At 60.2% G+C, this 52662-nt stretch carries 69 protein-coding genes (1 of these 69 cut by a window edge); 37 read left to right on the forward strand and 32 right to left on the reverse strand.

The features are described 5' to 3' along the window. Positions 1-18: 18 nt before the first annotated feature. The 3 genes from ACB032_RS12000 to rnr are packed head-to-tail and all read right to left on the reverse strand — an operon-like array spanning position 19 to position 3741. Entirely contained in the window at positions 19-585 is a 567-nt protein-coding gene (locus ACB032_RS12000) for a Crp/Fnr family transcriptional regulator (RefSeq protein ID WP_371138018.1), read from the reverse strand. A 10-nt stretch (positions 586-595) separates the two neighbouring features. Continuing rightward, positions 596-1345, reverse strand: coding sequence for a 23S rRNA (guanosine(2251)-2'-O)-methyltransferase RlmB (gene rlmB, locus ACB032_RS12005; RefSeq protein ID WP_371138019.1), 750 nt, complete (start codon positions 1343-1345; stop codon positions 596-598). Then, a complete protein-coding gene (gene rnr, locus ACB032_RS12010; RefSeq protein ID WP_371138020.1) occupies positions 1342-3741 on the reverse strand; it encodes a ribonuclease R in 2400 nt (799 codons plus the stop codon). The genes rlmB and rnr overlap by 4 nt, the downstream gene beginning before the upstream one ends. Positions 3742-3875: 134 nt before the next feature. Here rnr and ACB032_RS12015 point away from each other — a divergent pair, with 134 nt between their 5' ends. Then, the gene (locus tag ACB032_RS12015) at positions 3876-4898 is read left to right on the forward strand and encodes a GGDEF domain-containing protein (protein ID WP_029304632.1); all 1023 of its coding nucleotides are present in this window, start codon (positions 3876-3878) and stop codon (positions 4896-4898) included. Between the two features lie 62 nt (positions 4899-4960). On the opposite strand, the gene luxS is transcribed toward ACB032_RS12015, so the two are convergent. The 8 genes from luxS to ACB032_RS12055 form a co-directional block, all read right to left on the reverse strand. Next, positions 4961-5470: an S-ribosylhomocysteine lyase gene (luxS, locus tag ACB032_RS12020; protein WP_011704660.1), complete on the reverse strand. Its 510-nt coding sequence runs from the start codon at positions 5468-5470 to the stop codon at positions 4961-4963. Between the two features lie 18 nt (positions 5471-5488). Next, entirely contained in the window at positions 5489-6082 is a 594-nt protein-coding gene (locus ACB032_RS12025) for a transglycosylase SLT domain-containing protein (protein ID WP_272481394.1), read from the reverse strand. Positions 6083-6143: 61 nt separating this feature from the next. Beyond that, the gene (gene glnB, locus ACB032_RS12030) at positions 6144-6482 is read right to left on the reverse strand and encodes a nitrogen regulatory protein P-II (RefSeq protein WP_005308848.1); all 339 of its coding nucleotides are present in this window, start codon (positions 6480-6482) and stop codon (positions 6144-6146) included. 9 nt (positions 6483-6491) lie between these two features. Next, positions 6492-8114, reverse strand: a complete 1623-nt coding sequence (locus tag ACB032_RS12035) for an NAD+ synthase (protein WP_371138021.1) — start codon at positions 8112-8114, stop codon at positions 6492-6494. Positions 8115-8187: 73 nt separating this feature from the next. Then, positions 8188-10287, reverse strand: a complete 2100-nt coding sequence (locus ACB032_RS12040) for a prepilin-type N-terminal cleavage/methylation domain-containing protein (RefSeq protein ID WP_371138022.1) — start codon at positions 10285-10287, stop codon at positions 8188-8190. A 12-nt stretch (positions 10288-10299) separates the two neighbouring features. Then, positions 10300-11397 carry a PilX N-terminal domain-containing pilus assembly protein gene (locus tag ACB032_RS12045; protein WP_029301968.1) on the reverse strand — a complete coding sequence of 366 codons (1098 nt, stop codon included), beginning with the start codon at positions 11395-11397 and terminating at the stop codon, positions 10300-10302. A 1-nt stretch (position 11398) separates the two neighbouring features. Further along, complete coding sequence (locus tag ACB032_RS12050) at positions 11399-12022, reverse strand: PilW family protein (protein WP_270812831.1); 624 nt, start codon at positions 12020-12022, stop codon at positions 11399-11401. Continuing rightward, complete coding sequence (locus ACB032_RS12055; protein ID WP_045529158.1) at positions 12013-12549, reverse strand: GspH/FimT family pseudopilin; 537 nt, start codon at positions 12547-12549, stop codon at positions 12013-12015. The genes ACB032_RS12050 and ACB032_RS12055 overlap by 10 nt, the downstream gene beginning before the upstream one ends. A gap of 94 nt (positions 12550-12643) precedes the next feature. On the opposite strand from ACB032_RS12055, the gene ACB032_RS12060 reads away from it, so the two are divergent. Beyond that, positions 12644-13030: a type IV pilin protein gene (locus ACB032_RS12060; RefSeq protein ID WP_171282117.1), complete on the forward strand. Its 387-nt coding sequence runs from the start codon at positions 12644-12646 to the stop codon at positions 13028-13030. A gap of 4 nt (positions 13031-13034) precedes the next feature. Here ACB032_RS12060 and tppA read toward each other — a convergent pair whose 3' ends face one another. From tppA to ribF, 11 genes are all read right to left on the reverse strand, one after another. Further along, entirely contained in the window at positions 13035-13436 is a 402-nt protein-coding gene (tppA, locus tag ACB032_RS12065) for a type IVa pilus pseudopilin TppA (RefSeq protein ID WP_160837170.1), read from the reverse strand. A gap of 8 nt (positions 13437-13444) precedes the next feature. Further along, positions 13445-16798, reverse strand: coding sequence for a pilus assembly protein (locus ACB032_RS12070; RefSeq protein ID WP_371138023.1), 3354 nt, complete (start codon positions 16796-16798; stop codon positions 13445-13447). An 11-nt stretch (positions 16799-16809) separates the two neighbouring features. Further along, positions 16810-17286, reverse strand: a complete 477-nt coding sequence (locus ACB032_RS12075) for a PilX N-terminal domain-containing pilus assembly protein (RefSeq protein WP_080688822.1) — start codon at positions 17284-17286, stop codon at positions 16810-16812. A gap of 10 nt (positions 17287-17296) precedes the next feature. Further along, complete coding sequence (locus ACB032_RS12080; RefSeq protein ID WP_171282116.1) at positions 17297-18391, reverse strand: PilW family protein; 1095 nt, start codon at positions 18389-18391, stop codon at positions 17297-17299. Continuing rightward, positions 18388-18801, reverse strand: a complete 414-nt coding sequence (gene tppB / locus ACB032_RS12085) for a type IVa pilus pseudopilin TppB (RefSeq protein ID WP_171282115.1) — start codon at positions 18799-18801, stop codon at positions 18388-18390. The genes ACB032_RS12080 and tppB overlap by 4 nt, the downstream gene beginning before the upstream one ends. Beyond that, positions 18798-19301 (reverse strand): type IVa pilus pseudopilin TppE, encoded by a 504-nt coding sequence (tppE, locus tag ACB032_RS12090; RefSeq protein ID WP_011704647.1) that lies wholly within the window; start codon positions 19299-19301, stop codon positions 18798-18800. The genes tppB and tppE overlap by 4 nt, the downstream gene beginning before the upstream one ends. Positions 19302-19562: 261 nt before the next feature. Continuing rightward, positions 19563-20498 (reverse strand): 4-hydroxy-3-methylbut-2-enyl diphosphate reductase, encoded by a 936-nt coding sequence (gene ispH, locus ACB032_RS12095; RefSeq protein WP_171282114.1) that lies wholly within the window; start codon positions 20496-20498, stop codon positions 19563-19565. Beyond that, entirely contained in the window at positions 20498-20950 is a 453-nt protein-coding gene (fkpB, locus tag ACB032_RS12100; RefSeq protein ID WP_171282113.1) for an FKBP-type peptidyl-prolyl cis-trans isomerase, read from the reverse strand. Before fkpB ends, ispH begins: the two co-directional genes overlap by 1 nt. Continuing rightward, positions 20947-21450 (reverse strand): signal peptidase II, encoded by a 504-nt coding sequence (gene lspA / locus ACB032_RS12105; protein WP_011704644.1) that lies wholly within the window; start codon positions 21448-21450, stop codon positions 20947-20949. The genes fkpB and lspA overlap by 4 nt, the downstream gene beginning before the upstream one ends. Then, positions 21450-24311, reverse strand: coding sequence for an isoleucine--tRNA ligase (gene ileS, locus ACB032_RS12110; protein WP_044799149.1), 2862 nt, complete (start codon positions 24309-24311; stop codon positions 21450-21452). The genes lspA and ileS overlap by 1 nt, the downstream gene beginning before the upstream one ends. Next, the gene (gene ribF / locus ACB032_RS12115) at positions 24311-25285 is read right to left on the reverse strand and encodes a bifunctional riboflavin kinase/FAD synthetase (protein ID WP_017409028.1); all 975 of its coding nucleotides are present in this window, start codon (positions 25283-25285) and stop codon (positions 24311-24313) included. The genes ileS and ribF overlap by 1 nt, the downstream gene beginning before the upstream one ends. Here ribF and ACB032_RS12120 point away from each other — a divergent pair. After that, the gene (locus tag ACB032_RS12120) at positions 25190-25387 is read left to right on the forward strand and encodes a hypothetical protein (RefSeq protein WP_162183721.1); all 198 of its coding nucleotides are present in this window, start codon (positions 25190-25192) and stop codon (positions 25385-25387) included. The genes ribF and ACB032_RS12120 overlap by 96 nt on opposite strands. A 42-nt stretch (positions 25388-25429) precedes the next feature. Here the strand turns inward: ACB032_RS12120 and murJ are convergent, their stop codons facing one another. Further along, positions 25430-26995: a murein biosynthesis integral membrane protein MurJ gene (gene murJ / locus ACB032_RS12125; RefSeq protein WP_016349424.1), complete on the reverse strand. Its 1566-nt coding sequence runs from the start codon at positions 26993-26995 to the stop codon at positions 25430-25432. A 191-nt stretch (positions 26996-27186) separates the two neighbouring features. Between murJ and rpsT the strand changes: the two genes are divergently transcribed. Continuing rightward, on the forward strand, positions 27187-27450 hold the full coding sequence (gene rpsT, locus ACB032_RS12130) for a 30S ribosomal protein S20 (protein ID WP_005308808.1): 264 nt from the start codon (positions 27187-27189) through the stop codon (positions 27448-27450). A 50-nt stretch (positions 27451-27500) separates the two neighbouring features. On the opposite strand, the gene ACB032_RS12135 is transcribed toward rpsT, so the two are convergent. The 7 genes from ACB032_RS12135 to ACB032_RS12165 form a co-directional block, all read right to left on the reverse strand. After that, positions 27501-27803, reverse strand: coding sequence for a metalloregulator ArsR/SmtB family transcription factor (locus tag ACB032_RS12135; RefSeq protein WP_016349423.1), 303 nt, complete (start codon positions 27801-27803; stop codon positions 27501-27503). A gap of 49 nt (positions 27804-27852) precedes the next feature. Beyond that, a complete protein-coding gene (nhaR, locus tag ACB032_RS12140) occupies positions 27853-28785 on the reverse strand; it encodes a transcriptional activator NhaR (protein WP_017409027.1) in 933 nt (310 codons plus the stop codon). A gap of 218 nt (positions 28786-29003) precedes the next feature. Beyond that, on the reverse strand, positions 29004-30059 hold the full coding sequence (locus tag ACB032_RS12145) for a tyrosine-type recombinase/integrase (RefSeq protein ID WP_195877981.1): 1056 nt from the start codon (positions 30057-30059) through the stop codon (positions 29004-29006). 37 nt (positions 30060-30096) lie between these two features. After that, on the reverse strand, positions 30097-30399 hold the full coding sequence (locus tag ACB032_RS12150) for a hypothetical protein (RefSeq protein WP_195877980.1): 303 nt from the start codon (positions 30397-30399) through the stop codon (positions 30097-30099). Between the two features lie 110 nt (positions 30400-30509). Beyond that, positions 30510-30875: a hypothetical protein gene (locus tag ACB032_RS12155; protein WP_195877979.1), complete on the reverse strand. Its 366-nt coding sequence runs from the start codon at positions 30873-30875 to the stop codon at positions 30510-30512. A gap of 274 nt (positions 30876-31149) precedes the next feature. Continuing rightward, on the reverse strand, positions 31150-31707 hold the full coding sequence (locus tag ACB032_RS12160; RefSeq protein ID WP_195877978.1) for a hypothetical protein: 558 nt from the start codon (positions 31705-31707) through the stop codon (positions 31150-31152). A 10-nt stretch (positions 31708-31717) separates the two neighbouring features. Next, on the reverse strand, positions 31718-32497 hold the full coding sequence (locus ACB032_RS12165; protein ID WP_219283193.1) for a LexA family transcriptional regulator: 780 nt from the start codon (positions 32495-32497) through the stop codon (positions 31718-31720). A 172-nt stretch (positions 32498-32669) separates the two neighbouring features. On the opposite strand from ACB032_RS12165, the gene ACB032_RS12170 reads away from it, so the two are divergent. From ACB032_RS12170 to ACB032_RS12285, 24 genes are all read left to right on the forward strand, one after another. Further along, complete coding sequence (locus ACB032_RS12170) at positions 32670-32879, forward strand: Cro/Cl family transcriptional regulator (RefSeq protein WP_195877977.1); 210 nt, start codon at positions 32670-32672, stop codon at positions 32877-32879. Between the two features lie 27 nt (positions 32880-32906). Then, positions 32907-33419: a phage regulatory CII family protein gene (locus tag ACB032_RS12175; protein ID WP_195877976.1), complete on the forward strand. Its 513-nt coding sequence runs from the start codon at positions 32907-32909 to the stop codon at positions 33417-33419. Between the two features lie 12 nt (positions 33420-33431). Further along, complete coding sequence (locus tag ACB032_RS12180; RefSeq protein ID WP_005308791.1) at positions 33432-33689, forward strand: ogr/Delta-like zinc finger family protein; 258 nt, start codon at positions 33432-33434, stop codon at positions 33687-33689. Then, positions 33686-33904: a hypothetical protein gene (locus ACB032_RS12185; RefSeq protein WP_005308789.1), complete on the forward strand. Its 219-nt coding sequence runs from the start codon at positions 33686-33688 to the stop codon at positions 33902-33904. Before ACB032_RS12180 ends, ACB032_RS12185 begins: the two co-directional genes overlap by 4 nt. A 15-nt stretch (positions 33905-33919) precedes the next feature. Beyond that, positions 33920-34363, forward strand: a complete 444-nt coding sequence (locus ACB032_RS12190) for a hypothetical protein (RefSeq protein ID WP_017763987.1) — start codon at positions 33920-33922, stop codon at positions 34361-34363. Between the two features lie 63 nt (positions 34364-34426). Then, positions 34427-34726 (forward strand): hypothetical protein, encoded by a 300-nt coding sequence (locus tag ACB032_RS12195; RefSeq protein WP_195877975.1) that lies wholly within the window; start codon positions 34427-34429, stop codon positions 34724-34726. Continuing rightward, positions 34723-34899, forward strand: coding sequence for a hypothetical protein (locus tag ACB032_RS12200; protein WP_017763985.1), 177 nt, complete (start codon positions 34723-34725; stop codon positions 34897-34899). The genes ACB032_RS12195 and ACB032_RS12200 overlap by 4 nt, the downstream gene beginning before the upstream one ends. After that, on the forward strand, positions 34896-35186 hold the full coding sequence (locus ACB032_RS12205) for a hypothetical protein (RefSeq protein WP_195877974.1): 291 nt from the start codon (positions 34896-34898) through the stop codon (positions 35184-35186). Before ACB032_RS12200 ends, ACB032_RS12205 begins: the two co-directional genes overlap by 4 nt. Further along, positions 35183-35365, forward strand: coding sequence for a hypothetical protein (locus tag ACB032_RS12210; RefSeq protein ID WP_195877973.1), 183 nt, complete (start codon positions 35183-35185; stop codon positions 35363-35365). The genes ACB032_RS12205 and ACB032_RS12210 overlap by 4 nt, the downstream gene beginning before the upstream one ends. After that, positions 35362-35679 (forward strand): hypothetical protein, encoded by a 318-nt coding sequence (locus tag ACB032_RS12215; protein WP_195877972.1) that lies wholly within the window; start codon positions 35362-35364, stop codon positions 35677-35679. Before ACB032_RS12210 ends, ACB032_RS12215 begins: the two co-directional genes overlap by 4 nt. Next, complete coding sequence (locus tag ACB032_RS12220) at positions 35676-35990, forward strand: hypothetical protein (RefSeq protein ID WP_195877971.1); 315 nt, start codon at positions 35676-35678, stop codon at positions 35988-35990. The genes ACB032_RS12215 and ACB032_RS12220 overlap by 4 nt, the downstream gene beginning before the upstream one ends. After that, positions 35987-36208: a hypothetical protein gene (locus ACB032_RS12225; protein ID WP_195877970.1), complete on the forward strand. Its 222-nt coding sequence runs from the start codon at positions 35987-35989 to the stop codon at positions 36206-36208. The genes ACB032_RS12220 and ACB032_RS12225 overlap by 4 nt, the downstream gene beginning before the upstream one ends. Then, entirely contained in the window at positions 36205-36615 is a 411-nt protein-coding gene (locus ACB032_RS12230; RefSeq protein ID WP_195877969.1) for a hypothetical protein, read from the forward strand. The genes ACB032_RS12225 and ACB032_RS12230 overlap by 4 nt, the downstream gene beginning before the upstream one ends. An 89-nt stretch (positions 36616-36704) precedes the next feature. Continuing rightward, the gene (locus ACB032_RS12235; protein WP_232535670.1) at positions 36705-37187 is read left to right on the forward strand and encodes a hypothetical protein; all 483 of its coding nucleotides are present in this window, start codon (positions 36705-36707) and stop codon (positions 37185-37187) included. 229 nt (positions 37188-37416) lie between these two features. After that, positions 37417-39804 carry a replication endonuclease gene (locus tag ACB032_RS12240; RefSeq protein WP_195877968.1) on the forward strand — a complete coding sequence of 796 codons (2388 nt, stop codon included), beginning with the start codon at positions 37417-37419 and terminating at the stop codon, positions 39802-39804. A gap of 12 nt (positions 39805-39816) precedes the next feature. Continuing rightward, positions 39817-40731, forward strand: coding sequence for a DNA cytosine methyltransferase (locus tag ACB032_RS12245; protein WP_197080561.1), 915 nt, complete (start codon positions 39817-39819; stop codon positions 40729-40731). Positions 40732-40748: 17 nt separating this feature from the next. Then, on the forward strand, positions 40749-41153 hold the full coding sequence (locus ACB032_RS12250) for a DUF3850 domain-containing protein (RefSeq protein WP_017763977.1): 405 nt from the start codon (positions 40749-40751) through the stop codon (positions 41151-41153). Beyond that, on the forward strand, positions 41146-41496 hold the full coding sequence (locus ACB032_RS12255) for a hypothetical protein (protein WP_026139161.1): 351 nt from the start codon (positions 41146-41148) through the stop codon (positions 41494-41496). The genes ACB032_RS12250 and ACB032_RS12255 overlap by 8 nt, the downstream gene beginning before the upstream one ends. Continuing rightward, the gene (locus ACB032_RS12260; protein ID WP_005308764.1) at positions 41493-41834 is read left to right on the forward strand and encodes a hypothetical protein; all 342 of its coding nucleotides are present in this window, start codon (positions 41493-41495) and stop codon (positions 41832-41834) included. Before ACB032_RS12255 ends, ACB032_RS12260 begins: the two co-directional genes overlap by 4 nt. A gap of 100 nt (positions 41835-41934) precedes the next feature. Continuing rightward, entirely contained in the window at positions 41935-42270 is a 336-nt protein-coding gene (locus ACB032_RS12265; RefSeq protein ID WP_005308762.1) for a hypothetical protein, read from the forward strand. 133 nt (positions 42271-42403) lie between these two features. Further along, a complete protein-coding gene (locus ACB032_RS12270; RefSeq protein WP_005308760.1) occupies positions 42404-42634 on the forward strand; it encodes a hypothetical protein in 231 nt (76 codons plus the stop codon). Continuing rightward, the gene (locus ACB032_RS12275) at positions 42609-42932 is read left to right on the forward strand and encodes a type II toxin-antitoxin system RelE/ParE family toxin (protein ID WP_005308758.1); all 324 of its coding nucleotides are present in this window, start codon (positions 42609-42611) and stop codon (positions 42930-42932) included. Before ACB032_RS12270 ends, ACB032_RS12275 begins: the two co-directional genes overlap by 26 nt. 652 nt (positions 42933-43584) lie before the next feature. After that, complete coding sequence (locus tag ACB032_RS12280; protein ID WP_017765320.1) at positions 43585-44208, forward strand: P22AR C-terminal domain-containing protein; 624 nt, start codon at positions 43585-43587, stop codon at positions 44206-44208. Positions 44209-44355: 147 nt separating this feature from the next. Further along, entirely contained in the window at positions 44356-44640 is a 285-nt protein-coding gene (locus ACB032_RS12285) for a hypothetical protein (RefSeq protein ID WP_080629045.1), read from the forward strand. Positions 44641-45029: 389 nt separating this feature from the next. Here ACB032_RS12285 and ACB032_RS12290 read toward each other — a convergent pair whose 3' ends face one another. Beyond that, positions 45030-46073, reverse strand: coding sequence for a phage portal protein (locus ACB032_RS12290; RefSeq protein WP_026139159.1), 1044 nt, complete (start codon positions 46071-46073; stop codon positions 45030-45032). After that, a complete protein-coding gene (locus ACB032_RS12295; protein ID WP_017765318.1) occupies positions 46070-47839 on the reverse strand; it encodes a terminase ATPase subunit family protein in 1770 nt (589 codons plus the stop codon). Before ACB032_RS12295 ends, ACB032_RS12290 begins: the two co-directional genes overlap by 4 nt. A 149-nt stretch (positions 47840-47988) precedes the next feature. Between ACB032_RS12295 and ACB032_RS12300 the strand changes: the two genes are divergently transcribed. From ACB032_RS12300 to ACB032_RS12340, 9 genes are all read left to right on the forward strand, one after another. Further along, the gene (locus ACB032_RS12300; RefSeq protein WP_017765317.1) at positions 47989-48810 is read left to right on the forward strand and encodes a GPO family capsid scaffolding protein; all 822 of its coding nucleotides are present in this window, start codon (positions 47989-47991) and stop codon (positions 48808-48810) included. A gap of 12 nt (positions 48811-48822) precedes the next feature. Next, the gene (locus tag ACB032_RS12305; protein ID WP_017778691.1) at positions 48823-49875 is read left to right on the forward strand and encodes a phage major capsid protein, P2 family; all 1053 of its coding nucleotides are present in this window, start codon (positions 48823-48825) and stop codon (positions 49873-49875) included. Positions 49876-49884: 9 nt separating this feature from the next. Continuing rightward, positions 49885-50568 carry a phage terminase small subunit gene (gpM, locus tag ACB032_RS12310; protein ID WP_017765315.1) on the forward strand — a complete coding sequence of 228 codons (684 nt, stop codon included), beginning with the start codon at positions 49885-49887 and terminating at the stop codon, positions 50566-50568. A gap of 109 nt (positions 50569-50677) precedes the next feature. Next, on the forward strand, positions 50678-51148 hold the full coding sequence (locus ACB032_RS12315; protein WP_017765314.1) for a head completion/stabilization protein: 471 nt from the start codon (positions 50678-50680) through the stop codon (positions 51146-51148). Beyond that, positions 51148-51351, forward strand: a complete 204-nt coding sequence (locus ACB032_RS12320) for a tail protein X (RefSeq protein WP_017765313.1) — start codon at positions 51148-51150, stop codon at positions 51349-51351. Before ACB032_RS12315 ends, ACB032_RS12320 begins: the two co-directional genes overlap by 1 nt. Positions 51352-51353: 2 nt before the next feature. Beyond that, positions 51354-51584, forward strand: a complete 231-nt coding sequence (locus tag ACB032_RS12325; RefSeq protein ID WP_026080496.1) for a TraR/DksA C4-type zinc finger protein — start codon at positions 51354-51356, stop codon at positions 51582-51584. A gap of 15 nt (positions 51585-51599) precedes the next feature. Next, positions 51600-51962, forward strand: a complete 363-nt coding sequence (locus ACB032_RS12330) for a putative holin (protein WP_017411174.1) — start codon at positions 51600-51602, stop codon at positions 51960-51962. Between the two features lies 1 nt (position 51963). After that, positions 51964-52272, forward strand: a complete 309-nt coding sequence (locus ACB032_RS12335) for a phage holin family protein (protein ID WP_017765312.1) — start codon at positions 51964-51966, stop codon at positions 52270-52272. After that, positions 52269-52662, forward strand: the 5' portion of a protein-coding gene (locus ACB032_RS12340; RefSeq protein WP_017765311.1) for an N-acetylmuramidase family protein. The gene runs 428 nt beyond the window's last position; 394 of the gene's 822 nt are visible here — the first part of the coding sequence; it begins with the start codon at positions 52269-52271; its stop codon lies beyond the right edge, outside the window. The genes ACB032_RS12335 and ACB032_RS12340 overlap by 4 nt, the downstream gene beginning before the upstream one ends.

Here is a 52662-nt window from a genome sequence, read left to right on the forward strand (position 1 = left end):
GCCGCACGCGGGCCGGCATTAACCTTTGTTAAGATCCTTCAGCCGTTTGCGAATGCGGCTCAGGCTGATGGGGGTGATGCCGAGGTAGGCGGCGATCTGGTGATCGAGCACCCTGGCTTCCAGTGCGGGGAAGCTGCGCAGAAAGTGCTGATAGCGTGCCTGCGGACTCTCGGTCAGCAGCAGCAGCTCTTTCTCCTCCTTGATGCGCAGCTGCACCGCCAGCAGATGCTGATACCAGGCGGGCCAGCAGGAGAGCGTGCGCAGCTCGGCCAGATTGAACAGCAAGAGCCGACAGGGCTCCAGCGCCTCCACACTGTAGCGGGCCGGCTCGCCACTGAGCAGGTGGTGGAAGTCGAGGAACTCGTCACCCTCCCAGTAGAACTCCTTGATGTACTCGCGGCCATCCGCCAGCACCACCTTGGCCCGCAGCAGCCCCTGCTCCACCATCACCAGCAGATCGGGTCGATCGCCGGCATGCCAGAGGCAGGCACGGGGGCTCAGGGTCAGCGGACGGGCAAAAGAGAGGAGGCGCGCGGCCTCCTGCTCATCTGTGACCCGATCCCGGCAAAACGGGGATCTGTCCATTCAGCTTGCCTCAGGCACGACGCTGGCGCACGGCTTCGAACAGACAGACGCCGGTCGCGACCGAGACGTTGAGGCTGGATACCGCCCCTGCCATCGGGATGCTCACCAGCTCGTCGCAGTGCTCGCGGGTGAGGCGACGCATCCCCTTGCCCTCTGCTCCCATCACCAGCGCCATCGGGCCAGTCAGTTTGGCCTGATACACGTCGTGATCCGCCTCGCCGGCGGTGCCGACGATCCACACGCCACGCTCCTGCAACTCGCGCAGGCTGCGGGCCAGGTTGGTGACCTGGATCAGCGGCACCACTTCGGCGGCGCCACAGGCAACCTTGCGCACGATCGGGGTCAGGCCGGTGGCCTTGTCGCGCGGCACGATCACCGCATGCACGCCGGCCGCATCGGCGCTACGCAGACAGGCGCCCAGATTGTGCGGATCGGTCACCCCGTCCAGTACCAGCAGGAAGGGCTGGCTCTCATGTACCGCCAACTCGTCCAGCAGGCTGGCCAGATCGTGCTCGGCGAGCTTGGGCGCCTCTTTCACCCGGGCCATGATGCCCTGGTGATTGTTGCCCTCCGCCTTGTCGTCGAGCGTCTTGCGGTTCACGCTCTGCACCTTGAGGCCAAGCGCATCCAGCTCCGCCAGCAGGGGTTGCAGCCGGTCGTCATCGCGCCCCTTGAGAGCCCACACTTCGATGAAACGCTCCGGGGTGCGCTCCAGCAGCGCGGATACAGCGTGAATGCCGTAGATCAGTTCAGTACTCATTTAGTGCTCTTGGCCTTGTCGCGAGCTTTTTTGCTCGGTCGTCTGTTGCTGGGTTTGGCACGGCCGCCCTTGGCGGATTTGCCGTGGTCCTTGCCCTCTTTCTCTTTGCGTTTTTCGTGGCGTTCGGCGCTCTTGGCCTTCTCTTTCTTGATCTCGGCCTGTTTGCGCGCCATCTCTTTGGCGTTCTTGCCGGTTGCCTTGAGGGGCTCTTCCACCATCACGAAGTCGATCTTGCGATCGTCCAGATTCACGCCCATCACCTTGACCCGCACCTTGTCACCCAGACGGTAGCGGCGGCGGAAGTTCTCGCCGATCAGTTGCTGGTGCAGCGGGTCGAACTGGTAGTAGTCGTTGGTGAGGGTGCTGACGTGCACCAGACCGTCGATGTGGATCTCCGCCAGGCGCACGAAGAAGCCAAAGCCGGTGACGCTGGCGATGACGCCGTCAAACTCGTCACCCACGTGATCCAGCATGTACTCGCACTTGAGCCAGTCGGCCACATCGCGAGTGGCGTCATCGGCACGGCGCTCGGTCATGGAGCAGTGCTCGCCCATCGGGTCCACTTCTTCCAACTGGTAGTGGTAGCCACCGCTCGGGGTCCACTTGTGGCGCAGGTTGGCCTGCTGCTCCTTGGCGGTCTGATACTTGATCGCGCGGTGCAAGATGAGGTCGGGGTAGCGACGGATCGGCGAGGTGAAGTGAGCGTAAGACTTCAAGGCCAGACCGAAGTGACCGATGTTGTCGGCCTGATAGATGGCCTGACGCATGGAGCGCAGCAGCATGGTGGAGAGCAGCTCCGCATCCGGGCGCCCTTCGAACTTGGCGGCCAGGTCGGCAAAATCTTTCGGCTCGGGCTCCAGGCCCCCCTTGAGCTCCAGGCCCAGCTCGGCCAGGAAGTCACGAAAACCGGTCAGACGCTCTTCGCCCGGACGGTCGTGCACCCGGAACAGGGCGGCGGCCTCGTTCTTCTCGATGTAGCGGGCAGCGGCTACGTTCGCCTGGATCATGCACTCTTCAATGATCTTGTGGGCGTCGTTGCGCACCAGCGGCACGATGCGGTCGATCTTGCGCTGAGCGTTGAAGATGAAGCGAGTCTCTTCGCTCTCGAACTCCACCGCACCGCGCTGATGGCGGGCATGCTTGAGCGCCTTGTAGAGGTTGTTGAGCTCTTCGATGTGACCCACCAGCGGCTCGTACTGCTGACGCAGCTTGGGATCCCCTTCCAGGATCGCAGCGACCTTGGTGTAGGTCATGCGGGCATGGGAGTTCATCACCGCTTCGTAGAACTTGTAGCCGGACATGCGGCCGGCGGAGGAGATGGTCATCTCGCACACCATGCAGAGGCGGTCAACCTGCGGGTTGAGCGAGCAGAGGCCGTTGGAGAGCACCTCCGGCAGCATGGGCACCACGAATTCGGGGAAATAGACCGAGTTGCCGCGCTGGTAGGCTTCGGTATCGAGGGCTGTGCCCGGCTTCACGTAGGCAGAGACGTCAGCAATGGCGACCCACAGGCGCCAGCCGCCGCCGCGCTTGGCTTCACAGAAGACGGCGTCATCGAAGTCACGGGCATCTTCCCCGTCGATGGTGACCAGCGGCAGGGCGCGCAGGTCGATGCGGCCCTCTTTGGCCTTCTCCGGCACCTGTTCGCCCAGACCGGCAACCTCTTTGGTCACCTCCTCCGGCCAGGTGTGCGGAATGCCGTGGGTACGCAGGGCGATCTCGATCTCCATGCCGGGCGCCATGTTTTCACCCAGCACTTCCAACACGGTACCGACCGCATTGAAACGGGCGGTGGCGCGCTGATTGATGCGCACGACCACGACCTGGCTCTGGCGAGCCCCCTTGTTCTCCCCTTCCGGGATGATGATGTCCTGGCCGATTCGGCTGTCATCCGGTACCACGAAACCGACGCCGTTCTCGACGAAGTAGCGGCCGACGATGTCCGCTTCACGGGATTTGAGCAGGCGTACCAGACGCGCCTCCTGGCGCCCCTTGCGGTCGATCTCGGTAGGCTGCACCAGGGCGTAGTCGCCGTGCATCAGGCGCTGCATCTCGCGGTTGTTCAGGAACAGATCCGGGCCACCACCCTCGGGGCGCAGAAAACCGAAGCCATCTTTGTGGCCGAGCACGTAGCCTTTCACCAGATTCAGGCGATCTGGCAGGGCGTAACACTGGTTGCGAGTGAATACCAGCTGACCATCACGCTCCATGGCGCGCAGACGACGGCGCAGGGCTTCCAGCGGCTCTTCTTCGGTCAGCTTGAGGACCTTTGCCAGCTCTTCACGGGACATGGGCTTTTCATGGCCCTTGATGAGGTCGAGGATCATCTCGCGACTGGCGATGGGGTTCTCGTATTTTTCGGCCTCGCGTTCGAGGAAAGGATCTTTTTGAGACATAAGCAGGCCTTAGGGTAGGTGGTAACGGTGCCATTATATCGGAGGGGGGGGCGAATGGCATCCATCGACTGCCTTTTGGCCAATCTCTCTGTCATACTATGCACAGTTTGCAGGCATGATGAGACATGGAACTCATGAGCAAGGACTCGTTCGCCCAATCCGCCGCCTATCTCAAGCAGGCGGTTCCCCTGATGATCAAGTATCAAATCCCCACCACGCCGGATAATTACACCCTTTGGTATAACTACGTGGCGGCCAGCATGCCCGAGCTCAATCAGGCCATCGATCAGGCCATCAAGCTGCAGGGAACCTGCTCTCTCACCACCTGTGAACGCCTCTATCACCAGCACCTCGCCGCGCAAGATGAGCAGCAGATGGAAACCATGAAGCTCAACCTGGCCGCCATGGCCAACGAGCTTGGTCACACCATGCAGGATGCCCTCTCCGACACCGGCATGTTTCAGGACATGCTCGACAAGAGCTTCGATCGACTGAGCCTCATCGACGACGAGGGGCTCAGCCTGGAAGACACCATGGGGATCCTGCGAGATCTGGTGCGCGAGTCGCGGGACGTGCGCATGTCCACCATGCACTTTCGCAACCAGCTCAGCAGCGCCGAGAAGGAGATCAAGGAGCTGCGCGAGGCGCTCAACGAGACTCGCAAACTGGCCAACGAGGATGCCCTCACCAGCCTGCTCAACCGGCGCGCCTTCGATCTGGAGATAGAAAGCCTGATCCGCAGCAAGCAGCCCTTCTCCCTGATCCTGTCGGACATAGACCGCTTCAAGAACTTCAACGATGAATATGGCCACCTGCTGGGGGATCAGGTGCTGCGCGCCTTCAGCAAGCGGCTGCGGGAAACCTGCAAGGAGGGCGTCACCGCCTACCGCCTCGGCGGCGAGGAGTTTGCCCTGCTGGTCCCCATGCGCAGTCTGGCGCTGAGCCGCCAAATGGCGGAGAGCCTGCGCCGGGCCATCGAGAAGATGTCGATCCTGGATCGCAAGTCGGGCCGACGCATCGACCACATCACCGCCTCGTTTGGGGTGGGTGAATACAGCGGTCAGGAGACGGGCGACAGCTTGGTCGAACGCACCGACAAGCTGCTCTACAAGGCCAAGGAGCTGGGTCGCAACCGGGTAATGCCGCTGCCATCCTGATTTCGTCAGCACACAAAAAGGCCGGTCAATGACCGGCCTTTTTCATGTTTGCCATTCCGGGATCAGAGGCTTTTCAGCTTCTCTTCCGGCAGGGCCAGCTCGTCATTGCGGTTGACGCCGATGCCGCGCTCCAGCACGTGGCGAGCGATGGCATGGGCCTCTTCCAGTGAGTGCATGCTGTAGGTACCGCACTGGTATTCGTTCAGCTCGGGGATCTTGCCCTGCTCCTGCACGGTCAGCACGTCGCTCATGGCGGCCTGCCAGGCGGCACCGACCCGGGCTTCGTCCGGCGCACCGATCAGGCTCATGTAGAAGCCGGTCCGGCAGCCCATGGGGGAGATGTCGATGATCTCCACCCCGTTGCCGTTCAGGTGATCACGCATGAAGCCGGCAAACAGGTGCTCGAGGGTGTGGATGCCGCGCTCGGAGAGGATCTCCTGGTTCGGCACGCAGAAACGCAGGTCGAACACTGTGATGGTGTCCTTGTTCGGGGTCTGCATGGTCTTGGCCACACGCACCGCCGGCGCAGCCATGCGGGTGTGGTCAACGGTAAAACTGTCCAATAACGGCATTTCTGACTCCTGATTTGGTTACCAGAACCAGCCCCCGCTGGAGAGCTGATCCTTGCATTGTCGATACTGGGCGCCGTAGCGCTGGGCGCGAGCCTCTACCTTGCGGGATGTCTTCATCAGCCATCCCTTGCTGCGGTAGCTGCCACGCCGATAGCCACCCCACCCTTCGTGATAGTTGAGATACTGGCCATACGCATCCCACTTGGAGGTGCCGTTCAGCCGCTGGGCCTTGTGAGTGTACCAGCCCATGAAGTCGATGGCGTCGGCAAAGTCGTCGCGATCACTCCAGCCGTTGCCGGTTTCCCGCTGGTAGTCAGCCCAGGTTTCATCCTTGACCTGGGCATAGCCGTAGGCGGAGCTGGCACGCCCGGTCGGGATGAAGAGGAAATACTGCATCGGCGGCTGGGCATCGTGCACGAAGGAGGACTCCTGATACATCATGGCCATCACCACCTGGATCGGGGTTCCCCACTTCTCGTTCATCTTGAGCGCCGCCTTGTGCCACTCCGGCTTCTCGCGAAAGATCTGGCACAGGTTTTCCGGCTGGGCCGGCGGCCGGGTACTACAGGCGGTCAGACCGGCCAGCAGGCCGGCCACCGCAACGAGGCGCATCCAGGACATCAGCGGGATCGAGTCTCCATTCGTTGGCTCATCACGAGGCACGGCCATCTCATCAGATGGCGTCTTCGTTCTCTTCGCCGGTACGGATACGAATGACACGCTCTACCTCGCAGACGAAGATCTTGCCGTCACCAATCTTGCCGGTGCGGGCGGTGTTCTGGATCGCTTCCAGGCAGGCATCGAGATCCTCGTCCTGCACCACCAGCTCCACCTTCACCTTGGGCAGGAAATCGACCATGTACTCGGCTCCGCGATAGAGCTCGGTGTGGCCCTTCTGACGGCCGAAGCCCTTGACCTCGGACACTGTCATGCCGTTGATGCCGATCTCGGCCAAGGCCTCGCGCACATCGTCCAGCTTGAACGGTTTGATGATGGCTTCAATCTTCTTCATGGTGACTCCTTACCAGTTCTGTTTGCCAAACCCGGACGTGATGGGGTAACGGCGATCCTTACCAAAGTTGCGGGCCGTGATGCGGGGCCCGACCGCCGCCTGACGGCGCTTGTATTCGTTGAGATCCACCAGCCGGATCACCTTGCGCACCACCGTCTCTTCGAAGCCCTCCGCCACCATGTCGGCCACGGAGGCATCTTCTTCCACGTAGCGCTTGAGGATGGCATCGAGGATGTCGTAGGGGGGCAGGCTGTCCTGATCCACCTGGTCCGGCGCCAATTCTGCCGAAGGCGGGCGATCGATAACCCGCTGCGGGATCACATAATCGACGGAATTGCGGTATTCGCACAGCTTGAAGACCAGCGTCTTGGGGACATCTTTCAGCACGTCGAAGCCGCCGGCCATGTCGCCGTACAGAGTGGCATAGCCGACCGCCATCTCACTCTTGTTGCCGGTGGTCAGCACGATGCGACGACGCTTGTTGGAGAGCGCCATCAACAGCACGCCACGGCAGCGAGCCTGCAGGTTCTCTTCGGTAGTGTCGCGGGCAGTCCCTTCAAACAGCGGCGCCAGCTGAGCCATAAAGCCCTCGAACATCGGCTCGATGGAGATGATGTTGAACTCCACCCCCATCCGTTCGGCCTGCTCCTTGGCATCTTCCACGCTCATCTGGGCGGTGTAACGGAACGGCATCATCACCGCCTGCACCTTGTCGGCGCCGATGGCATCGGCCGCGATGGCCAGGGTCAGTGCCGAGTCGATGCCGCCGGAGAGGCCCAGCACGGCGCCGTGGAAGCCGTTCTTGGTGACATAGTCGCGCACCGCCAGTACCAGTGCCTGATAGGTCTCAGCCAAGGGTTCCAGCGGCGCTGCGGGTTCCCGCTCTTTCACTGGCTGGCCATCGGCAAAGCGCACCAGTGCCAGCTCTTCGGCAAACGGTGCCAGCTTGTGGGTCAGCTCGCCCTGGCTGTTGAACACCTTGGAGCAGCCGTCGAAGATCAGCTCGTCCTGACCACATACCTGATTGAGGTAGACCAGCGGCAGACCGGTCTGATCGCAGCGCTCGGCCATCAGCTCGCGGCGGATCCAGGGTTTTTCCTGATCATAGGGTGAGGCATTGATGGTGAGCAGCAGCTCGGCTCCCGCCGCCTTGGCGGCCAGCGCCGGACCCGGCTGCCAGAGGTCTTCACAGATGAGCAACCCCAACTGATGACCACGGAAGGGGACCACGCAGGTCTCGGTTGCCGCAGTGAAGTAGCGCTTCTCGTCGAATACCCCGTAGTTGGGCAAATCCTGCTTGAAGTAGCGTGCGACCAGCCTGCCTTGCTCGTAGAGGGAGGCGGCGTTGTAGAGCGCCTCCCCGTCACGCCAGGGGTGACCCACCAGAATGGCGCCAGCCCCCTGCCATGCCGCGATGCGGGCCAGGGCGGCCTCCACCCGGATCATCAGATCGGCGCGCAGCAGCAGATCTTCCGGCGGATAGCCGGTCAGGGCCAGTTCGGAGCAGACCAGCAGATCGGCACCTTGCCGATCGGCCTCGGCGGCTGCCGCCAGCACCTTGTCACAGTTATCTTCGATGGCGCCTACCGTCAGATTCAACTGGGCAAGCATCAGAGAGAGGGCTTTTGCCATGGCGATGCATCTTGAATTCGAAAATGATGGGGAATGATAAAGAAAAGGCGCTGGCTGTGCCAGCGCCCAAGGATCAAGGGGTGCAAGTCAGGCTGGTCGCGTTGGTCACTCCGTTGTCCACCAGCAGTGAACAGGGGCCGCTCAACACCTGATTGTTGGACTGTTGCGTCATCTGCACGCTGAAGGAGGGTGGCTGCAACATATAGGTGGTGCTGCCCTGGTTGGAATAGGCAAGGTTGATAGCCAACGTCGAGTTCGCCGGGGCTGTACACAGATAAGCTGCAGGCTGGTTGTTGGCCTGCGGATAGTCGATGCGGCAGGTCGCCCCGGAGTTGGGAGTCGTGATGCTCAGCCTGTTGAACGTATTCTTGCTGCACGCTACCGGTGGGGGATTCTTGCCACCCGTCCCTCGGGTCAGACACTGGATCCAGCCACTGACACTGACGGTCGGTACCGTCTGCGATCCTGTATCCACCTTGACCAGCATATCCGCCGTCTGCGCCAGCGACTGGTCCCGTGGCGAGATGAGCGAAGCCGTGATGCCGGAATTCCCCTGATAGGCAGTGACACGCACGGTGACGCTCTGCAGCACCTGGTTGCTGTCCTTGGTCGATTTCTTCGCCGTCATGTAGCCGCGGCTGTAACTGCCGAAATAGTAGTTGTTGAGATCCACCACCGTCTTGACCGTCTCGTTGGTGACGGCGGCATAGTCGGTGGCATTGCCCGTCAGCAAGTTCTGCGGGGCCATGGCCCACTCTGCCAGCATGGTCAGGTTGATATCCTGAAACGGCACCTTGGTCAGATAGTCCACCGCGCTGGTATCAATCCCCACCAGATAGACAGGGTCGAGCACATCCACATAGATGCCGCGGGCGATGAGCTGCGCCGTACCCGTATTGACGGTGATCCCGGTCGTGGTATCGCCCCCGGCTTCCGCGTTGGTAGCCAGCCAGGCTGAAAAATCGGTGATGGTCGGCAAGGTGGCGGAGGCCCCCTGGGTCCAGTTCAGGGTCGACTTCTGCCAGTCGATGTAGGTCTTGACCACATACTTGATGTATTTCTGATAACTGGCCTGGTTCGCTGGTTTGGCCAGGAAATCGGCCGTGGTCACCACTACCTTGACCAGGTTCCAGTCAGGCAGGGGGCGATAATAGCCATCCAGCCGGACGAAACGGCAGGCATCCACGAACTTGCCGCTGTTCGCCGTGCTGAGGCTGCTGCTGTAGCGTACCCGGCTGGTATTGAGCGGAGCATAGAAGTTGGTGAAGCTGGAACCACTGCCATCGAAGTGATCCTTGCAGCAGCTGGTACAGAGCGTGGGCTGGCCATTGACGCTGCTGTCGAGCGTCCCCGTGGTCTTGGTCTGCAGCGAGCCTGATTTCCAATAAAGCTGGTTGCTGGCTGAACTGTAGGCCTGACCCGGCAGATAGGCACTCAAGCTGGAGCCATAACTGCAAGAACAGGAGACGGATGCCATGTCCTGCAGCACCTGCTGGGTGTTGCCACCCGCTGCGGGTTTGTAAGTCACCGTTTCGAACTGGACCAGCTTGCCCACCAGACCATCTTTGGATGTGACGGTCGGCAGTGGCTTGCTGGTCTCCTGTTTGTTGCCATCGCCAAGCTCCACCGAGATGACGTCAGGCGCTACGCCGGGGGTGTAGTTGACCTTGGGGCCTTGCCTCGCCGTATTCAAACCGCCATCCAGCTGATCGGAGCTCAAGGATTCGATGGGTGAAACATTGCCGGCCAGTTGCAGCGCCTGAGCCTGCCCTTCGCTGTCCGTCCACCCGACGTTGACCGTGATCGCCTTGCGGCCCGGGTAACTCAGGCGATAGCCCGCCGGTGCCACGTTCTGCCAGGTTGAGCCATTCAGATACTGATTGGTCACCGCCCATGCCACCGAGTAGGCCTCACCCGACAGAGTCACGGCCGCACTGGCCGAGGCTATCTGGTTGTAGGCCGTCAGCGGCGCGGTTGCACTCACCACGCCATTGAAATTGCGAAACTCATCCAGCTTGGACTCCGCCAGTCGCATCGCCGTCTCATAACGCCGGCCATCCTGCGAAACCGTCAGCGCCGACTTGGACATGGCGACCAGGCCGACAATGCCTACTCCCAGCACCACCAGCGTGATCAGGATCTCCAGCAGGCCAAATCCTTTTTGCCCTTTCATCTCCATATCCCCTTACCAGTCTCGCCAGCTGCCAGGCACCTGATTGACGATCTGGAATGCGGCGCCATTCGAGATGTTGCTCAGGACACTGGCATCATACTTGGCATCGTAGGTACCGTTGGCGTTGCCCAGTTGATAGTTGGAAACCATGGCGCCATACACGATGGCCCCACCGGTCAGCTTCACGTCCGTCCCGGCAGCAGCAGGGTTGGATGAGTAGGCAAATACCAAGCCATACAGCACCGTATTGCCGTTGACCGCCAGATTGCCATTGCGCACGATGAGAATCACAGGCGCCGTTGCGGAGCCGACGTTGGAGGAGGGCTTGCAATCCCCATCCACAATGATGAGGCCGGTTGAGGCAGGACCAAGCGAGCTGCAGTCCGTCAGCTTCTGGGTTGCCCTGGCCTCCAGATTGGCCCAGCCGTTGGCATCATCCTTCTCATTGAACAGATACCAGACCAGATCGGTCGGGAAGGCAGTATCGTTGTCCTTGATATCCGGCTGCTTGTCGCCCTTCTGGCTGATGTTGGCCGAACAGCCGCCGTCGTAGTCCCCCTGATGACAAGTCTGTCCGGTCCCCGTTATCAGATCGACGTTGCCGCTGGTCCAGACCGACAGTGGTACCCCCAGCCCGCCACCATTGGGATTCGCCACTATGGTGAAGTTGCCGCCGACCGCCATGCCGCCAGCCACGGTCAGAGGTGCGGCAGGAGAGCCGGCCAGTACGCTGAAACGTACAACCTTGGTTTCGACTGCCGCCTGGGCCTGACTGTTACTAAGAGTCGCCTGGGAACGAACCCTTATCGGCGTCACGACCACCGACCCCACCGTGATGGCTGTATCGTCAGAAGATGACAGGGTATAGCTGCCCGTGGTCAAGGTAGTCGTTGCCCCGCTGGTCCTCCAGCTCGGATCCAGCGTCAACCGCCCCAGTCCATCGGCCAGACCCACTTCCGCCATTGCCATGGCCTGACGATAGAGCACCTCGTTGAGGGTCACTCGCCGATCGGCCACCAGCATCTTGCCAACCAACAATGAAATGCCCAGCAGGATCAGCACCAGCAACAAAGTGATGGTGAAGGTGGTAAAACCGGCTTGTCGGCTCATGTCAGTACCCATCATTGCGCAGTTTGATATCCCGCTGCAGATTCAGCGTCAGTGCCGGTGTGGCCTTGAACCGCCCGCTCACCATCAATTGCAGCGCCCTCGCCCCGCTGACCTGACTGCTTGGCAGGAGCCTGAACGTCATGGCGGTGATTTCTACGGTATCGTCGCTGGAGATCAGACTGCCATTACCGCAGGTAGTAGTCCCGGTCCCCTGCTTGATCCCCTTGTCAGCACTGCTGTAGCTGTAAACCAGGGTGTCATCGCTGCTCAGTACCCCGTTTTCATCGTTGTCATAGCGTACCCTGATACAGGTATACAGGCCGGAGCCCGTCGCGGTTTCACTCATCAGGTCCGTGGTAGTATCAAAATAGAAGCTGGATCGGCTGCCAGAAGGGGCGGCAAGAAACTGGGTGGCGTTGGCATCATACCCGGCTCGCTGGATGTCTCGAGCCATCATGTCCGTCAGCAACTGAACTTCCTGATTCAGGCGGCTGGTCTGCATGGCGGTGTAATTGGCCTTGAGAATGGTGGCAAACAGCGAAATGACGGCGGCCACCAGCAGCAAGCCCGCCACCATGGCCACCATCAGCTCGACCAGGTTGAAACCCCGTACTTTCAGTTGCATGCCACCTCCCCCGCCAGGTTGCTGACGGCACAGGTACGTACCCGCCCAAGGTTGTTGGTGACCACTTTCATACTGGCGGCCGAGGAGCTCACCGTGATGCTGCCGCTAGGCAGGGTACCGCGCCGGGGGGAGAAGCTGATGGGACGTATCTGGCTTGAGGACTCCGTGTAGGTGCCCGTCAGAATGATCCCGGGAAATTCACTGGCATCAGCGCCTTTGCGCCCCTCGATGCTGGAACAGGTGTCGCTGCAACTGGCGCAACTGCCATCGATGCTGATGCGATAGCACCAGCTGTCGGTACCGCTGTTGAACAGGATCATTTGCAAATTACTGTTGCGTTTGAGCGCTTCGGACTTGAGCAGCATCATGTCCGTGTAGACCGCCTGGGTCGCTGCCTTGACCATCTGATCCTGACGCAGGGATTGATAACTGGGAATGGCCACGGTCAGCAACAGGGCGACCAAGGACAGGGCAACCATCAGCTCTATCAGGGTAAAACCGGCGGATCTGCCCTTTCTGCCTTCCATCAGCTCAAGACTCCTTTCTTTTTGCACGTGCCAGTAGGGTCTACTGTCAGTACTATCCTATAGTATCAACCTGTTTCACGAAGCATGCCGCCCCATGAGAATCAAACAGTCCGGAATCACCTTGCTTGAACTGATCGTCGTGGTCGCCATCGTCGCCATCATAGCGTCTGTTGCCTATCCCAGCTTCACCGATGGCTTGCGCAAATCCCGCCGGGCCGAAGCGCTCAAGGGCTTGCTCAGCATGCAGCTGAAACAGGAAGAGTTCCGGGTTTCCAATACCAGTTACAGCGCCACCCCCTCCCAAGTGGGCAACCCCACCAGCAGCTACTATGACTTCTCCATTTCAGGTGCCACCGCCACCAGCTACACCCTGATCGCCACCAGCAAGGGGGCACAAGCAGGCGACAAGAGCGGCAGCACCGCCTGCGATACACTGACCCTCAACAAGGCCGATACCAAGACTCCTGCCGCCTGCTGGTGACAGACTACCAGCACTCGGCTGCCGTCATGCTGGCCATCGATACCCCCTGCTGTCCGCCCTGATCAAGGGTCAGCAGGCCGCAAGGATCGCCGTTCATCACCCCGGTCGGGATCGCCGTCAGGGTATAGCTGGCGCCGCTAGCATTGAGCGCCAGATTGTAATAGGCAGTCCCGCCATCCCTGGGCAAGGTAGCCAGCCCGGCGGAGACCAGGTTGCCACCATCATAATTGCCGTCAGCGGTAAACTGTCGCTCCATGTATTGCGCCGCCTCCAGCAGGGCGGCCTTGGCCTCTGCCCGCTTGGCAGAGGCCATGTAGCTGTTGTAACTGGGATAGGCAATCACGGTCAGAATGGCCATCACGGCTACCGCAATCATCAGTTCCATCAGGGAAAATCCACGCACCATCTCCACCTCTACTCCAGTTGCAACCAGGACTGGCGACCACCCAGATCACCCGCCCCCTCTTCCAGCGTGACCGAAATGTTGCCGCTGGAGCCACTGATGTACTTGCGCTCCATGTCGGCATCTTCCACCACGCTCGGCGTCGTGGTGAGCTCATCAAACTGCTTGCCGCTGACCGGCACCTTGATGTCGTTGCCGCCACTGTCCTTGATCCCCACATAGTCGTCATCGTTGACCGCGCCATCGCCATTGACGTCAAACACCGAGTAGGTCAAACGCGCTCCCGAAACGGGATCCAGCTCCATCAACCAGGAGCGCCCACCGAAGTCACAAGCGTCCGCCGAGGGGATCAGGGTGTTGAAGATCAGCCGCTTGTTGCGATAAAGCATCTCTGACACGGCTCGCTCCCCCACCCCCTTGCTCAACGCAGGGGATTTGAGCACCAGATACCACCCTTTCTGGCTGGTGTAGTTGACCGCCGTGTTGGACACCACCCTGACGTTGAACTTGATGGTGGTGCCATTGGCGGAATACTCGTGGGTAATGCTCTGCTGCAACAGCTGGCTGCTGAGCACGCTAGCCCCCGTATCCCAGATGCCGTAGACGGCCTCCAGCCTGGGGGTCGCCGGCAGCAACTTGTCGTCATTGGTGAAATAGCTGCCCGTCCCCATCAATACCATGATGCCCCCCTTGGGATGACGGATGGCCAGCGGGCGCATGGTGACGGGTTGACGCGTGCTGGCGGAGCAGGTTCCGTTGCACGCCTGAAACAGCGGTTTTGGCTTGTTGCCGGTCTTGAAGGCACTCCCCCACTGGGCGCTGTTGTTGTCGGTCAGATCGAATTTCCACAGATTGCCTTGCAGGTCACCGGCGTAGACATAGTCCGCCACCCGATCGCCATCCTCGTCTACCGGCAAGGGGGATGAGAGACCATTGGGCTCGCTGGCCGAGCCCACCTGGGTGTCTATCTCCTTGATCACCGCGCCGGTCGCCAGATCCAGCACGAACAGGCGCGCCGTTTGGCTGGTGCTGTTGTAGCCGTTGGCCACCAGCGCCACCCATTTGTTGCCGGATTTGACCCGAACCAGGGTCGGTGCCGCCAGCGCCACCCCCATCTCGGTATTGGTAAACTCCCACAGCATCTTGTCGGCGGTGAAGTTGTCCGGCGCCGTCACGTCGATGGCAAACACGGCCTTGCCACCGGCACCGGTCGATCCCAGCAGCACGGTTTTCCAGCTGCCGCCAAGATAGGCATCGCCTACCTTGGCCGTGCCATCGACATAGTAACGATGGCTGTAGTCCGGTTTGGTGAGCAGATTCAAATCCCCCAACAGGCTGGCAGGAATGTAGGCCAGGGTCTCCACCCCGTTGGCGACCCTGAAACCATGCAGCATGCCGTCATTGGCCCCCACGTAGAGCATGGGGGTGCGGCTGCGAATAGCCGTCGAACCGAGGAAACTCAGATAACCGTCGCGCTCCGTCTGGGTCAGGCCGGTAGCGCTGCCGTAGCCGTAATCCCGGCTGCCGACATAAACGGGATCCGAGTTGATGATGTCCCCCAGCAGATCGCTGCGGCTGCGAAACAGACCGCCATTGCTCTGCTCGCGACTGCGATCGCCGCGCAAGTAGGCAACCCGGTTTTCCCCCTGGCTGTCGCCGGCAAGGTTGAACAAGGCACGGTTGGTGGCATTGAGATCGGTCCAGGTGAAGGGAATGCCGACACCGTTTTGTCGAGTAAAGATGCTGCGGGAGGTGTGTGACGGGATCAGGGTTGCGGCATCCCAGGCCATGTTGCCCAGCGACCCATCGCTGTTGAGGGGAATGGAGATGAGTTGCCCCGACCAGTCGCCGCTGTTGTAGCGGGCCTGGTAGATGTGGGTGTTGCTGTCCAGCCGGGTGGCGTTGGCGGTCACCGAGCTGGCGGAGCTGTTGCGGGCCGCGATCTGGGCCAGGGTGCTGCTCAGGGCTGCGGCAAAGATGTCGGGGTCGCCCGCGCTGAAAAAGCTGCCCTTGCTGTTGAGTGCCGCGTGCCAGAGATCATCAATCTTGTACTCCGGAATGTAGGTCGCGTTCTTGTACTCCTTGTCATCCGGATCATGGGGATTGGGCCAGCTGTTTGGGATACCGTTGGCCGGATTGAGCGACCCGTTAACCCCGAGTCCAACGGTAAAGTTGACCAGATGCTGCCAGTTGGCCGGATCCGCCGTGCTGGTCGGCACCTTGTCGGCCAGATCGGCACGCAGGTCGGTTTTCCAGTATTTGTAGGCCACGTCGGCCAGTGTATTGCTGTAGCCATCCTTGTCCAGATCCCCTACCGAGGGGGTATCCCCGTTCCAGTAGCCATCAGTCATCAGGATGTTGTAGCTCTGCCGGCAGGTGAGGTGGGGCAAGGTGCTGCCAGCACTGGCCGCCCAGGGGCCGTTGTTGTCGGTGCGGGAGAAGTACTCCCCCACATCTTTCAGGCTGGTGCGCAGCGGCGTGCCGGCGGCCGGAATATCGCGGCTATAGAGGTCGCTGAAAAAAGCGCTGCGATCGGTGCCGGAAAAAGGCGCGACCCCACGGATCACGCTGCCGCTGGCATTGATGGTGGCAAACCCCACCCGCAGGGCCTGCCCCTGGCTAGCAAAAGCACGGCCGACCCCGGCACGAGCCGCCAGGATCCGGGAGCGGTAGTAGGTGTACCAGTTGGCGAAGTTCTGGATCTCCTCGTCATAGGTACAAACGGGGGCGCTCTTGCAATCGCTGCGATTGGGGCGCCCGCCATAGGTACTGCCGGACTTTATCTCCACCCGGGTATAGCTGCCCACCTTCTTCACGTCGCCACTGCCCTTGTAGGCAAAGTAGACGGCAGGCCAGAAGGTTTCATCGTCGTTGTAATCGGTGGAGGAGAACCCGGTGTAGTAACGCAGGGACTTGGAGCGGTTGTTCTTGGTCAGATCACGACAGCCGGCCGTGGTATTGAAGGGGTTGTGCGGTGCGCAGCTGATGCTGGCATTCGCCATCAGGGTGCCGTCCGCCTTGGCCCAGGGCCGATAGCTCTGCTGCGGGTTGTAGTAGAGTTTGTTGTTGTTGCTTGAGCGGGTATAAGCGTTGCGGTCGTTGTTGCTGGTGAAGGTTACGGTCCGGTTGTCATAATCCTCGCTGCCATAGACGTTGTCGGCTCTGGGATAGACGTAGCGGGCACTGTTCTCGATCAACCCCTCCGGCATCAACTCGAAGTGCATCGAACCTGAGTCATCGAGGCTGAACATGATGTTGGGTTCGGCCCGGGTACCCAGATAGAGGGGAACCTGGGCGATGTCGAGGGCTGCCTGCACCTGGGAGCAGAGCAGCAGGGCCGAGAGTCCGTAGCCAGATGCACGCATGGGTTGTTCTCCTAGCGGCTGTAGGTCGATTGCAACAGCACCCGGCTCTCGTCCGAGAGTCCGAATCCCCTTGCCGTGATGCGATAGAGGCGGCGCTCGCTGATGGGCTCGTCAACCGCCAGACTCTCGTTGCTGCCCTGGGTATAGGGCAACCGCTCGATGAAATATTCGGGGGCCCGTCCGGTTAGGCCGCTATTGGCATAGGTGCGCCAGGCCGTGGAAGGAGAGGCGGGATCCACCGCCACGCTGACGAACTCATAGAGGCCGGCACTGTTGTCGTAGGGACCTGAACTGCCCGCCTCCAGATAGCGCTCGGCAGCACGCAGCGCCGCCTCCGCCGCCTGCAGCGCCTGCTGTGACTCCTTCTGGTTGCCCGCCATCTTCTCCTGCAGCAGGGCGCTCTGCATGCTGGCCATCGCCAACAGGCTCACCACCGCAAGAAAAATCAGGCTGATCACCAACGCCATTCCCCCTTGTCGAGCCATCATGCCTCCCTCCTCATGGCAGCCGGTTGCGCAGGGCGACCGTGGTTTCGGCCACCCAGTACCAGTGACTGTCGACAGTCTGGAAGGTGGCGCCGGCAAAGCTGATGGCCTGCGGGTCCGATACCACATTGCCCTGACCGCTGCGCATCAGCAGTTGAACGCCGATCCCCAGCACGTTGTCCCAGTTCGGGTTGCTGGCGGCGCTCACATAGCGATCCGCCGCCCGATCCCGGTTCTGATCCTCGCCGAAGGTCAGCTGAATATCGGTGACCCCGTCCACCAGCAGCATGCCCGCAGCCAGACCGCTCTTGCGATACAGGGCATAGGGTGCGTTGGCAGAGGGGCGGGCGACGTAATAGATCCGGGTCTCCATCCGGCTCAATACCGAGCCGGCACCGAAGCGCTCCTCGACCGGGCTGCTGGCGCCGCCCCAGGAGCTGACGGCATTGCCCGGGGTGTATTTATTGTCGTTGGAGTGGCCGATATTGACCTCGCTGCCACCACCCACCACCTGGGTCTGGGTGATCTGGAAGATCCGCGCCTTCTGACAGTCGGACACCATGACGATGTCCCCCTCGCACAAGTCGCTGTAGCCCTGCTTGCCGGTACCGCAGTAGTTGGCCTTGCTGGAGAGCTGCTGCACGAACAGCTGGGCGGCGCTGTTGTTGCGAGTGACCGGCACCCCGGCGCCGGTCGGCCCCTGTACCAGCAACACGTCGGTTCCCGGTTTGGGTTTGGGTTCGGCAGCGGTAAACAGGGCCGACAACGCCGTGGGCAGCGTCGCAGTGACATTGTCATAGCCGCGCAGATAGACGGTGAAGTTGTAGGGCAGCGCCGTACCACCGTTAAGGGTGTTGGTGATGTTGACCCCCTGCTTGCTGAGGCAGCCCTGGTAGCCCACCATCCGCAGCTCCTGCTGCAGCAGGTTGACGGCAAACCGGCTGTCCTCCTGAACCCGGGCGATGGCCTCGCCGGTCAGATAGGTTTTGTGGTTGCCAAGCAGCACCTGAATGATGACCCCGACCGTCAGCAATGACAGCAGCAGGGCGATCATCACCTCCACCAGACCGACACCGGCCTGACGCAACAAGGTTCGCCGGCCGCTCACAGATCCGTCCTCAGGGTCATGTTGCGCAGCGCAGGCTCGGTGGCCAGCCGGCTGGCATCCCACTGGATGGTGATGGTCGCCTGCCCGGCGCTGACGGCAATGGCCCCGTCACCGCCCGGCAGGCCGGTCAGCGCCTGCTTCCAGTACTGCACATCCTGTATCGCCATCGAGCTGCCGGAGACAGCCTCTCCCAGCCCGACGTTGTATTGGCCGAGCAGGGCCGCGCTGCGATTGGCTCGCATCATGTCGGTGATCATGTAGCCGAACTGGGTCGCTTCAGTGCGGGTGAGCGCCGATTGATTGCTCTTGAGCGCCTGCAACTGCAGGGTTGCCATGCCGAGAATGCCGATCGACAACACCAGCACGGCAATCATGATCTCAAGCAGAGATACCCCCTGATGTCGTTTCATATGCAGCTGGTCTCCACGATGGATGGGCGCCCGGCCGGGGTGATCGTGATGTCGCGCGATGCCTCTTGGGCACACTCCGGCGGCTGTAGAGAAAACACCAGCGCCACCTGCTGACGCCCGTCGAGAAAGCCATTGCCACTGAAGCGGACCAGCGACGTATTGCTGACCAGGGTGCCGGCGCCCATGTCGGGAAAGAGCCGCAGCAGTTCGCCGTTGTCGAGGGTGCCGTTGCCGTTGCGGTCGACCCAGATCTGCCAGCCAGATTCCCAGTGGTTCTGGGTCAGGTTGCTGGCGGTAGCGGAGAGCGTGACCGCGGTATTGCGGCGAATGGCTTCGGAGCGGGCGAGGTTGATGGCGGCCACGAAGTTGTTGGCCTGGCTGGTCAGCGTCATGTTGCGCAATATCGCGCTAAAGGAGGGAACTCCCAACGTCAGCAGGATAGAGATGAGCGCAACGGTGACCATCAGCTCGATAAGGCTAAAACCTGAACGCAAAAACATCCTGTTTCGCTCTGATTTTGTCGGGGAGGCTCGTTCGCATATCCATGTGCCATCAAGCCAGATGAGAAGATCATCAGCAGTCTAGACCGCAGACCTTCGCTTGCAATTCAATCTACTCAGATCTTGGACATACATCATCAAATTTCGCTGCAATCTCGCCACAAACCGGGCAACAAGAGTCATAAGAATCGCCCATGAAAAAGCCACCTCACAGGAGGTGGCTCAGGTACTCATGGCACTATCCCGCACGGGATGGCTGACTCAAAGGATGCGCAGCTCCGGCGGCACCTCAAACACCACGTTTTCTTCACGACCGGGATGCTCGGCCACCACCTTGCCGCCCAGCTCGCGCAGGCGCGTGATGACCGACTGCACCAGCACCTCGGGGGCGGAAGCGCCGGCGGTGACACCGATCGCCTCAACTCCCGCCAGCCAGTCGGCCTCGATCATGGAGGCGTCGTCGATGAGGTAGGCTTTGGCACCCACCTTCTCGGCCAGCTCCCGCAAGCGGTTGGAGTTGGAGGAGTTGCGCGACCCCACCACCAGCATGGCGTCCACCAGCCCCGCCATCTCCCGCACCGCGTCCTGGCGGTTCTGGGTGGCGTAGCAGATGTCGTCCTTGCGCGGCCCCTGGATCTTGGGGAAGTGGGCACGTAAGGCATCGATGACGTCCGAGGTTTCGTCCACGCTGAGGGTGGTCTGGGTGACGAAGCAAAGGTCATCCGGGTTCTTCACCTTGAGCTCGGCCACGTCCTCCGGCGTCTCCACCAGATACATGCCCCCCTCGCGATTCTCGTACTGACCCATGGTGCCGATCACCTCGGGGTGACCGGCATGACCGATGAGCACGGCCTCGGAGCCCTTGCGACTGGCGCGATGGACCTCCATGTGCACCTTGGTCACCAGCGGGCAAGTCGCATCGAACACCTTGAGGGCACGGGACTTGGCCATCTCGCGCACCGCTTTGGAGACGCCGTGGGCGGAGAAGATGACGATGCTGTCATCCGGCACCTCATCCAGCTCTTCGACGAAGACGGCGCCCGCCTCCTTGAGCTTGTTCACCACGTAGCGGTTGTGCACCACCTCGTGACGGACATAGATGGGGGCGCCGAACTTCTCCAGCGCGCTCTCGACGATGCTGATCGCCCGGTCGACACCGGCACAGAAACCACGGGGATTGGCCAGAAGAATATTCATCAGTGAACCGCTTCCTCGTCATCAACCCCCAGGATCTCCACCTCGAACGTGACGGTGTGACCGGCCAGGGGATGGTTGAAATCGACCGTCACCGACATACCTGCCACCGCCCGGATGATACCCGGCAGCTCGCTGCCGTTGGGCTGGTCGAACAGGATGATGGTGCCGACCTTGGGTTCTACATCGGCACCGAATTTGGCGCGGTCCAGATGATAGATGTTGTCGGGATTGGAGAGGCCGAAGGCCTCTCCCGGCGCCAGCGTGAAGCTCTTGCTCTCCCCTTCGCGTAGCCCCAGCAGGCACTGCTCGAAACTGGAGGTCAGGCTGCCATCACCCATCCGCAAGCGGGCAGGCTTGCCTTGCAGCGCAGTACTGTCGGCCACCGAGCCATCTTCCAGCTTGATGGCGAAGTGAAACAGCACGCTGCTGTCTGCCGCAATCGGCTGGCTCATGGCGTCACGTCCTTCTTCTTCTCACTGCGAAAACCGTCCAGCACTATCATGGCTGCGCCGATGAAGATGAAGCTGTCGGCCAAGTTGAACGCCGGCCAGTGGGCGCGCTGCCAGTAGAAATCGAGGAAGTCGACCACGTGGCCCAGCACCAGCCGGTCAAACACGTTGCCGAGCGCCCCGCCGATGATCAGCGAGTAGGCGATGCCGCTCCAGCGCTGAGCGACGGACTGCTTGCGCAGCCAGTGGATCAGCAAGCCGCAGATGGCAAACGCCAGCACCGCGAAGAACCAGCGCTGCCAGCCGCCCTGATCGGCCAGGAAGCTGAAAGCCGCCCCCTTGTTGTAGACATGGACCAGGTTGAAGAAGGGTGTGATCTCCACCCCCGGGTAGCCAAATGGCAGCAGCTTGACCACGGCGAGCTTGCTCGCCTGGTCCAGTACAAAGGCCAGCACTGCCAGCCACAGCCAACGCAGGCCGCTTTTATGGTGAGTCATGTTCATCAGGCAAATTGACGAGTTTCGCCGTCACCCTCGACGTTGGTGACGCAGCGGCCACAGATTTCTTCGTGACCAGCGATGGTGCCCACGTCTTCCACATGGTGCCAGCAGCGGTCGCACTTGGCGGCGGCAGACTGGGCCACACTCAGCCACAGATCATCGCGCTCGGTCGCCACGGCGTCTGCCGGGGCGGCATCGACGCTGACCACCTTGGCCTTGGAGGTGAGCAGCACGAAGCGCAGCTCATCGGCCAGGGCGTTCAGACGCGCAGCCAGTGCCGGCTTGGCGAACAGGGTCAGCTCGGCCTGCAGGGAGCCACCGATGCGCTTCTCGCCACGAGCCACTTCCAGCGCCTTGTTCACTTCACCGCGCACGGTGAGGATCTCGGCCCAGAAATCGTCGTTGAGGGTTTCACCCGCTTCCAGCCCGAACAGGCCGTCGTACCACTCCTCGGTGAACACGAACTCACCGCGCTCACCCGGCAGCAGCGCCCAGATCTCGTCGGCGGTGAAGCTCATGATCGGCGCCATCCAGCGCACCATGGCCTCGGCGATGTGATACAGGGCAGTCTGGCAGGAGCGACGGGCCAGGCTGTCAGCCTTGGCGGTGTACTGACGGTCCTTGATGACGTCCAGGTAGAAGGAGCCCATCTCGATGGAGCAGAACTGCATCAGCTTCTGGGTCACGCCGTGGAAGTTGTACTCGTCGAACGCCGCCATGATCTCGGCCTGTACCGCTTTGGCACGGCCCACGGCCCAGCGATCCACCACCACCATGTCGGCAGGCGCCACCATGTCGGTCGCCGGATTGAAGCCGTTCAGGTTGGCCAAGAGGAAACGGGCGGTGTTGCGGATGCGGCGATAGGCGTCGGCAGAGCGCTTGAGGATCTCGTCGGAGACGGTCATCTCGCCGGTGTAGTCGGTGCTGGCGACCCACAGACGCAGAATGTCGGCACCCAGCTTGTTCATCACGTCCTGCGGGCTGACCACGTTGCCGATGGACTTGGACATCTTGCGGCCCTGGCCATCCACGGTGAAGCCGTGAGTCAGCACCTGGTTGTAGGGAGCCTTGTCTTTCATCGCCACGCCGATCATCAGGGAGGACATGAACCAGCCGCGATGCTGGTCAGAGCCTTCCAGATACATGTCGGCCGGGTTGCCGTTGAATTCGGGACGGGCATCGACCACGGAGGAGTGAGTCGAACCTGAGTCAAACCAGACATCCAGGGTGTCAGGCACCTTGTCGTACAGGTCGGCATCGCTGCCCAGCAGCTCGGCCTTGTCCAGATCCCACCAGGCCTGGATGCCGGACTGTTCGACTCGCTTGGCCACTTCGTGCATCAGGCGCACGGATTCCGGATGCAGTTCCTGGGTCTCCTTGTGGACGAACAGGGAGATGGGCACGCCCCAGGTACGCTGACGGGAGATACACCAGTCAGGACGGTTCTCGACCATCGCCTGGATACGGTTTTTACCCCAGGCCGGCACCCAGCCGCTCTGGCCGTGCTGTTTGATGCCGTCTTGCTCGATGCGCTCGATCTCTTCCAGCGCACGCTTGCGCAGACCCTTCTGCTCCATGCTGATGAACCACTGCGGGGTGGCACGGAAGATGATCGGGGTCTTGTGACGCCAGCAGTGCGGGTAAGAATGGTTGAACACCTTGTGGTGCAGCAGGGCGCCACGCTCGGTCAGCACCTCGACCACGGAGGCGTTGGCCTTGAACACGTGCTGGCCGGCAAACAGTTCGGTATCCGGCAGGTACACGCCGTTGCTGCCAACCGGGTTGGCCACTTCCAGACCGTACTTCTGACCGACCACGAAGTCTTCCTGACCGTGGCCAGGTGCGGTATGTACGGCACCGGTACCGGCATCCAGGGTGACGTGGTCACCCAGCACCACCGGCACGTCGAAGCTGTAGAAGGGGTGGTTGAAGCGCAGCAGCTCGAGTGCGGCACCCTTGGCGTAACCCAGGTTGTGGAACTGCTCGATACCGGCGCGGTCCATCACGTCCTTGACCAGCTCGGCGGCCAGGATCAGGCGCTCGGGATGCTCCCCTTCCACCTGCACCAGCGCATAGTCCAGATCGGCGTGCATGGCGATGCCGCGGTTGGCGGGCAGGGTCCAGGGGGTGGTGGTCCAGATCACGGCAGAGATCGGGCCTTTGCCGGTATGGCCTTCGGCGCAATCAAACTTGGCGGCAACGCCCGCCTCGTCGACGGCCTTGAAGCGCACATCGATGGAGGGGGAGTTCTTGTCGTAGTACTCCACTTCAGCTTCAGCCAAGGCGGAGCCACAATCGGTACACCAGTGCACCGGCTTGGAACCTTTGTGCAGGTGACCGTTTTCAACGATCTTGGCCATGGAGCGGATGATGTTGGCTTCGGTGCCAAAATCCATGGTCAGGTAGGGGTGTTCCCAGTCACCCAGCACGCCCAGCCGGATGAAGTCGGTCTTCTGCGCTTCGATCTGGGTCTTGGCGTATTTGCGGCACTCGGCGCGGAACTCGGCAGCGGAGACCTTCTCGCCCGGCTTGCCGACCATGCCTTCCACTTTCAGTTCGATGGGCAGACCGTGGCAATCCCAGCCCGGCACATAGGGGGAGTCGAAGCCGGAGAGGCCCTTGGACTTGATGATGATGTCTTTGAGGATCTTGTTGACCGAGTGACCGATGTGAATGCTGCCGTTCGCATAGGGGGGGCCATCGTGCAGAATGAACGAAGGCTTGCCCGCTTTGGCGCGGCGAATGGCGCCGTAAAGATCCTGATCGTACCAACGTTTCAGCATGTTGGGTTCGCGCTTGGCCAGATCGCCACGCATCGGAAACTCGGTTTCCGGAAGATTCAGGGTGTGTTTATAGTCGCTCATCAGTCCTGGGTTCCCTTCTTTTCTAAAAGAGTGCTGGGTAAATGGAGTAGTGGCAGCCCGAACCAGGCTCGGGCCGCCAGGGCATCTCGTTCGATCTGCTCTTTCAAGGCGGTGAAAGAGGCAAACTTCTGCTCTTCGCGCAGCTTGTGGCGAAGCAGCACCTTGACCTGTTGACCATATAGGTCGCCAGAAAAATCAAATAGATGTACTTCCAATCTGGCTTGTGTACCGCTCAAGGTCGGCCGTACACCCACATTGGCGACACCGGGGAAGGTCTTGCCGGAACATAACACTTCCACCGCGAACACGCCACCGACCGGGATCACCTGGCGCTTGAGGGCCAGATTGGCGGTGGGAAAACCTATGGTGCGGCCCAGCTTGTCGCCGTGGGCCACCCGGCCGCTGATGGTATAGGGACGGCCGAGCATCAGCTCCACCTCCGCCATGCGACCGGCCGCGAGGGCCTCGCGCACCAGCGTGCTGCTGACCCGCTGACGGGACAACTGGAAGCTCTGGGTGCTGATCACCTCGAAACCGAAGCGCCGGCCGGCCTCTTCCAGCAGGTGGAAGTCCCCTTCCCGCCCCTTGCCGAAACGAAAATCGTCGCCCACCACCAGATAGTGCACGCCGAGTTTCTCCACCAGCAGTTGCTCGATGAAGGTGGTGGCAGACTGCTCGGCGAAGCGATGGTTGAAGCGCACGCAGAGCATGCGATCGATCTGCATCCCCTTGAGCGCTTCATACTTCTCCCGCAGGCGGCTGAGGCGAGCCGGCGCCGCAGCCCCGGCAAACAGCTCCAGCGGCTGCGGTTCAAACAGCATGACGCAGGCCGGCAGGCCCAGCTGGGCTGCTTTTTCCTGCAGGCGAGACAGCACGGCATGATGACCCTGATGAACCCCATCAAAGTTGCCAATGGTCAATACACACCCCCGGTGACGGGGCTTGATATTGTGAATACCGCGGATAAGCTCCATCAATGCCTTGTGCGTCGCTGCTATGAAAATCGCCGGATTATATATCAGGCGGCACTCTGGGTCAGCCCTGTTGCTGACCCGATTTCAGCCATCCCGCCCTGATTGCTGGCTCAGGCGGGACTTCAATCGCCATGGCGCGCCGACTCAGTCATCCCGCCCCGCTCTCAGATCTTTTGGCCGAATGCCCAGCGCCAGCAGGACACCGGCATAGATGGCGCCCCCCAGCACCAGCAGCATGGTCAGCTGCATGCTCGCCTTGCTCATGTGCCAGGCTCCCCATTGGGCCAGATCCGGCGAGAGGTAGAGGAGTACGCCCCCCATCAGCAGACTCGCCGTCAGCAGCTTGAGGCAGAATACCCCGGTGTGGCGGGAGGGCCGGTAGACGTTCTGCTGATGGAGCCCCTTGAACAGCAGGGCCGCGTTCAGCGTGCCCGAGCAGGCAGTCGACAGCGCCAGCCCCACGTAACCGAGCGGATAGATGAAGATGAGGTTGCAGGCCATGTTGGCCGCCATCGACATCATCCCGATCCGTACCGGAGTACGGGTATCCTGGCGGGCGTAGTAGCCGGGTGCCAGCACCTTGATCAGCATCAGCGACAGCAGGCCCGTGGTGGATGCCAGCAGGCTGGCGCTGGACATGCTCACCTCGTGCAAGCCGAACTCACCGCGCATGAACAGCACCCGCAGAATGGGTTCGCGCAGCACGGCGATGCCCACCATGGCCGGCAGGCCGAGCAGCATCACCATCCGAACCCCCCAGTCCATGGTGCGGGAGAAGTCGGCCGGATCGGCATCCACGTGCTTCTTGGCCAGCGCCGGCAGGATGACGGTACTGATGGCGACACCGAACATGCCGAGCGGGAACTCCAGCAGTCGGTCCGAGTAATAGAGATAGCTGATGGCGCCGGTCGCGAGGAACGAGGCCAGCATGGTGTTGACCAGCAGGTTGATCTGGCTGACCGAGACCCCGAACAGCGCCGGGATCATCAGGGTGCGTATTTTCACCACCCCCGGATGGTGCCAACCCCACTTGGGCCACACCAGCATGTTGATCTGGCGCAGGAACGGGAACTGGAACAGGAACTGCACCAGACCGCCGAGGAAGACACCGATGGCCAACGCCAGTTCGGGGTCGTCCAACCAGGGCGAGATCCACCAGGCGGCGGCGATCATGGTGATGTTGAGAAAGATCGGCGTGAAGGAGGAGACCCCGAAGCGGCCGAAGGTATTCAGGATGGCCCCCGCCATGGCGGTAAAGGTGATGAACCAGAGATAGGGGAAGGTGATCTTGAGCATCAGGCTCGCCATCTCGAACTTCTCGGCCGCCGGCCCGCCGTGCAACCAGTCCCAGAACCAGCCCCAGCCGAACAGGGCGGTCAGCACCCCGGAGCCCAGCACCCCGAGCAGGGTGACCACGGTGACGATCCCACCGAGGGTACCCGCCACCGCGGCCAGCAACTCGCGCACCTCGCTCTCGTCGCCCTTTTTCTTGTACTCCGTCATCACGGGAACAAAGGCCTGGTTGAAGGCACCTTCGGCGAACAGGCGACGCAGAAAGTTGGGAATGCGGTTGGCAAAGAAGAAGACGTCTGCGGCCACCCCGGCACCGAGCAGATTTGCGATGACCACATCGCGCACCAAGCCCATCACGCGGGACGCCAACGTCATTCCGGACACTATCATGCCGGATTTGATCAATTTCTTACTCAAGACGAGGCCTCTGGAACTGTCGGAAAGAAAAGAATGCTGTTAGAATCGGCCGACAGTTTAACCGTCTCCCATCTGACACACCACCGGGGGGCGGTGTTTATTTGCACAAATCATTTGACAATATGTGGTTGAGAAGGCATATTTCCGGGCCTTTTCAATACACTCGCTAAGACAGTTTTAGGAGTTTTACCTTGGCTAACATCAAATCTGCTAAGAAGCGCGCTCTTCAGTCAGAGAAACGTCGTCAGCACAACGCCAGCCGTCGTTCCATGACCCGTACCTACCTGAAGAAAGTCATCGCTGCCATCGCCTCTGGCGACAAGGCTGCCGCGACTGCCGCTTTCGCTGTTGCTCAGCCGATCATGGATCGTATGGCGACCAAAGGCCTGATCCACAAGAACAAAGCTGCTCGTCACAAGAGCCGCCTGTCTGCCCAGATCAAAGCTATGGCTTAATTCAGCATCTGCTGAACAAAGCTAAAAAAACCGGCCTTCGTGCCGGTTTTTTATTTCTGTTCGCTGCAATACAACTTGTGCAGCAATCCTATCATCTCGCGCACCTCATGGCTGCGCAGCGAATAGTAGACCGTCTGGGCCTCCTTGCGCGTCTCCACCAGTTCATCCCGCCGCAACACAGCCAGATGCTGTGACAACGCCGACTGGCTCAAACCCAGCCGCTCGTTTAGCTCGCCCACCGACAGCTCCCGCTCCAGCAGCTGACACAGGATAAACAAGCGCCGCTCGTTGGCCAGCGCCTTGAGCAGAGCGACCGCCCGGCTTGCATTTGCCTCCATCTCTTCCAGTTGCATCTCATTCCCTCTCGTTCGAGGCAAGAATCATACTCTGTGGCCCGTCGATTTAAAATGACAGGGTTGCCGGTTGAATCGTGGTGAAATCCTCCTGACCGGCAAACAGAAAGGAGAAATCGCTCTCGCATACCCGTTTTACCGCCGGATGCTGGATCATCCGTTCGGCGAAGATGACGTAGTACTCCTCCATCAGATCCTGGGTCTCCCCCAGCAGCATCACCTCCTCCCCTTCCAGGATCTCTTCCCGATAGATGGTGGGAGCCATGAAGATACCCTGGTTGAAGAAGCCGAACGCCTTCATCAGGGCCGCATCGTCAAACTCGCCGAGGATGCTGGGCGATACCCCCTGCTGTTCGAACCACTGGGTCAGCTGGCGACCCATGGCGGTGCGCCGGCCCGGGATCAGCAGCTTGCGCTCCTCCAGACAGGCGGGAAAAGGGAGCGATGGCAGTGGCGCCTTGCAGAAGAAGCTGACCCCGCAGCCACCGAGCCGCTTGGAGAGCAGGCCGGCGTGCTGGCTGGAGTCCACCGGGCAGTCCGACAGGATCATGTCGAGCTTGTGCTCGCTCAGCTGTTCCAGCAGCAGCTCGTGGGTCGATTCGAAGCAACGCAGGTGGATGGAACCGTCGTTGGGGATGACGGAGAGCAGTACCCGGCTGGCAAGGCGCTTGGAGAGCGCATCGGCGATGCCGACGTCGAACAGGATCTGGCTCTCCTTGCGGTAGTTGACGATATCCAGCATCTCGTAGGAGAGGCTGAACATCTTGTCGGCATAGCGAAACACCAGCTGACCCAGCTCGGTCGCCTCGAGGGAACGCCCTTTTCGCATCAACAGTTTGCCGCCCAGACGCTGCTCCAGCAGCTTGATCTGGCCGGTGACGGTTTGCGGGGTCAAGAAGAGGGCTTCCGCCGCTTGCGTGACGGAGCCCTTCTTCTGAGTCATCCAAAAATAGTAGAGATGGTTGTAGTTAAGGTGTGACACGCTATTTTCACTCCATCCTTAAAATGCCCTGGCACCATCAAATTTCGTCGCCACTTTATCGCCACCACTCACCACAAATAACCCAATAGATTGATTTAAAAGCATTTATTTAACTGCACACAGTAGAGATGATTGTAGTTAAGATGTGACATCCAGTGAAAACCCCATGTCAATCAACAAGGTGAAAGGTCAATAATGTCCATCATTGGACTATAAACCTAAACTCCGTCGCCACTTTGTCGCCACTGCTCTAGCGGATTTAACCTAGCTGCTTCTTCCAGGTGATCAGGTGCAAAATGGGCGTAGCGCATCGTGTCCTTGATATTGGCATGACCCAAAATCTTCTGCAGTACGAGGATGTTTCCGCCATTCATCATGAAGTGGCTGGCGAAGGTATGCCGCAGCACATGGGTGAGTTGCCCATCCGGTAACTCAATCCCAGTCGTTTTCAACGCCCGCCCGAAGTCCAGATAACAGGGTTTGAACAACCGACCACTTCTATCACCGGTCATCAGTTCACCGTAAAGCGCCTGGCTGATCGGGACTGTCCGGTTTTTCTTGCCCTTGGTGTTGGTATAGGTGATGCGGAACGGCGTCACCTGCGAAGTCGTCAGCGCCTCGGCCTCTCGCCAGCGGGCCCCTGTCGCCAAGCAGATCTTGATGATGAGCACCAGGTCAGGGTTGTGGTATTGCTGAGCAGCATTAAGCAACTCGGCAATCTGGGCCGGTTGCAAGAAGGTCATCTCAGGATCGGGCGTCTTGATGCTCATCGTCGTTTGCAACGGGTGGGCATGCTGCCACTCGCCCAACCGAATCAGCTCCCCAAATACCGCCTTGAGAAAGGCCAGCTCCTGATTGACCGTTCGGGCGGTGATCGCCTTCTTGGCTCCCACGTTCCAACCGTTGTCGATCTCGCCGGCCATCCGTTTGGCCCGATAGTGCGCCCACATCGAGGGAGTGATGTCGATCGCCTTGGGGTTGCCCATGCCGTTGCAGATGATCTGTAGCTTGGCCAGCCTGACCTGATTGCGCTTGAGGGTTTGCCCATGAAGCTTGTACCAGAGCTCGATCAGCTCCTGCAGGGTGCGGTGTTCTTTCGCCTCGTGCCCCAACCAGGGTTTTGCCTGATGTTCATCAAGGATGAACCGCTCCCAAGCAACGGCCTCGCCCTTGGTGACAAAGCGCTTTCTCTTGCGGGGCCCGGAACGCCCTTGAGGGTAGACCTCAACCAACCAGGGGTTGGCGGAGCCATCGGTGAGTTTGCGAACAGTCATGCCACTATGAGCTCAAGAGGCTCAGTAAGAATTATCACTAACTTGAAGGGATGAGGCGAAGCAGACCAAACAAGAGTCCACACCCTGTAAAGACAGCGCCAAACAACCAGAGATACATTTTGTTAAACCGCGCCTCGAGGTCTACTTTCGTAGCGAACTTTTCATCCAGTTTCGACAGCTTGTCCAGCGCAGTTTGCTGATTGGTTCTAAGCCCTTCGAGAGAGATGCGGATATCTTGCATAGTCGCATCGATCGACTTAGCCGTATCTTTTAACTCACCAATGTCTCGCTTGATGTACTCAACATCAGCCTCCAAGCGTGCAACACGTGGTTCTAACATGTCTCCACCTCCTCCAGCACCACCTGACCCACCAAAATCAACGCTTTCTTGGTGCGATACATTGCTCCTAACTTTCTGGATACTAAAAACCTTTTGCCCTGCCCCGAAACTCATGCGTTAGACTCCGATGCATCACCAGATGTAACTCCTTCGTCAACCTTTTTTAGCCGTTTTTCTTCAGTCCATACCAATATTTTTTCAGCGTCAACGTTTAAAAAGGTTCCACAGTTTTCACATGAAAGTGGATAGCATGCCCAAGTATTATCTGGTCCATGCATCTCGCATACCGCCATTTGCTTACGATACTCAGGATCAGAGCCATCCTCACTTGGACTCAAAGGGGCGTCTATAGTCTCGATATTAAAAAACGTGCTTTTACATAGAGAGCATGAAGGATTTACTCCTTTTTCAGCATAATAATCCACGAGGTCCTGTACTCGAACCACCTCGTATCGCTTGCGCATTGATGGATCCATTGTTTATTCCTACTGCCAGTATTTGCTGTTAACTACGATGCTAGCTTTCAATTTTGTCGTGATGATGAGCGAGTGTCTTCCAGTCTCCAGTCCACTTAGCACAGAACACAGTGTTACCAATACATCTACCGTAATGAAAAAAACATTGATGTATCAGACATTAACCAGCCGTGTGAGCAAAGCCCAACTTATTCGGCTTTCTACTTCACCTTCAAGTAAGTGATGCTTCCAACTGTGATGCGGTACATCACGCATTTTTGCCATTACTAAATCGTCATTTACTGCTGATCATGACCTGAACAAGCTGGGGCAAAATGGCTTTGTTGTAGTACACATCGTTCTCAAACTTGTCAGTCCAAAAGTCATCTTGGTCAACGAGTTCATTCATGCTCTTTATCTTTATGAAGCGGCTCATGTCTTTCATCGCCTGCTGCCGTGTTTTGGTCACAGTCAGCTTGATATCACTGAGTAAGTGGGGGCGCTTGTTCTTGCCATCAAGGGTAACTTGGGCAGGGATGGCTGTTACCGTCACCTTGTCAGCGTTTGTGTTGATGAACGTCCGGTAAACCCCATACACCAGCGCCCGCTGATTGCTGGCCTGGACTGTATCGACTAAATCATCCGGCACCGTCAGTGCTGAAACCCGGATGTGAAGAGGAGACTTGGAGATCAGCTCATAGCCGTTTTTCTCCTTCGTAAAATCACCGAACTCTTCCATCATCTGATCTACAGACTTAAATTTTTCAGGTGCTGCTTGTGCACCTACAGCGGCAAGCAACAGACAAGCAGTGAAAATTGCTTTCATCGGTTTCATCGGTTTCATCGGTTTCATCGGTTCATCCTTAAAATTTCTTGCCAGCCCAAACAACCCGGCCAACCACATGCAGGTCTGCCCGTTGCTCCTTGGTAAAGTCCCATGACTGATAGGTGGGGTTATCGCTGACCACCTTCACGTCACCCAGGGGAGAGAACTGCAGGCGCTTCACGAACAGCCCGCCTTCCATCCGAATCACATGCAGCCCATCCCTCGGCGCATCGCCGTTGGCCATGTGCAGCAAGATGATGTCGTTATCAGAGATGGTGGGCTCCATGCTGTCGCCCTTCGCCCGGATCACTGCCAACCGATCCGGCTTTAACCCTTCCTTTCTAAGCCACTCGGTACGGAACGCCATCGGCTCAGACTTCTGCTCATCGCTGACAAACTGGCCATGCCCGGCAGACGCAAATACCTGGTAGCTGTCGATAAAGGTGAAGTCGTCATTGCAGCCCATCAGGGGGCTTGGTGCGGTCTCGATCTTCGGAGCTTGGGCCTGATAGTCGGCTGTCACTTCTCGGGCTTCTTGAACGGATTGACCTGATGAGGGGATGGCGGTTGCCCCAGCCAGAATTCTCTCCCAGTCATCACCACAGGCCAACCACCGGAGATCTACTCCGGCGACAACTGCCATGGCAATGAAACGCTCAACGTTAGGCAGGGCTTCCAGTCGCTCGTATTTGAGGATCGATGAATCAGCGAGTCCAGCTCGAATAGCAAAAGAGCGCCGAGACTCATCACCTCTTATCTGAATCAGCCTTTCTGCAAACGCCTTCGCATCAAACAAGTTGGGGTCTAGCTCTCTCATAAGCAATCACCTTTTGGGGCAATGATGGGCTATATACCGCAAATGTCGTTGACATATGCGAACATCAAGCTCATCATGCATTCGTAAATGGCTGCATCATTGCGAGTGAGTTAAGCCATTTAGTGGGTTACTAGGGAAAATAATCGTAAATAGTAAGCGATGAGGCGTCATCATGACACAAATGCAACCAGCATTCACCTTTCCGGTCTGCTCCAAAGAGAAGTTCGCCGAGATGACCGGTTTCACCGAGGACTACGTCCAATCGATGATCGAAGCAGGGCGTCTTCCTATCCTGCCGAAAACCGGACTGCGCCAAAAAGTGGTCATCAACCTCGAAGCGCTGCGGATGGAATGCCATCAAGCAGCACTCATCTCTCGTTGAGTCTCGTTTATTCACGGAGATCCGACCATGTTTAAACAGGATGCAACCAAACAGCAGCACTACGAGGCAGCGTGCGCACTTTTCGCAGCTCGCTACTCCATCGCTGATATCGCCAGAGAGTCAGGCATCGGTGAGCAGATGCTGCGCAACAAGCTGAACCCAGACCAGCCACATCAACTGACCGCTCGTGACTTGGTAGCCATCTACCGTGCCACCGGCGACGACACCCTGTTTGATGGCCTGCTGTTTGACTGCGGCCTGACTGCCGTTCGCCTGCCGGGAGCGGCCAAGGTTGCGCCAGAAGCCCGCGCCCAGCAGGCACTCAATGCCAGCGCCCAGATCCTGGGCGTCACTGCCCAAGCCACCACCATTCTTGCCGGTGACCGCGTCACCAAGAACAACCGAAACACCGTCGTCACCGGCATCTGGGCTGGCATCGAGCACCTTGTGCTGCTGGCAACCGAAGTCGAAGACCGCTTTCACGCCGTCCCTGGTCTTGCGTGTGCTGCCGACATGGCCCGCGCAGCCCTCGGCGCATAGGAGACCAAGACCATGAGATTGATTTGCCCCCACTGCGGTTGCCATTCCACCACTCGTTCATCGACCAAGATGAGCCCGCTGACAGGCCATGCCTTCTATGCCTGTAGCAATGTCGACTGCGGCCACACCTTCAAGGCCGCGTTTGAAATCATCGGCACCATCAGCCCATCCGCCATGCCCAATCCGGCCATCGTGCTGCCGACCTGCAAGGGCGTGGGCAAAAACCACAAAACCATGTCGAAGAGCATCCCACTCAAGGAGCCAGCATGAAACTGCGCGCCGAGCAGCCGGACCTGATCCCGCTGCCGTTTTTGTTGTTCACCCGCGCCACCGTCGTCACCGATAGCGACGAGCCGGTGATGCGCAACACCACCCGCACTGATGGCAGCTATCTGGAAGACCAGCGCGGCCGCCGTGGTGCGCTGCGCTTCAAGCCAGCTTGCCAGCCGCGCCGCCACTGGCTGGTCAGGCTGCTGCAGGCATAACCGGAGGGCCACCCCATGAACACCGCCAAGGTTTTCGAGCTCGTTCAACAGCCCAGCGCCAAAGACAAAGCGCTGGCAGAGATGCGCGGCCTGTTTGGCCGCAATGGGGCGGCCAGCCGCTGGTCACGCCTGTCTACCAAGGCCCGCGCCGTCATCTGCTACGCGGCCGGGGTGTCGACCACCCAAGCCGGGCGAGAGCTGGACCAGTTCGACTTTGAACAGCAAGAGGCCATCCGCCTCGCCTTGGGCGAGCTGCTGGCCACCTTGCACGAATTTGATGGCGGTGTGCTGCACCGCCGCGAATGGCACCGCACAGCCACCCGCTGCAACGAACCGACCCGCAGCGAGCTGGAGCAAGCTGCCCATGAAGAGAAGCGCCGGGCCGAGCTCAACGAGCAGGCCGGCATATTGGAAAGCCGCAGAGCGGTTGCAAGAAGAGTGGCCGGAAACGGCCAATAAAAAACCCCGCTATCGGTGCGCCAACACCAGCGGGGCTTTCAATCAATCAGCGAGGGTTACCTCATGAACAATAGTACAGCAGAACAGGCGATCCGCAAAGTCGCCAACTCCTTGATAAATACTCACCGCCCCCAGCTGGGGGCATGCCATAGCACCGCCGTCGAGGCGAGCCTGGAAGCACTGGCAGAACTGGCTGACGAGTTGAGCATGCTCGACATCTACGCCGAGCTGACCAAGCGCCTCGAGATCCTGCGTGGGGGCCAGCGGCCACACATCATCGGCGTGGATATGGCCAGCGGCCCAGACAGTACCGCGATATTCCAGCCGCCATTCGACCACGCGCTGCAAGGGGGTGCCCAGTGATCGCCATCACCGCCAAACACACCGCCCCATCACCGGCCGCCGCCGTCGCCTACCTGGTGCGCCACGGCTACATCAACGTCAAAAACTGCTGGCTGCGTGGCCAGCGCCAAGCCGCCCGCATCGAGCCGCTGCCGTCTGGCCGCGTCCGTGTTCTGGAAGGAGTAGCAGCATGAGCAACATGAAGTGTGAACAGTGCGGGCGCTACCGCCTGCCGGATCCGGCCGCCTTTCGCTGCGGTGACAAGGCGACCTTCAAGCGGGTGATCCAGCGCGCCAGAACCACCCAGCTCAAAGCGGTTGATGGCGTCATCGTCGAGGAAGGTGTTGCCACTGTGACAATTCGGGTTCGGGGTGGTGAAAGGGTTCAGGTCGCGCGCACCGGCATCACCATGCAGGGCGCGCCGGGTCCGCTGACCTATGAGCTGTTTGGCGTCTGCAGCTGCGAAGGAGGCCAATCATGAGCAACACCATCATGACCCTCGCCTGCTTGAAGCAGTGGATAGCCGAGAACGAAGCGCGCCTGGTGCCGAGCGCCCCGCTCTGCTGCTGCGGCGAACTGGGGATCTCCATCCGTGTCGAGGCCGGCCACGTCGCCATCGATGAGCCGGATTTCAGCGACATGGAAGGAGGTGACCTGTGACTGATGACCTGTTCGAACTGGAGCCGCCGCTCGACGAGCTGGGTGGCGCCGAATCTGGCCCGGCCCATATGCAGCCGCCGGCACCGGTCAGCCAGCTGACCAAGCACTGGGAAGTCGCCAAGGAAGAGTTCAACACCTCGGGCAGCGATGCCCGCCGAAACCGCAATATCGCTCAGGAGCTGCTGGCCCTTGGCGCCATCCGCGCCGTGTACTGGCTGGCGCTGGGCAGCAACGAGGTTGCGCTGGCCAAAGAGATTGCCGAGTGGTGGGCAGAGTGCGAACCACTCCACGGACTGGGGGAGACCATCAAATGACCACGCCAAGACAAGAAGAGTGCACCACTGAAATGGTGTATGGCGCCGATAACGCCGCCCTGAAACTCATCTTCCAGGTAAAGAAAGAAGCCCTTCGCCAGTTTCAGAACCAGCTGATCGCCCTGCGCAAGGAGCAAAAGCCGAGCACGAATGTTGCCGCCGTCCGCTCCTTGTTGTTTGCCTGCCGCGAAGAACGGGATGGTGCCAATTTTGCGTTCGAGCAAATCGAAAGCAACGAGCGGTTCATAGAGGAAATGCGTCAGCTCTGGGAGAACTGCCCATTCAGCATGCAGGAGGAGAGCATCCAATGAGCCACCAACAACTGATCGACCAGTGGGTCGACAAAATGCTGAACGCCGAAGCGCGCCTGCACGGCCTGCAGCTTGACCTAGTAGACCTGCGCGCAGATGGCCCCCATGGCCAGCGCACCCCGGCCAGAACCCATCTGACCTTGTGCCGCCAAGCCCGTCAGGCCGCCCGTCAGGCATCAGCCAAAGTCAGAACGCTGCATGCTGGGGGTGAGGCATGAGCAACATCGTCAGCATCACCGACCTGCTGGCTGCTATCGGCAGTGACAACATCAGGTTTCAAGTTCTGCAAGATTCACTGCTGGACATCAAAGCCAAGAAAGAGGGTTCAGATGTCACCTTCTGCACCAATGCGATCAGCCCAGCGGATATTTTCGCAAACACCGGTCCAAAGGGGCTGATTATCTGGGTTGATAGAGAGCTGATGTCTAAGCGCCTTGAAGAGATCAAGCGCGGGCAAAACGCCAATATATCCCGCGCCATCGTACTCGAGAGCCTTGTTGCCACCTTCGAGCGTGAAGGTAGCGGGACTATCGAAGTTGATGGCAAGCGCTACGTCAGCACCGACCATCTACGGGATCTCGCTGCAGCCATTCGCCAACTGAAATCATCAGGAGGCGCCATCTAATGACTCACCAGAAACCAGCCGGGCTTGCCCCGGCTTTGGGCGTCGTGCGCCCTGTAAACAGCCAAGCACCATCGCAGCATGTCTACGACTTGGCGAATTTGGACCAGCAGAGCCTTGAGAAACTGGAGTGGATGGCCGACGAGTGGGTAAACCGGCTGGAGCACGTCAGGTTGCACCCAGCATGCCGCACAGACACCACCGGCCAAGTCACCCTGGAGCCCTGCACCAAGTGCCGCCAGATGGCTGTTTGCCTGCCGGTCACCGGCCGACACGGTCGCCGCGCCTATCCCTACTGCGTCGAAACCTGCTGGCCACTGGCCCGCGCCGCCAGCGAAACCGTGGTGAAACAGGAAGCCGCCCGCATTTCGATGCGCTGCAGCTGCTGCGGCGAGTTCGGCCATGTGCGCCCGGTCATCCTGGCCGGCCATCGCCTCACCAGCCTCTCTTTCTGCGAGGCCACCTGCTGGTCTGATCGACTGGCCGACATGGAGCTGGTGCCGACCTGCAGCGACTGCGGCCGCTACCTGCAGCCAAACGAGTATGCAGACCGTAAATGCGGGGTGTGCAAATGAAAGAGCTGAACAAACCAAAGATCTGTGCCAACTGCAAGTATCAGGAAACTAACCAGCGTGGCGAGTCAGTGTGTACCAGACGTTGGGTGCGTTATCACACTGATCATTCGACTGGAATAACCACAGCCAGCTTGGCCCTGTGTCAAACAACCTACAACGAGCGCGCCAGCTGGGCACCTTGGGCATGCGGAAAGCCAGGGCGCCATTATGTAGAAAAAGAGGTGGCAGCATGATCGACGCCATCACCAACCTGCACGGCATCCAGCTCCCCCAGCGCTACTTGGTCGGCGTCCACGCCGTCAACATGGCAGGGGCTGCGGAACAGCTGGCCCGCATCGAGTGGCACGTTGCCAAGCCGCTGGCCAAGCACTACCTGCACCGCTACCCGGCCAACCACAAGACCGCCAACATCTGGCTGCGCCGGATGGTGGATGCCTGCGCCGCCGCTCAAAGCCGCTTCCCAGTGCCGGTGATAGACCTGCGCAACGACGTGCGCCGCGAGCTGGTCGCCGCCGAGTGGGCGCGCCGCTGCCAGCAGCTGCTGGCGCGGGCCGGTAACGAGTGCACCGCCGCCGAGCTGCTGGCCGATATCGGAGCCCAGGCCAAGGCGTGGCACTTCTGCCCGCCCCTGCCGATCCACCCGCGCACCAAGGTCGAGCGCCTGCTGCGCCGCCCACTGAGCCAGCAAGAGCGGGACGATCTGGCTGACGAGGTGGACAAGTTCGAAGGGGCCGCCGCCAGCCTGCTGGTGCGCCTGCTTGATGAGTCCTGGTGGCTGCGCAAGATTAACCGCGCCTGGGCCATCTACTGCGAGCTGATCGCCATCCTTACCGGCCAGGTGCGCAAGGGGGTCAGCCCCTACGCCAGCGCCCACGCGGTGCGTGAGTTCACCCAGCGCAAGGCCGCCCAGCAGTCGTGGATGGCAGGCATGAGCGCCGTCAACGAAGAGCTGGGGCAAGAGATTGACCTGGCTGACGCCATCATGGCATCCGTGGCCAACCCGGAGATACGACGTCATGAGCTGATGGTGCGCATGCGGGGGTTTGAAGACATGGCGCAGGAGCAGGGCAAACTGGGCCTGTTCCTGACCCTGACCTCCCCCTCCAGCTATCACGCCTGGCGCCAGGGCAGCAAAGACAAGTCGAAGACCTACCAGAACGACGATTTCAACGGCAGCACCCCGACCGACACCAATCGCTTGCTGTGCAAACAGTGGGCGCGCTTTCGGGCGGCGCTGGCCCGTGAGGGGATCATGGCCTTCGGCTTTCGGGTGGTCGAGCCGCACCACGACGGCACCCCGCACTGGCACTGCCTGCTGTTCATCAACCCAGAGCATCAGCGCGACTTCCTGACCCTGCTCGCCTACCACTTCACCGCCACCAATCGGGTCGAGCTCAAGATGCCAAACGGTGCGCAGCTCGATGCCCTGGCTGAGTTGCCGATCCGCAACAAGTTCCCACGCATCAAGTGGCTGCTGAACGTCGAAGACCCGGCCGTGGTGAAAGCCATCAACCCCAGGGTGAACTGGAAGGTGATCGACCCGACCAAGGGTAGCGCCACCGGCTACATCGCCAAATACATCGCCAAGAACATCGACGGCCACAAGGTCGGGATGGACTACGAGGCAGAGGCCCCCGTCGACCACACCACCATCGCCGTGGCCGCCTGGGCCAGCTGCTGGCGCATCCGTCAGTTTCAGCAGATCGGCGGCCCCGCCGTGAGCGTGTGGCGCGAGCTGCGCCGCCTGGGGGACGAGGTGATCGAGTGGGATTGCATCCTCGAAGCCGCCCGCACCGCCGCCGACAACAACCGCTGGGGCGACTTCATCGACGCCATGGGCGGCATCGACCTGCCCCGCAAGGAGCATCTGATCCGCCTCTCCAAACGCCTCGATGAAGCCGCCAACAAATACGGCGAGGACGTCCTCAAGCTGATGGGGGTGATCACCGACATCGGCATGACCACCGCGGTCACCCGCACCGAGGGCTGGCAGATAGTGCGCAAGGGTGTCACCGGGTCGGGTTTGGGCGAGCAGCGCGAGCCTGCAGTGGGCGAGCGCAGCGAGTTGCAGTCAGGCGGCGGCAGCCGCCCCCCTCGGAGTTCTGTCAATAACTGTACGAAAGGATCCAAATCGGGGGTTAAAGGATCCACTCTGGCTAAGGAGTTGAGCCGTATGGGTCTTGACATCAGCAACGAAGACCTGCTGCTGCAGGGCTGCATCATCAACGCCGACGGCCAATATGTGCGACTGGTCGGCGATCGGCTGATTGTGACCCGCACCTGGCCGGGTGCTGGCGATGCCGTGGCCGACCAGCTGACCGCCGAGGTCGAGGCAGAACAGGCCAGCAAGCGGGCCGCCAGCAGCGACCAGCTGAAACAGCAGGCCCGCGAGCTGGTGCACTCCGGCGGCAGCGTGACCGAGTGGCTGGCCGCCATGCCGCTGACCAAGGCCGAAGAGGCGATCGCCATCTTCACCCGCCTGCTGGATGACGAAGAAGACCGGGCCAGTTACCAGCCAACCGAACAGGAGCAGGCCCGCGTCGCGAGCATGCAAGCCGACAACGACCGCCATCAGGCGGAGATTGCCAAGGCGCGGGCGCGCCTGGGCGTGGAGTGAGGAGAAGGAATCGTGAACTGCATTGATTTATTTGCCGGGCTTGGTGGTTGGTCAACAGGGGCCGTGCAGGCTGGATGCACAGTGTTATGGGCTGCCAACCACTGGCAAGAGGCGGTGAAGTGGCACAGCGCCAATCACCCGGAAACAGACCACGTATGTCAGGATTTGAAACAGGCTGACTGGTCGCTGGTGCCATCCCACGATCTGCTGCTCGCCTCACCATGTTGCCAGGGCCACAGCAAGGCGAGAGGAAAGGCAAACGGTAACCCGCAGCACGACGATAGTCGCGCGACTGCATGGGCTGTCGTTGACGCTCTGGAGTTTCACCGCCCACCCGTCGCCATTGTCGAAAATGTGGAAGAGTTCATGGCCTGGCCGATCTATCCGGCTTGGGCTGCTGCCCTGCAAGCGCTGGGTTATTCGCTGGCGCCACATGTAGTCAACTGTGCAGATCTCGGGGTGCCGCAAGAGCGCATCCGCCTGTTTATGGTCTGCACGTTGTCAGTCTCACCGTTGTTCCTTGAGCTCCCGAAGATGCCGCATGTTCCAGCCTCCAGCTTTATAGACCTCAATGCCGGGAAGTGGTCATTGGTAGAACGCCCGGGCCGAGCTGCTGCCACCCTGGAGCGCGTGAGAAATGGCCGTGATGCTCATGGAGATCTGTTCTTGATGAGTTACTACGGCAACAGCAAGTCAGGCCGGAGCTTTGATCGGGCCATTGGCACAATCACAACCCGCGACCGCTGGGCCATCGTGAATGGCGACCATATGCGGATGCTGACTGCTGATGAAAACCTGCTGGCCATGTCGTTCCCTGCCGATCTCAAGCGCCCGAAGAACCATCGCCTGACTGTTCACATGGCTGGTAACGCCGTGCCTCCGCTGGCCGCTCGCCACATCATTGAAGCCGTAAAGGCTGCCGCATAGTGCAGAAGGGGAAAAGCATGCACCACGAACTGAAAATTCTGCCGGCCTACTTCCAGCCGGTACTGGACGGCGCCAAGCCGTTCGAGATCCGCGAAAACTCAGACCGCAACTTTCAAGAGGGTGACACCGTCACCCTCAAGGAATGGAACGGAAAACGCTATACCGGCCGCGCAGCAAAATTACAGATCACCTTCGTCACCGACTACGCCCAGCAGCCAGGGTTTGTGGTATTCGGGATGAAGGCTGTCGAAGATAACGCTGGCCGCCCTTCAAAGGAGGAGCTTGAGCTGCTGGCTGCGGCACTGACTGCGCAGGCTCGAGAGCTTAGAGACTGCGGGCCGGAAGAGTGGTCATCGTTCAGCGACATGGTCGAGGGCGCGCTCAACAATATCCGGGTCGATGTGGGGGTGTTGCATGACTGACATCATCAACCGCGGCGAGGTAGAGCGCCTACTGCCGCTCTGCCAGCAGCTCTGGCCAACCATCAAACAGCACCCGCCGGGATCGGCGGGGCGTGCCGCCATCACCAGCACACTCGACAACATGCCGGCCGCTGACCGCCATATCTGCGATCTGCTGCTCGACCGTATGGAGCGGGTCATCCAATTCGAGGATACCTGGTTCCCCTTCTACCAGGGCGAGCTGGACACCATCACCCCACCGAAGAAGGCAAAGCGGGTGATACCTGCTGGCCAGACGGCAAAGCAGGTCTGGAAGGACACCAGGGCGAGACAGGGTGCATATGCCAAAGGGGGATGCCGATGAAAAAGCCGAAAGATGCGAAGACCAGAAAGGAGGCACAGAGAAAGCGCCAGGCCGCGCTTGGCATCAAGCGGGTGGAGGTGGCGCTCTCTACCCGAGAGCGCGAGCAGCTGGAAACCCTGCGCCGGGCCAGAGCCGGATCCGGTGAACCCTACAGCGCCGACGAGTACTTCAGCACCCTGCTGCGCCGTGACTGGGAACGCTGGCAGGAACAGGAAGCCGAGCTCAAGCAGCAGATCTGCCCGAACTGCGACTGTACGTTACCGGAAGGGTGTGGAGGAACCTTCAAGGGTGAGGCGGACTGCTGGCGTACCAGCGGGGACAAAACGCTGGCATTGTGACCGGTCACACAAGGCTGATACAGACAGTAATGAACCGGATGACCAATTATGACAACCAGATGTAAGCTTTTTCAAACGAAGCTTTAAAGGGGTACTCAAGATGGAACGTCTCAAAGATCTGCTGCTATCGCTGATGATGGAACCTGCGGTATTGCGGTTTCTGGGTGCCGGACTGACGGGGCTCTCTCTGCTTGCGATGGCACTGGGGGCCCGTTCACTTGTAGTGGACCGCCAGCTTGCCAGGGTGTCTAGCCAAATCCAGGCGCTCGCTGATGGCAGAGCGCCACTGCCCACGCCGCCCGGTATGTTTGCACAATGGCCCATCCTTCAAGCCATGCTCCCTGAAACTACGATTGGTTTCGTCGCTTGGCTCTGCATTCTGATGGTAGGAGCCCAACTCATCAGCTTAAGCAAAGACATCGGGCGTATGTACTAAGACAAAGCGAGACAAATAGAGTTTACAAGCAACAATTTGTTGCTACAATTCAATCCTAGATAGGCTACCAATGTTGGGGCATATCAACGAATCCGCCAGAGACAGCCGGAGATTGAGCAGGAGTTCAAACCACATGGCACAAACAGTACGCTTAGACGATGACTTCATCGCCGACGTGAAGATCCACGCGTCTGCCGCACATCGCTCTTTGCCGAAGCAGATTGAGTACTGGTCCAAGATCGGCCGTATGGTCGAGGACAACCCGGACCTGCCTTTTAGCTTTATCAAAGACGTGATGCTCGCCGCAGAGCAAGTCAAAGAAGGGCAAGTAACCCGCTATGTCAGAAGAACAAAACGAGATTGAGGTTTTTGAGTCGAACCTGTTCACCAAGCAACTCAAAAAGCTCTCTGAAAAAGACCTGAAAGTAGTGGAAGACGAGATCGAACGGGTCATTGATGACCCCGAGATCGGCGAACAGAAGAAGGGGGACCTGTCGTACCTGCGAGTACACAAGTTCAAACTCAAGGGACAGCTGGTGCTGCTGGGCTACGCCTGGAAAGACGCAGAGCTGCAGCTTTACCTGCTGAGCGTCGGCCCCCATGAGAACTTCTATGACGCCCTCAAAGAGCGTCGCAAGGCCGATTTGAAACTGATCGGCTGACCCTGAATGGGCCCTCTCGGGCCCATTTTTCTATCCAGGGGTGGTCAATCTGACCACCGACCCTTGACGGTCAATTTGACGGTCAAGGGTTATGGTCTGTGCATCGCATGACCGGGACCGTCAGATTGACGGGCCCAAAAGCCGACACATCGCAACGGCGGTCAAATTGACCGTCATTGTGAGTAGGTAGGCCGTGTATCTCGGGAAGGTCAACTTGACCGCCCCGGCAAGCTCGGCCACCACCCTGTGTATGTTTCCTGCCGAAACTAACGTCCTCTTCCCTGTGTAAAACCGGTACCCTGCCGGCGGTGTTGTGCTGCTGGGCGGGGTTGTTGTGGCTTATCCCGCCTTATTGGGGCTGATTGGGGGTTGATTGGTGTCGCGCTGTTGCGCGATACTGCGCGGGCAACGGCAAAATCCGTTGCCGGGATTTGCACCCCGCCAAACCCAAAGCGCACAACACGCGCCTGCGTGTTTTTTTGTGCGGCCCAGTTGTACCCGCAATTTCAGTTATGGCGGGCTGGGCAGGGCAGCCCTCGGGCTGGCCGGTCTCTTTGGGTCCCGGTAGTGCAAACCCTGTTCAGCTCGTCACCAGACCGAGATTTGCACCTCTTTTGGTGACGTTTACTTTGTTGACCCAAAGGAACGCATCATGAACAGCATCCGCTTCCATGACACCCAGTTCACCGTTATCCCCCATCATGGCCAACCCTGGCTGACCGCAACCCAGATCGCCCAAGCCCTTGGCTATGCCAGCGAGAAGTCGATCAGCAATCTGTATCGCCGCAACGCGGACGAGTTTTCCCCCTGCATGACCGGGGTCACCGAATTGATGACCCCGGGAAATCCTATGCCGATCCCGGTGCGGATCTTCTCCCTGCGCGGCGCCCATCTGATCGCCATGTTCTCCCGCACCGCGCTCGCCAAAGAGTTTCGCCGCTGGGTGCTCGATGTGCTGGACCGGGAGACCGCCGCCCATCCGCAGCCCCTCACCATGCTGACCGACGACGAACTGCATTCGCTGGCGTGGCTCTGGCGCGCCGCCGATTACATGATGGGGGCCGCCCGCCGCATCTATCCCCTGCTCGATGTGGCCGAGCACCGCGAAGCCGGCACCTATTACTCCATCATTCACGAATACCCGATGACCCTGGCCGCTGCCCAACGCATCCTGGCCGATAAAACCCGCCATATTCAGCCCGCCACCCACGGTGACCGAGACTGGAACAGGTTGATCCCCCACCTGCACCGCCTGCCAACAGCAAAGAGTTGGTAATTGTGACCGGTCACGCACCTCGGTGCGTGACCGGAGCGACCCCAAAGGGTAGTCTTTTGCATGAGGGCTCAGATGAGCTTTAACCTATATTATCTGCCAGCGGCCCCCCGCTAAAAACACCTAACCCATTAATTTTAAGGAAGAATTATGGCGCTTCTGAATCGTAGTGACCTGCAATATAGCTACTCTTGGACGGCAATATCACCTGATGATCCACGAGTAACAGGAACCCCTGATAACACCTTACTGAATCGTAATGAAGGGTATGAAGTTCTGTCGTTTCTGAACCGCTTGGCCAAAGCTAGTGAGTGGACTACCAAGGCTCCTGCTTTGAAAGCGGAAAGGCTTATCAAAAGCCATCTTCCAGGAGATGTGCGTAGCCATAAGAATGTCTGGAGCTGGCTTGTTGATAATTGGAAATCCTATCAATAAGGCTTAGAGCCCATCAAAAGAACTGGGGGCGTAATAGAGCCCCCAGTTCTTTTTGTACCATTGACATCCATTCCATTCTGCCAGGTGAATACGTGAAAGGATCTGACGGAAAGTGAAGGATCGCGAAAAGGATCTGGCAGGATGCGCGCGGCCAGTGCTGGCGCGGGGACCAGCCGGCCGCCAGCAGCCTTTCACCCGAATGGAAATCGACACAGGAAGCGCGCAGGCGAGGCGGGGTCTTGACTGCGCGCGCCGGGTGCTGAGGGGCCGCCGCCCCGGGGCGTCAGGGCGCTGAACGCCAGGCAAAACAAAGCCCCCTCGGTGAGGGGGCTTTCGTGACACCTTGAACATACACAAACTCCAGATGTTCGATGTAACTGTAGCCTCGCCTATGCCGCCTGCCCTGTCAGATCTGACAGTCGGTAGGGATTGAACCGGATCACCTCCTCCCCCGCCCAGTCATTGAGCGCCAGCAAGCTGGCCTTGATGCTGTCTATCTCGTTGATGTCGAACACCTGGGCGGCCTTGGTCACATCGCCAAAGCCGCCGGTGCTGTTGGGCATGACCCCCATCAACTGGGGCGGTACCCGGTGGCTGGCCAGCTGGTCATCCCGGCTCACGTTCTTGATGCTGAGGAAGTCATCCTTGGCGGCTACCTCGGCTACCGGGATCAGCTTGACCCCGTCCTTGCTGCCGCCCGGGGTGTAGAGCAAAAGGTTGCGGAAGTTGCCGGGGCCCTTGCTCTGGCGCAGGGCTTCTTTGAGCTTGGCGATGTCCCCCTCGTTCTGCACCGCGTCGGTGATGTGCATGATGAAGCCTGCGTGGCTGCCGTTCTCGTAGTAGCGGCGGCGGAACAGGGTGGCCGACTCGTTGAGCAGGGTGGAGTTGAGCCCGCCGACATAGTCGGGGATGCCGTAGATCTCCTGGTTGATGTCCGCCTCCATCACATGGCCCACACGGCCAGTGGGCAGGGCCTGCTCCTGGCCGGGTTGAGCAATCCACCAATACTGGTTGAGATCCAGCGCGCGCCGGGTGTACTTGGCGCGCAGGTGGTCATAGCGCAGCACCCCGCCGAGCCGGTTCTGCACCGCCTGCAGATAGCCGTTGCCGAAGATGAGGTAGTCCAGCACCAAGCCGGTGAAGGCGGCCAGACTCAGTTTGGGGTGCGGGATGAAGCAGGAGCGCAGGATGTTGCGTTTCACCTGGATGGCCGAGGCGTGATGCACCCCGGCCCGATAGACCCGGGACAGCCCATTGAGGGAGAGGGGTGGCTCGTACCAGCGGCCGTTGTGCATGGCCTCCAGGTAGTCGAACACTTCCCGTTGCGATAAAACGGGCACCGGCTCGCCAAAGCTGAACGCCTCGATGGCCTCGCCGGGTTTCTGGGTCGCCGTCATCGGCGGGGTATGACGCTGTGGGCGGCGCTTTCTCATGCGAAAATCTCCATCATGCTGGTATTGGCACCGGTGGCACCTGCCAGCGGTTCGTGTAACAGGGCCTGCATCGTTGCCCAGGCAATATCGGCGTGGCTAGTTTCCTCTGACCGGCTGGCCTCAAAGGTCGGCATCTTGCCGCCAGCCGTCACAGAACGGCGGATGCTCATGAAAGCCTGCGCGAGGTCAGTCATGCCGCAGTCAAACTCCAACCGGCCCTTGTTCATCACATCCTGGGCCTTCATCACCATCTGAATTTTCACACTCGGGTTGTACTGGATGGGGGTAACTGCCGGGTAGAACTGCTTCACCAGCTGATAAACCCCCTCCCCGATCCCGGTCGTGTCGATGCCGATGTAACCGACGTTGTAGCGCTCGCACATGGCCTTGATGGCCCGCGCCTGGGCGTCGAAGTCCATCCCGCTCCAACGGTGGCGCTCGAGCACGCGAAACTTGCCGCCAGGTACTGCCGGCGGTGCCAGCACGACGCAGCCGGCACTATCGCCCTGCCCGCCCTTGGCCGGGTCATAGCCGATCCACACCGAGCGATGACCGAGCGGGCGCATCGCGTGGGGCTTGTAGTCCTCCCACACCTCCCAGCTATCAACCATGCAGCGCTGCAGCATGGCGAGCGGGAATACGCTGTCAGTGTCATCAGCAAACTGACACATCAACAGCTGGTTATAGTCATCAGGGGAGTAACGGCGCCGCAACCGGTCCAGGTCGAACAAGTCACAGCCACCACGCACGGCATCCTCAACAGTGACGATCTGCCGCCATTGGCCATCACCGCACAACCGCCCGCCATGCAAGGCCGCATGGTCAACGTCGAACTTGATGTGCTCGTTCTTCGGGCGCCCCTTGTTGAACATCGCCCCTGACCAGAACGGATAGGCATCATGTGACAGGCTTGATGGGGTCGAGAAATAGGTCAGCCGCCAAAACTTCTGCATCGCCATCCCGCTGGAGACCTTGTAGAGCTCCTGAAACTTGGGGATCCAAAAATACTCATCGATGTAGAGATTGCCGTGATAACTCTGGGCGGTGCGGGAGTTGGTCCCGAGGAAGTAGAGAATGGCGCCATTGCCGAGCGTAATGGGATCCCCCTTGAGCTCAACACCGACCTCCTGCGCGAAAGCCAAAATGTACTGCTTGAACTGATGGGCCTGCGCCTTGCTGGCTGACAAGAAAATCTGATTGCGGCCAGTGGTCAGCGCATCAATCAGCGCCTCCCGCGCAAAGTAGAACGTGGCACCGATCTGGCGGCTCTTGAGCAGGTTGCGCTCCGTGTGCTGCAGGCCGGCCTGATACCACACCTTCTGATAGCCGAACATATTGCCGTGGAACAGCTCGCCCAGCTTCTCGAGCTGAGCCTCATCAAAATTGTTGCGCACCGGCGCCTTCTTCGGCCCCTTGTTGCGGTTCGCCACCTTCGGGTTGAGGTCGGCCTCGTTGCCGCCGTTGCTATACCGGTTGACCCGGGCGATCCGCTCCAGCTGGCGGCCCAGCAAGTCAATCTCCTTGAAGTCGCCGCCGGTCTTTACCTCTTTGGCGATCAGCTGGCACATCCGCGATTCAATGGCGAAATCGACCCGGTCAATGGGTTTGATGTCATCCCAGCCGTCACGCTTCTTCCAGGTCGAGACAGTCCCCTCTGGCACAGCCAGCAATTCAGCGATGGCGCGCAGCGGGTAGCCCTGGAAGAACAGGTGCATGGCCTGCCGTCTGGGTTCGATATGGGGAAAAAGTAAGGGTGCTGTAGTCATGGCGCCAGTCTACCCAGCCAGACCAACCACCAACGCCCCACCGCCATTGTGTAGCGCCCCTACACAATGGCGGCCGATTGCACGATCCCGCCGCTCACCCAGACCATAACCGCGACATCACCACCCAATCACCAAAGGGATCCCAGCTCATGCCTAAGTCCAAATTTTTCCGCGTCGCCGTCGAGGGGGGCACGACCGACGGGCGCACCATCACCCGCGAATGGATTGAACAGATGGCCAAGCGCTACAACCAGTCCACCTACGGCGCGCGGGTCAATATGGAACACATCCGGGGCTATGACCCGAACGGTCAGTTCAAGATGTACGGCGACATCACTGCAGCCAAGACCGAAGAGGTCGACATGGAAGGTGAAAAGCGCCTGGCCCTGTACGTGCAGATCGACCCCACCCCCGAGCTGGTCGAGCTGAACAAGAAACGCCAGAAGGTTTACACCTCCGTCGAAATCCACCCCAACCTGAACGAAAAGGGCGCCTACCTGATGGGGCTGGCCGTCACCGACAGCCCTGCCAGCCTCGGCACCGAAATGCTGCAGTTCTGCAGCAAGGCATCCGTCAATCCGCTGGCCGAGCGCAAGCAGTACAAGGAGTGCCTGTTCACCGAAGCGCTGGAAACCGTCATCGAGTTTGAAGACGACAGCGACAAAGGCCCCGGCCTGCTGGAGCGGGTTACCGCGCTGTTCTCCACCCACAAGAAGCAATCCACCGCCGATTTAAGCGACGTGCACCAGGCCGTCGAAACGGTGGCAAAAGAGGTCACCAGCCTCGATGCCGGCATGCAGGAGAAGTTCACCGAGCAGGCCCAGACCATCACCGAGCTGACCGGCAAGCTGGACGCCACCGCCAAGGCGCTGGCAGACCTCACCGCCAACCTGGAAGGCCAGGAAGATTTCAGCCACAAGCGCCAGCCGGCCACCGGTAGCGATGGCGCCACCATTCAAACCGACTGCTAAGGACCATGCCCAATGCGTAACGAAACCCGCCAGAAGTTCAACGAGTTCACCGGCCAGGTGGCCAAACTCAACGCTATCACCAGCGCCATGGTGCAATTCAACGTGCAGCCGACCGTCCAGCAAACCTTGGAAACCAAGATGCAGGAATCGGTGAAATTCTTGGAAATGATCCAAGTAATCCCGGTGCCGGAGATGAAGGGCGAAAAAGTCGGTATCGGTATCGGCAGCACCATTGCTGGCCGCACCGATACCAACACCGAAGATCGCGTACCCAATGACCCGAGCGCCCTCTATCCCACTGGCTACGAGTGTGCCAAAACCAACTACGACACCAGTCTGGGTTACAACAAACTGGATATCTGGGCCAAGTTCCCCGACTTCCAGACCCGCATCCGTGACGCCATCCTCACGCGGCAAGGGCTCGACCGCATCATGATCGGCTGGCACGGCACCAAGGTTGCGCCAAAAACCAACCGCACAACCTATCCATTGCTGCAAGACGTCAACATCGGCTGGCTGGAACACATCCGTGTGGATGCACCAGCCAAAGTGATGGATGAAGGTGACGAGGGCTCAGGCAAGATCTACGTCTACCAACAGAAGAACGACGCCGACACCAAAGAAGGCGACTACCAAAACCTCGACGCCGTGGTGTTCGATGCCGTCAACGAGATGATCGCTCCCTGGTATCAGGACGATACCGACCTGGTGGTCATCTGCGGTCGTAAACTGCTGGCCGACAAGTATTTCCCCATCATCAACAACGCAGCCAGCAACCAGGACAAGCTGGCCGGCCAGGTGCTGGTGAGCCAGAAGCAGATCGGCGGCCTCAAAGCCGTGCGCGTCCCCTTCTTCCCGGAAAACGCCATGCTGGTCACCAAGCTCGAAAACCTCTCCATCTACTGGCAGGAAGGCGCCCGCCGCCGTCACATCCAGGAAGAACCGCAGCGTGACCGCATCGTCAACTACGAGAGCTCCAACGACGCCTACGTGGTAGAGGACTACGACTGCGTCGCCCTGATCGAAAACATCGTCATCGGGCCGAAACCGGCCGCCGGCGGTTAAGGGGGCTGCATGAATTCACCTGCCCGTCGCAACCGCGAACGCAAATTGGCCGCCCTGCAAGGGGCGGCCAATCCCCAGTTCGACCAGATGCGCGCCAACGCCTACGAGCTGCAGCTGATGCAGCTGGCCGAACACCGCCGCACCCTCAAAGGCATCCAGAGCATCGAACGCAAGATCGACGCAAAGCGCCCCATGCTGGCCGTCTATCAGCCGTGGATTGATGGCGTGCTGGCCGCCGACCGGGGCGGACAAGATGACGTCCTGGTCACCGTCATGCTCTGGCACCTCGACACCGGCGATCTCGAAGGGGCCCTACCCATGGCCTCCTACGTGATCCGCCATGGCCTGAGCACCCCCGATCGCTACGAGCGCACCGCCGCCACCATGATCGCCGAAGAAGTCGCCGACACTGCCATCAAGCAGCAAGAAGCCAGCACGGGCCCCTCCCTGCCCCTGCTCAATCGCTATCTGGCCCTGTTGGCCGACTGCGACATCTTCGACCAGGTGCGCGCCAAGCTGCACAAGGCGGTGGGCCGTGCCTGCCTCGCCGATGGGCTCAAGCAGCAGGCCGCCGAGCACTACCGGCGCGCCATCGAGCTGCATGACAAGGTCGGCATCAAAAAAGAGCTCGAAGTGCTCGAGCGCGAACTGAAAAAAGAACAGCAGCCCGACGCCACCGGCGGCGGCAGCTAACCGAGCGAACCCCGCACCCTGGGCGGCTCGGGCCTGACGAATGCGTTTCGCATACCAGACGGCCCGACCACCGCCCAACAAACGGGCTACCACCAGAACCAGGAGCACCATGAGCACCGGATTCATCGCCACCGCACAGACCGCACCGGATGAAGGGCAAGTCACCAGCGATCCGTTCTGGCCGGCCATCTCACTGGCCGACCTGCGCGACACCGTCAGGCTCGATGGCACCGTCACCACCAAGCGCCTCACCCACGCCGTGATCGACGCCGTCACCAGCGTCAACCGCGATCTGGCCCAGTGGCGCACCGCTCGCCAGGCCGAAGGCCACGCCACCCTAGCCGCCGTGCCGGGCGAACTCATCAACAACGAATCAGCACACCTGCACAGCTACCGGCGCGCCGTCTACGCCATGACCCGCGCCAACCTGCTGGAACGCTACACCGACTACAGCGCCACCGGTGACGGCGTCAAAGGAGCAGACGCCAAAGTGGTCAGCTCCGATGACCTTTACCGCGACGCCCGCTTTGCCATTCGCGACATCATCGGCACCACCCACATCACGGTGGAGCTCATCTGATGCAGCTGCGCAGCCAGCAGGGTGACACCCTCGATCTCATCCTGTTCCGGCATTACGGCTACACCGCAGGCATCACCGAGCAGGTGCTCGAACTCAACCCCGGTTTGGCCGAGCTCGGCCCCATCCTCCCGACCGGAACCCTCATCACAATGCCAGCGGCCCCCACCCAGGCCGAGCAGCCGCTGATCCAGCTATGGGACTGACCATGAGCCGCCTCGACGACGAACTCGAACGACTGGCCGACATCAGCGAGCAGCAACTCGCTGCCCGCATCCACGCCGCCCGCATCAGTGGCACCGGCCCGCACTACTGCATCGACTGCGAAAACCCCATCCCGCAGGCGCGCCGTGAAGCGATCCGGGGCTGCGAACGCTGCGCCGAGTGCCAGACCATCCACGAATTTCAAACCGCTCGCCACTACGGCGGCAAACGATAAAAACAGGAGAGCACGATGCCAGAACCGATTTCATCCAGTGCAGCAACCAGCACCCTCACCGGTCTGGCGCTGCTGTCCCTCTTCCCGGGCGTAGACCCCGGCGTCCTGCTCGGTGCATTCGCCGGGGCGCTGGTGTTCATCGCCACCACCGCCGAGCTTGGCAACCTGCGCAAGGCGGGCCTGTTCGTTGCCGCCTTCGTGGCGGGCGCGCTGGCGGCCCCGCTGGTTGCCGCCATGCTGGCCAGCGTGCTGCCGCTCAGTGTCGAAGTCCCCAGGGCCGTCGGCGCCATGCTGGCCTCGGCGCTGGCCGTCCACCTGCTGCAGTGGATCCTGCGCAAAACGCCAGAAGACCTGCTCAAACTCCGCAAAGGGGGCTGACATGCTGACCATCCTCTACGCCATGATCTGCACCGCGATCGCCATGCGCATCGCCACCTTCAACCGCAACGGGGGCGACTATCGCCCCCTGCCGGCACTGCTGGCATGGGTCATCACCGTCGCCGCCGGGTCCGTGCCGCTGCGCGTCCTGCTCGGGGTCATGCCAGCGCCAGACCCGGCCGCGGTGCTGCTGGCAGCCGTCCTGCTCACCGCCCTGATCGGCTCTCGCGGATCCGTCATGCGCCTGCTGCCACGCCGTCGCCAACAACCGACCACCGCCAGCCACCTGAACGGGAGGTTTCAACCATGAGCCTGAAAAAAGGGGATACCGGCGCCGCCGTCGCCGATCTGCAGCGCCGCCTGACCAAGGCCGGCTATCCGGTCGAGCCGGATGGCTGGTTTGGTGGTGCCACCGAGCAGGCCCTGCTCGCCTTCCAGCAGGACTACATGATCGCCGCCATCGGCCAAGCAGGCCCCCGCACCATGGCCGCCCTGCTCGGCAGCGAGCGCGGCAACCAGTTGCGCATCGATGACATGCAGGCTGGCGCAGACTTGCTGGGCCTGCCGCTTGCCACCATGGCCACCGTTGCCCAGGTCGAGAGCATCGGCGAAGGCTTCACCCAAGACCAGCGCCCGGTGGTGCTGTTCGAGCGGCATGTGTTCTACAAGCAGCTCACCAAGCACCTGGGCAAGGCCACCG

It is taken from the genome of Aeromonas sp. S5(2024), from assembly GCF_041403025.1.
Classification (GTDB): domain Bacteria; phylum Pseudomonadota; class Gammaproteobacteria; order Enterobacterales; family Aeromonadaceae; genus Aeromonas; species Aeromonas hydrophila.

Bases quoted from the DNA above. Each gene is read 5' to 3' on its own strand.
- ACB032_RS12000 (WP_371138018.1), bottom strand. From the start codon at position 585: ATGGACAGATCCCCGTTTTGCCGGGATCGGGTCACAGATGAGCAGGAG.
- rlmB (WP_371138019.1), bottom strand. From the start codon at position 1,345: ATGAGTACTGAACTGATCTACGGCATTCACGCTGTATCCGCGCTGCTG.
- rnr (WP_371138020.1), bottom strand. From the start codon at position 3,741: ATGTCTCAAAAAGATCCTTTCCTCGAACGCGAGGCCGAAAAATACGAG.
- ACB032_RS12015 (WP_029304632.1), top strand. From the start codon at position 3,876: ATGAGCAAGGACTCGTTCGCCCAATCCGCCGCCTATCTCAAGCAGGCG.
- luxS (WP_011704660.1), bottom strand. From the start codon at position 5,470: ATGCCGTTATTGGACAGTTTTACCGTTGACCACACCCGCATGGCTGCG.
- ACB032_RS12025 (WP_272481394.1), bottom strand. From the start codon at position 6,082: ATGCGCCTCGTTGCGGTGGCCGGCCTGCTGGCCGGTCTGACCGCCTGT.
- glnB (WP_005308848.1), bottom strand. From the start codon at position 6,482: ATGAAGAAGATTGAAGCCATCATCAAACCGTTCAAGCTGGACGATGTG.
- ACB032_RS12035 (WP_371138021.1), bottom strand. From the start codon at position 8,114: ATGGCAAAAGCCCTCTCTCTGATGCTTGCCCAGTTGAATCTGACGGTA.
- ACB032_RS12040 (WP_371138022.1), bottom strand. From the start codon at position 10,287: ATGAAAGGGCAAAAAGGATTTGGCCTGCTGGAGATCCTGATCACGCTG.
- ACB032_RS12045 (WP_029301968.1), bottom strand. From the start codon at position 11,397: ATGAGCCGACAAGCCGGTTTTACCACCTTCACCATCACTTTGTTGCTG.
- ACB032_RS12050 (WP_270812831.1), bottom strand. From the start codon at position 12,022: ATGCAACTGAAAGTACGGGGTTTCAACCTGGTCGAGCTGATGGTGGCC.
- ACB032_RS12055 (WP_045529158.1), bottom strand. From the start codon at position 12,549: ATGGAAGGCAGAAAGGGCAGATCCGCCGGTTTTACCCTGATAGAGCTG.
- ACB032_RS12060 (WP_171282117.1), top strand. From the start codon at position 12,644: ATGAGAATCAAACAGTCCGGAATCACCTTGCTTGAACTGATCGTCGTG.
- tppA (WP_160837170.1), bottom strand. From the start codon at position 13,436: ATGGTGCGTGGATTTTCCCTGATGGAACTGATGATTGCGGTAGCCGTG.
- ACB032_RS12070 (WP_371138023.1), bottom strand. From the start codon at position 16,798: ATGCGTGCATCTGGCTACGGACTCTCGGCCCTGCTGCTCTGCTCCCAG.
- ACB032_RS12075 (WP_080688822.1), bottom strand. From the start codon at position 17,286: ATGATGGCTCGACAAGGGGGAATGGCGTTGGTGATCAGCCTGATTTTT.
- tppB (WP_171282115.1), bottom strand. From the start codon at position 18,801: ATGAAACGACATCAGGGGGTATCTCTGCTTGAGATCATGATTGCCGTG.
- tppE (WP_011704647.1), bottom strand. From the start codon at position 19,301: ATGTTTTTGCGTTCAGGTTTTAGCCTTATCGAGCTGATGGTCACCGTT.
- ispH (WP_171282114.1), bottom strand. From the start codon at position 20,498: ATGAATATTCTTCTGGCCAATCCCCGTGGTTTCTGTGCCGGTGTCGAC.
- fkpB (WP_171282113.1), bottom strand. From the start codon at position 20,950: ATGAGCCAGCCGATTGCGGCAGACAGCAGCGTGCTGTTTCACTTCGCC.
- lspA (WP_011704644.1), bottom strand. From the start codon at position 21,450: ATGAACATGACTCACCATAAAAGCGGCCTGCGTTGGCTGTGGCTGGCA.
- ileS (WP_044799149.1), bottom strand. From the start codon at position 24,311: ATGAGCGACTATAAACACACCCTGAATCTTCCGGAAACCGAGTTTCCG.
- ACB032_RS12120 (WP_162183721.1), top strand. From the start codon at position 25,190: ATGATGACCCTGATGAACCCCATCAAAGTTGCCAATGGTCAATACACA.
- ribF (WP_017409028.1), bottom strand. From the start codon at position 25,285: ATGGAGCTTATCCGCGGTATTCACAATATCAAGCCCCGTCACCGGGGG.
- ACB032_RS12135 (WP_016349423.1), bottom strand. From the start codon at position 27,803: ATGCAACTGGAAGAGATGGAGGCAAATGCAAGCCGGGCGGTCGCTCTG.
- ACB032_RS12145 (WP_195877981.1), bottom strand. From the start codon at position 30,059: ATGACTGTTCGCAAACTCACCGATGGCTCCGCCAACCCCTGGTTGGTT.
- ACB032_RS12150 (WP_195877980.1), bottom strand. From the start codon at position 30,399: ATGTTAGAACCACGTGTTGCACGCTTGGAGGCTGATGTTGAGTACATC.
- ACB032_RS12155 (WP_195877979.1), bottom strand. From the start codon at position 30,875: ATGGATCCATCAATGCGCAAGCGATACGAGGTGGTTCGAGTACAGGAC.
- ACB032_RS12160 (WP_195877978.1), bottom strand. From the start codon at position 31,707: ATGAAACCGATGAAACCGATGAAACCGATGAAAGCAATTTTCACTGCT.
- ACB032_RS12165 (WP_219283193.1), bottom strand. From the start codon at position 32,497: ATGAGAGAGCTAGACCCCAACTTGTTTGATGCGAAGGCGTTTGCAGAA.
- ACB032_RS12170 (WP_195877977.1), top strand. From the start codon at position 32,670: ATGACACAAATGCAACCAGCATTCACCTTTCCGGTCTGCTCCAAAGAG.
- ACB032_RS12175 (WP_195877976.1), top strand. From the start codon at position 32,907: ATGTTTAAACAGGATGCAACCAAACAGCAGCACTACGAGGCAGCGTGC.
- ACB032_RS12180 (WP_005308791.1), top strand. From the start codon at position 33,432: ATGAGATTGATTTGCCCCCACTGCGGTTGCCATTCCACCACTCGTTCA.
- ACB032_RS12185 (WP_005308789.1), top strand. From the start codon at position 33,686: ATGAAACTGCGCGCCGAGCAGCCGGACCTGATCCCGCTGCCGTTTTTG.
- ACB032_RS12190 (WP_017763987.1), top strand. From the start codon at position 33,920: ATGAACACCGCCAAGGTTTTCGAGCTCGTTCAACAGCCCAGCGCCAAA.
- ACB032_RS12195 (WP_195877975.1), top strand. From the start codon at position 34,427: ATGAACAATAGTACAGCAGAACAGGCGATCCGCAAAGTCGCCAACTCC.
- ACB032_RS12205 (WP_195877974.1), top strand. From the start codon at position 34,896: ATGAGCAACATGAAGTGTGAACAGTGCGGGCGCTACCGCCTGCCGGAT.
- ACB032_RS12210 (WP_195877973.1), top strand. From the start codon at position 35,183: ATGAGCAACACCATCATGACCCTCGCCTGCTTGAAGCAGTGGATAGCC.
- ACB032_RS12220 (WP_195877971.1), top strand. From the start codon at position 35,676: ATGACCACGCCAAGACAAGAAGAGTGCACCACTGAAATGGTGTATGGC.
- ACB032_RS12225 (WP_195877970.1), top strand. From the start codon at position 35,987: ATGAGCCACCAACAACTGATCGACCAGTGGGTCGACAAAATGCTGAAC.
- ACB032_RS12230 (WP_195877969.1), top strand. From the start codon at position 36,205: ATGAGCAACATCGTCAGCATCACCGACCTGCTGGCTGCTATCGGCAGT.
- ACB032_RS12240 (WP_195877968.1), top strand. From the start codon at position 37,417: ATGATCGACGCCATCACCAACCTGCACGGCATCCAGCTCCCCCAGCGC.
- ACB032_RS12250 (WP_017763977.1), top strand. From the start codon at position 40,749: ATGCACCACGAACTGAAAATTCTGCCGGCCTACTTCCAGCCGGTACTG.
- ACB032_RS12255 (WP_026139161.1), top strand. From the start codon at position 41,146: ATGACTGACATCATCAACCGCGGCGAGGTAGAGCGCCTACTGCCGCTC.
- ACB032_RS12260 (WP_005308764.1), top strand. From the start codon at position 41,493: ATGAAAAAGCCGAAAGATGCGAAGACCAGAAAGGAGGCACAGAGAAAG.
- ACB032_RS12265 (WP_005308762.1), top strand. From the start codon at position 41,935: ATGGAACGTCTCAAAGATCTGCTGCTATCGCTGATGATGGAACCTGCG.
- ACB032_RS12270 (WP_005308760.1), top strand. From the start codon at position 42,404: ATGGCACAAACAGTACGCTTAGACGATGACTTCATCGCCGACGTGAAG.
- ACB032_RS12275 (WP_005308758.1), top strand. From the start codon at position 42,609: ATGTCAGAAGAACAAAACGAGATTGAGGTTTTTGAGTCGAACCTGTTC.
- ACB032_RS12280 (WP_017765320.1), top strand. From the start codon at position 43,585: ATGAACAGCATCCGCTTCCATGACACCCAGTTCACCGTTATCCCCCAT.
- ACB032_RS12285 (WP_080629045.1), top strand. From the start codon at position 44,356: ATGGCGCTTCTGAATCGTAGTGACCTGCAATATAGCTACTCTTGGACG.
- ACB032_RS12290 (WP_026139159.1), bottom strand. From the start codon at position 46,073: ATGAGAAAGCGCCGCCCACAGCGTCATACCCCGCCGATGACGGCGACC.
- ACB032_RS12295 (WP_017765318.1), bottom strand. From the start codon at position 47,839: ATGACTACAGCACCCTTACTTTTTCCCCATATCGAACCCAGACGGCAG.
- ACB032_RS12300 (WP_017765317.1), top strand. From the start codon at position 47,989: ATGCCTAAGTCCAAATTTTTCCGCGTCGCCGTCGAGGGGGGCACGACC.
- ACB032_RS12305 (WP_017778691.1), top strand. From the start codon at position 48,823: ATGCGTAACGAAACCCGCCAGAAGTTCAACGAGTTCACCGGCCAGGTG.
- gpM (WP_017765315.1), top strand. From the start codon at position 49,885: ATGAATTCACCTGCCCGTCGCAACCGCGAACGCAAATTGGCCGCCCTG.
- ACB032_RS12315 (WP_017765314.1), top strand. From the start codon at position 50,678: ATGAGCACCGGATTCATCGCCACCGCACAGACCGCACCGGATGAAGGG.
- ACB032_RS12320 (WP_017765313.1), top strand. From the start codon at position 51,148: ATGCAGCTGCGCAGCCAGCAGGGTGACACCCTCGATCTCATCCTGTTC.
- ACB032_RS12325 (WP_026080496.1), top strand. From the start codon at position 51,354: ATGAGCCGCCTCGACGACGAACTCGAACGACTGGCCGACATCAGCGAG.
- ACB032_RS12330 (WP_017411174.1), top strand. From the start codon at position 51,600: ATGCCAGAACCGATTTCATCCAGTGCAGCAACCAGCACCCTCACCGGT.
- ACB032_RS12335 (WP_017765312.1), top strand. From the start codon at position 51,964: ATGCTGACCATCCTCTACGCCATGATCTGCACCGCGATCGCCATGCGC.